At 59.8% G+C, this 56,143-nt stretch carries 53 protein-coding genes and 1 other RNA gene (2 of these 54 cut by a window edge); 26 read left to right on the plus strand and 28 right to left on the minus strand.

Annotation, left to right across the window (positions count from 1 at the left end; genetic code table 11):
* From ACZ5VE_RS04610 to fabG, 8 genes are all read left to right on the plus strand, one after another.
* Window positions 1-1,521, plus strand: partial view of an MMPL family transporter gene (locus ACZ5VE_RS04610; RefSeq protein WP_464456872.1) — the 3' portion only. It extends 807 nt beyond the left edge of the window; 1,521 of the gene's 2,328 nt are visible here — the last part of the coding sequence; the start codon falls outside the window, past its left edge; its stop codon occupies window positions 1,519-1,521.
* Window positions 1,518-2,159 (plus strand): alpha/beta hydrolase, encoded by a 642-nt coding sequence (locus tag ACZ5VE_RS04615; protein WP_464456873.1) that lies wholly within the window; start codon window positions 1,518-1,520, stop codon window positions 2,157-2,159. The genes ACZ5VE_RS04610 and ACZ5VE_RS04615 overlap by 4 nt, the downstream gene beginning before the upstream one ends.
* Before the next feature lie 219 nt (window positions 2,160-2,378).
* Window positions 2,379-3,002: a polysaccharide deacetylase family protein gene (locus ACZ5VE_RS04620; RefSeq protein ID WP_464457438.1), complete on the plus strand. Its 624-nt coding sequence runs from the start codon at window positions 2,379-2,381 to the stop codon at window positions 3,000-3,002.
* An 85-nt stretch (window positions 3,003-3,087) separates the two neighbouring features.
* The gene (locus ACZ5VE_RS04625) at window positions 3,088-3,690 is read left to right on the plus strand and encodes a class I SAM-dependent methyltransferase (RefSeq protein ID WP_464456874.1); all 603 of its coding nucleotides are present in this window, start codon (window positions 3,088-3,090) and stop codon (window positions 3,688-3,690) included.
* A 42-nt stretch (window positions 3,691-3,732) separates the two neighbouring features.
* Window positions 3,733-4,929 carry a beta-ketoacyl-[acyl-carrier-protein] synthase family protein gene (locus tag ACZ5VE_RS04630; protein ID WP_464456875.1) on the plus strand — a complete coding sequence of 399 codons (1,197 nt, stop codon included), beginning with the start codon at window positions 3,733-3,735 and terminating at the stop codon, window positions 4,927-4,929.
* A complete protein-coding gene (locus ACZ5VE_RS04635) occupies window positions 4,926-5,753 on the plus strand; it encodes a beta-ketoacyl synthase chain length factor (RefSeq protein WP_464456876.1) in 828 nt (275 codons plus the stop codon). Before ACZ5VE_RS04630 ends, ACZ5VE_RS04635 begins: the two co-directional genes overlap by 4 nt.
* Window positions 5,747-6,181, plus strand: a complete 435-nt coding sequence (locus ACZ5VE_RS04640) for a hotdog family protein (protein WP_464456877.1) — start codon at window positions 5,747-5,749, stop codon at window positions 6,179-6,181. Before ACZ5VE_RS04635 ends, ACZ5VE_RS04640 begins: the two co-directional genes overlap by 7 nt.
* Before the next feature lie 11 nt (window positions 6,182-6,192).
* Entirely contained in the window at window positions 6,193-6,912 is a 720-nt protein-coding gene (gene fabG, locus ACZ5VE_RS04645; protein ID WP_464457439.1) for a 3-oxoacyl-ACP reductase FabG, read from the plus strand.
* 51 nt (window positions 6,913-6,963) lie between these two features.
* Here fabG and ACZ5VE_RS04650 read toward each other — a convergent pair whose 3' ends face one another.
* From ACZ5VE_RS04650 to ACZ5VE_RS04660, 3 genes are read right to left on the minus strand one after another with little or no spacing between them, the layout of a single operon-like run.
* On the minus strand, window positions 6,964-8,166 hold the full coding sequence (locus ACZ5VE_RS04650; RefSeq protein WP_464456878.1) for a cation:proton antiporter: 1,203 nt from the start codon (window positions 8,164-8,166) through the stop codon (window positions 6,964-6,966).
* Window positions 8,167-8,169: 3 nt separating this feature from the next.
* Complete coding sequence (locus tag ACZ5VE_RS04655; RefSeq protein WP_464456879.1) at window positions 8,170-8,937, minus strand: glycosyltransferase family 2 protein; 768 nt, start codon at window positions 8,935-8,937, stop codon at window positions 8,170-8,172.
* A 4-nt stretch (window positions 8,938-8,941) separates the two neighbouring features.
* Window positions 8,942-9,721 carry a lysophospholipid acyltransferase family protein gene (locus ACZ5VE_RS04660; protein WP_464456880.1) on the minus strand — a complete coding sequence of 260 codons (780 nt, stop codon included), beginning with the start codon at window positions 9,719-9,721 and terminating at the stop codon, window positions 8,942-8,944.
* Between the two features lie 309 nt (window positions 9,722-10,030).
* Between ACZ5VE_RS04660 and ACZ5VE_RS04665 the strand changes: the two genes are divergently transcribed.
* Entirely contained in the window at window positions 10,031-10,855 is an 825-nt protein-coding gene (locus ACZ5VE_RS04665) for an undecaprenyl-diphosphate phosphatase (RefSeq protein ID WP_464456881.1), read from the plus strand.
* 313 nt (window positions 10,856-11,168) lie between these two features.
* On the opposite strand, the gene ACZ5VE_RS04670 is transcribed toward ACZ5VE_RS04665, so the two are convergent.
* Genes ACZ5VE_RS04670 through ACZ5VE_RS04690 form a run of 5 tightly spaced genes read right to left on the minus strand, consistent with a single transcriptional unit; the run spans window position 11,169 to window position 17,381 of the window.
* Window positions 11,169-11,978: an alpha/beta fold hydrolase gene (locus ACZ5VE_RS04670; RefSeq protein ID WP_464456882.1), complete on the minus strand. Its 810-nt coding sequence runs from the start codon at window positions 11,976-11,978 to the stop codon at window positions 11,169-11,171.
* Window positions 11,975-12,952: a hypothetical protein gene (locus ACZ5VE_RS04675; RefSeq protein WP_464456883.1), complete on the minus strand. Its 978-nt coding sequence runs from the start codon at window positions 12,950-12,952 to the stop codon at window positions 11,975-11,977. The genes ACZ5VE_RS04670 and ACZ5VE_RS04675 overlap by 4 nt, the downstream gene beginning before the upstream one ends.
* Before the next feature lie 6 nt (window positions 12,953-12,958).
* Window positions 12,959-13,786 carry a proteasome-type protease gene (locus ACZ5VE_RS04680; protein WP_464456884.1) on the minus strand — a complete coding sequence of 276 codons (828 nt, stop codon included), beginning with the start codon at window positions 13,784-13,786 and terminating at the stop codon, window positions 12,959-12,961.
* 10 nt (window positions 13,787-13,796) lie between these two features.
* Window positions 13,797-16,433, minus strand: coding sequence for a DNA mismatch repair protein MutS (mutS, locus tag ACZ5VE_RS04685; protein WP_464456885.1), 2,637 nt, complete (start codon window positions 16,431-16,433; stop codon window positions 13,797-13,799).
* Window positions 16,434-16,436: 3 nt separating this feature from the next.
* Window positions 16,437-17,381: an inositol monophosphatase family protein gene (locus tag ACZ5VE_RS04690; RefSeq protein WP_464456886.1), complete on the minus strand. Its 945-nt coding sequence runs from the start codon at window positions 17,379-17,381 to the stop codon at window positions 16,437-16,439.
* A gap of 149 nt (window positions 17,382-17,530) precedes the next feature.
* Between ACZ5VE_RS04690 and ACZ5VE_RS04695 the strand changes: the two genes are divergently transcribed.
* Together ACZ5VE_RS04695 and cysE are read left to right on the plus strand one after the other, a co-directional pair.
* Window positions 17,531-18,262: an RNA methyltransferase gene (locus ACZ5VE_RS04695; RefSeq protein ID WP_464456887.1), complete on the plus strand. Its 732-nt coding sequence runs from the start codon at window positions 17,531-17,533 to the stop codon at window positions 18,260-18,262.
* Between the two features lie 11 nt (window positions 18,263-18,273).
* Window positions 18,274-19,041 (plus strand): serine O-acetyltransferase, encoded by a 768-nt coding sequence (cysE, locus tag ACZ5VE_RS04700; protein ID WP_464456888.1) that lies wholly within the window; start codon window positions 18,274-18,276, stop codon window positions 19,039-19,041.
* A 144-nt stretch (window positions 19,042-19,185) separates the two neighbouring features.
* On the opposite strand, the gene dnaG is transcribed toward cysE, so the two are convergent.
* Window positions 19,186-21,252: a DNA primase gene (dnaG, locus tag ACZ5VE_RS04705; protein WP_464456889.1), complete on the minus strand. Its 2,067-nt coding sequence runs from the start codon at window positions 21,250-21,252 to the stop codon at window positions 19,186-19,188.
* Window positions 21,253-21,365: 113 nt separating this feature from the next.
* On the opposite strand from dnaG, the gene ACZ5VE_RS04710 reads away from it, so the two are divergent.
* Entirely contained in the window at window positions 21,366-23,012 is a 1,647-nt protein-coding gene (locus ACZ5VE_RS04710; protein WP_464456890.1) for an acyl-CoA synthetase, read from the plus strand.
* A 113-nt stretch (window positions 23,013-23,125) separates the two neighbouring features.
* On the opposite strand, the gene ACZ5VE_RS04715 is transcribed toward ACZ5VE_RS04710, so the two are convergent.
* From ACZ5VE_RS04715 to ACZ5VE_RS04740, 6 genes are all read right to left on the minus strand, one after another.
* Window positions 23,126-23,353, minus strand: coding sequence for a hypothetical protein (locus tag ACZ5VE_RS04715; RefSeq protein WP_464456891.1), 228 nt, complete (start codon window positions 23,351-23,353; stop codon window positions 23,126-23,128).
* 90 nt (window positions 23,354-23,443) lie between these two features.
* Window positions 23,444-23,992, minus strand: a complete 549-nt coding sequence (locus ACZ5VE_RS04720; protein ID WP_464456892.1) for an NUDIX hydrolase — start codon at window positions 23,990-23,992, stop codon at window positions 23,444-23,446.
* Window positions 23,993-24,124: 132 nt separating this feature from the next.
* Complete coding sequence (locus tag ACZ5VE_RS04725) at window positions 24,125-25,441, minus strand: TRAP transporter large permease (protein ID WP_464456893.1); 1,317 nt, start codon at window positions 25,439-25,441, stop codon at window positions 24,125-24,127.
* Complete coding sequence (locus ACZ5VE_RS04730; RefSeq protein WP_464456894.1) at window positions 25,438-25,929, minus strand: TRAP transporter small permease; 492 nt, start codon at window positions 25,927-25,929, stop codon at window positions 25,438-25,440. The genes ACZ5VE_RS04725 and ACZ5VE_RS04730 overlap by 4 nt, the downstream gene beginning before the upstream one ends.
* Window positions 25,930-26,060: 131 nt before the next feature.
* Window positions 26,061-27,092 carry a TRAP transporter substrate-binding protein gene (locus tag ACZ5VE_RS04735; protein ID WP_464456895.1) on the minus strand — a complete coding sequence of 344 codons (1,032 nt, stop codon included), beginning with the start codon at window positions 27,090-27,092 and terminating at the stop codon, window positions 26,061-26,063.
* A 145-nt stretch (window positions 27,093-27,237) separates the two neighbouring features.
* On the minus strand, window positions 27,238-27,933 hold the full coding sequence (locus tag ACZ5VE_RS04740) for a fumarylacetoacetate hydrolase family protein (protein ID WP_464456896.1): 696 nt from the start codon (window positions 27,931-27,933) through the stop codon (window positions 27,238-27,240).
* A gap of 197 nt (window positions 27,934-28,130) precedes the next feature.
* Here ACZ5VE_RS04740 and ACZ5VE_RS04745 point away from each other — a divergent pair, with 197 nt between their 5' ends.
* The gene (locus ACZ5VE_RS04745; protein WP_464456897.1) at window positions 28,131-28,496 is read left to right on the plus strand and encodes a MarR family winged helix-turn-helix transcriptional regulator; all 366 of its coding nucleotides are present in this window, start codon (window positions 28,131-28,133) and stop codon (window positions 28,494-28,496) included.
* 28 nt (window positions 28,497-28,524) lie between these two features.
* Here ACZ5VE_RS04745 and ACZ5VE_RS04750 read toward each other — a convergent pair whose 3' ends face one another.
* The 6 genes from ACZ5VE_RS04750 to trxA all read right to left on the minus strand — a co-directional run bounded on the left by ACZ5VE_RS04750 (window position 28,525) and on the right by trxA (window position 34,311).
* Window positions 28,525-28,827: an antibiotic biosynthesis monooxygenase family protein gene (locus ACZ5VE_RS04750; protein WP_464456898.1), complete on the minus strand. Its 303-nt coding sequence runs from the start codon at window positions 28,825-28,827 to the stop codon at window positions 28,525-28,527.
* A gap of 80 nt (window positions 28,828-28,907) precedes the next feature.
* Window positions 28,908-30,269, minus strand: a complete 1,362-nt coding sequence (locus tag ACZ5VE_RS04755) for an MATE family efflux transporter (RefSeq protein ID WP_464456899.1) — start codon at window positions 30,267-30,269, stop codon at window positions 28,908-28,910.
* 3 nt (window positions 30,270-30,272) lie between these two features.
* Window positions 30,273-32,006 (minus strand): hypothetical protein, encoded by a 1,734-nt coding sequence (locus tag ACZ5VE_RS04760; RefSeq protein ID WP_464456900.1) that lies wholly within the window; start codon window positions 32,004-32,006, stop codon window positions 30,273-30,275.
* Between the two features lie 117 nt (window positions 32,007-32,123).
* A complete protein-coding gene (locus tag ACZ5VE_RS04765; RefSeq protein ID WP_100117605.1) occupies window positions 32,124-32,387 on the minus strand; it encodes a type B 50S ribosomal protein L31 in 264 nt (87 codons plus the stop codon).
* Between the two features lie 85 nt (window positions 32,388-32,472).
* Window positions 32,473-33,735 carry a transcription termination factor Rho gene (gene rho, locus ACZ5VE_RS04770; protein ID WP_464456901.1) on the minus strand — a complete coding sequence of 421 codons (1,263 nt, stop codon included), beginning with the start codon at window positions 33,733-33,735 and terminating at the stop codon, window positions 32,473-32,475.
* A 243-nt stretch (window positions 33,736-33,978) separates the two neighbouring features.
* Window positions 33,979-34,311: a thioredoxin TrxA gene (gene trxA, locus ACZ5VE_RS04775; protein ID WP_464456902.1), complete on the minus strand. Its 333-nt coding sequence runs from the start codon at window positions 34,309-34,311 to the stop codon at window positions 33,979-33,981.
* Window positions 34,312-34,415: 104 nt separating this feature from the next.
* Between trxA and ACZ5VE_RS04780 the strand changes: the two genes are divergently transcribed.
* Together ACZ5VE_RS04780 and ACZ5VE_RS04785 are read left to right on the plus strand one after the other, a co-directional pair.
* A complete protein-coding gene (locus ACZ5VE_RS04780; RefSeq protein ID WP_464456903.1) occupies window positions 34,416-35,729 on the plus strand; it encodes a BaiN/RdsA family NAD(P)/FAD-dependent oxidoreductase in 1,314 nt (437 codons plus the stop codon).
* A gap of 84 nt (window positions 35,730-35,813) precedes the next feature.
* Window positions 35,814-36,107, plus strand: coding sequence for a hypothetical protein (locus ACZ5VE_RS04785; protein WP_464456904.1), 294 nt, complete (start codon window positions 35,814-35,816; stop codon window positions 36,105-36,107).
* Window positions 36,108-36,402: 295 nt separating this feature from the next.
* On the opposite strand, the gene ffs is transcribed toward ACZ5VE_RS04785, so the two are convergent.
* Window positions 36,403-36,499: signal recognition particle sRNA small type (ffs, locus tag ACZ5VE_RS04790), an RNA gene on the minus strand.
* Window positions 36,500-36,652: 153 nt separating this feature from the next.
* Between ffs and dnaX the strand changes: the two genes are divergently transcribed.
* The 4 genes from dnaX to ACZ5VE_RS04810 all read left to right on the plus strand — a co-directional run bounded on the left by dnaX (window position 36,653) and on the right by ACZ5VE_RS04810 (window position 40,814).
* A complete protein-coding gene (gene dnaX / locus ACZ5VE_RS04795) occupies window positions 36,653-38,635 on the plus strand; it encodes a DNA polymerase III subunit gamma/tau (protein ID WP_464456905.1) in 1,983 nt (660 codons plus the stop codon).
* 43 nt (window positions 38,636-38,678) lie between these two features.
* Window positions 38,679-39,002 (plus strand): YbaB/EbfC family nucleoid-associated protein, encoded by a 324-nt coding sequence (locus ACZ5VE_RS04800; RefSeq protein ID WP_464456906.1) that lies wholly within the window; start codon window positions 38,679-38,681, stop codon window positions 39,000-39,002.
* Window positions 39,003-39,019: 17 nt separating this feature from the next.
* Window positions 39,020-39,610, plus strand: a complete 591-nt coding sequence (gene recR / locus ACZ5VE_RS04805; protein ID WP_464456907.1) for a recombination mediator RecR — start codon at window positions 39,020-39,022, stop codon at window positions 39,608-39,610.
* Between the two features lie 163 nt (window positions 39,611-39,773).
* Window positions 39,774-40,814, plus strand: a complete 1,041-nt coding sequence (locus ACZ5VE_RS04810) for an ABC transporter substrate-binding protein (protein ID WP_464456908.1) — start codon at window positions 39,774-39,776, stop codon at window positions 40,812-40,814.
* Window positions 40,815-40,843: 29 nt separating this feature from the next.
* Here ACZ5VE_RS04810 and ACZ5VE_RS04815 read toward each other — a convergent pair whose 3' ends face one another.
* Together ACZ5VE_RS04815 and gloB are read right to left on the minus strand one after the other, a co-directional pair.
* Window positions 40,844-42,388: a transglycosylase SLT domain-containing protein gene (locus ACZ5VE_RS04815; RefSeq protein ID WP_464457440.1), complete on the minus strand. Its 1,545-nt coding sequence runs from the start codon at window positions 42,386-42,388 to the stop codon at window positions 40,844-40,846.
* A gap of 26 nt (window positions 42,389-42,414) precedes the next feature.
* Complete coding sequence (gene gloB, locus ACZ5VE_RS04820; RefSeq protein WP_464456909.1) at window positions 42,415-43,185, minus strand: hydroxyacylglutathione hydrolase; 771 nt, start codon at window positions 43,183-43,185, stop codon at window positions 42,415-42,417.
* 64 nt (window positions 43,186-43,249) lie between these two features.
* Between gloB and ACZ5VE_RS04825 the strand changes: the two genes are divergently transcribed.
* The 4 genes from ACZ5VE_RS04825 (at window position 43,250) to ACZ5VE_RS04840 (ending at window position 49,044) form a co-directional block, all read left to right on the plus strand.
* Window positions 43,250-44,008: a class I SAM-dependent methyltransferase gene (locus tag ACZ5VE_RS04825; RefSeq protein WP_464456910.1), complete on the plus strand. Its 759-nt coding sequence runs from the start codon at window positions 43,250-43,252 to the stop codon at window positions 44,006-44,008.
* Complete coding sequence (gene rnhA / locus ACZ5VE_RS04830) at window positions 43,995-44,444, plus strand: ribonuclease HI (RefSeq protein ID WP_464456911.1); 450 nt, start codon at window positions 43,995-43,997, stop codon at window positions 44,442-44,444. The genes ACZ5VE_RS04825 and rnhA overlap by 14 nt, the downstream gene beginning before the upstream one ends.
* Window positions 44,445-44,594: 150 nt before the next feature.
* Entirely contained in the window at window positions 44,595-45,965 is a 1,371-nt protein-coding gene (locus ACZ5VE_RS04835; protein ID WP_464456912.1) for an efflux RND transporter periplasmic adaptor subunit, read from the plus strand.
* Window positions 45,952-49,044: an efflux RND transporter permease subunit gene (locus tag ACZ5VE_RS04840; RefSeq protein ID WP_464456913.1), complete on the plus strand. Its 3,093-nt coding sequence runs from the start codon at window positions 45,952-45,954 to the stop codon at window positions 49,042-49,044. Before ACZ5VE_RS04835 ends, ACZ5VE_RS04840 begins: the two co-directional genes overlap by 14 nt.
* Before the next feature lie 105 nt (window positions 49,045-49,149).
* Here ACZ5VE_RS04840 and moeA read toward each other — a convergent pair whose 3' ends face one another.
* From moeA to moaA, 3 genes are read right to left on the minus strand one after another with little or no spacing between them, the layout of a single operon-like run.
* Window positions 49,150-50,442 (minus strand): molybdopterin molybdotransferase MoeA, encoded by a 1,293-nt coding sequence (gene moeA, locus ACZ5VE_RS04845; RefSeq protein ID WP_464456914.1) that lies wholly within the window; start codon window positions 50,440-50,442, stop codon window positions 49,150-49,152.
* Between the two features lie 32 nt (window positions 50,443-50,474).
* The gene (mobA, locus tag ACZ5VE_RS04850; RefSeq protein WP_464456915.1) at window positions 50,475-51,095 is read right to left on the minus strand and encodes a molybdenum cofactor guanylyltransferase MobA; all 621 of its coding nucleotides are present in this window, start codon (window positions 51,093-51,095) and stop codon (window positions 50,475-50,477) included.
* Between the two features lie 5 nt (window positions 51,096-51,100).
* Window positions 51,101-52,243, minus strand: a complete 1,143-nt coding sequence (gene moaA / locus ACZ5VE_RS04855) for a GTP 3',8-cyclase MoaA (protein ID WP_464456916.1) — start codon at window positions 52,241-52,243, stop codon at window positions 51,101-51,103.
* A gap of 157 nt (window positions 52,244-52,400) precedes the next feature.
* Between moaA and ppa the strand changes: the two genes are divergently transcribed.
* Window positions 52,401-52,931, plus strand: a complete 531-nt coding sequence (gene ppa / locus ACZ5VE_RS04860) for an inorganic diphosphatase (protein WP_464456917.1) — start codon at window positions 52,401-52,403, stop codon at window positions 52,929-52,931.
* A 108-nt stretch (window positions 52,932-53,039) separates the two neighbouring features.
* Here ppa and ACZ5VE_RS04865 read toward each other — a convergent pair whose 3' ends face one another.
* A complete protein-coding gene (locus ACZ5VE_RS04865; RefSeq protein WP_464456918.1) occupies window positions 53,040-54,245 on the minus strand; it encodes a GNAT family N-acetyltransferase in 1,206 nt (401 codons plus the stop codon).
* 4 nt (window positions 54,246-54,249) lie between these two features.
* Between ACZ5VE_RS04865 and ACZ5VE_RS04870 the strand changes: the two genes are divergently transcribed.
* Together ACZ5VE_RS04870 and ACZ5VE_RS04875 are read left to right on the plus strand one after the other, a co-directional pair.
* Complete coding sequence (locus ACZ5VE_RS04870) at window positions 54,250-55,923, plus strand: NAD+ synthase (protein WP_464456919.1); 1,674 nt, start codon at window positions 54,250-54,252, stop codon at window positions 55,921-55,923.
* 22 nt (window positions 55,924-55,945) lie between these two features.
* Window positions 55,946-56,143, plus strand: the 5' portion of a protein-coding gene (locus ACZ5VE_RS04875) for a P-II family nitrogen regulator (protein ID WP_108427832.1). Its footprint extends 141 nt past the window's final position; 198 of the gene's 339 nt are visible here — the first part of the coding sequence; it begins with the start codon at window positions 55,946-55,948; its stop codon lies beyond the right edge, outside the window.

Consider the following 56,143-nt stretch of genomic DNA (forward strand, 5'->3'; position numbering starts at 1 on the left):
CGTCTGATGTTGCTGGGGCTTATGCCTGTGGCGAGTGCGGTGGTGGCCGGTGTCGTTGCTGTGAGCCTGGCCCACGATACGGTGTTTGCGATCACGATCGGGTTTGGCACCTCCCTTGTTGGCGAAGCAGTTGACTATGCCATTTACTATTTTCTACAGTCTTCACGTGGCGGGCTGGACGAATGGCGAAAGCGTTTTTGGCCCACCGTCCGCTTGGGAGTCATGACGACCGTTTTTGGTTTTGGGGCCTTGCTCTTTTCTGGCTTTCCAGGCTTGGCGCAGCTCGGTTTGCATTCTTTGGCTGGGGTGGTTTGCGCTGCTCTGGTTACGCGCTTTGTGCTGCCGGCGGTGGCGGGCGATAAGGTTCGTGCACCAGAGCCAGGGCGCATTGGGGCATTCATGTCCGATGCTTTGCGCCATGTGCGTGTGCTGCGGTGGCCTCTGATGGCAATGACTTTGGCGTCTTCTGTTTATTTGCTGATCAACCGCCATGTGCTCTGGACGCCTGATCTTTCGGCGTTGTCATCGGTCACTGTGCAGGAAGCTTCGCGCGATGTTCGCTTGCGCAGTGATTTGGGTGCGCCCGATGCGCGCTACATGGTGGTGGTACAGGCTGCAGACCAAGAACAAGCCCTTCAAGGCGCAGAGCGTGCGGCGCGTCAGCTGGATGCGCTGGTCCGGCAAGGTCAGATTGGGGGCTATGACAACCCTGCACGCTTCCTGCCCAGTCAGGCGATGCAAAAGTCAAGACGCGACGCATTGCCCACATCAGATGTACTGAGCGAACGTCTGGCGCAGGCCTTGGTCGATTCGCCTTTGTCAGCCAGTCGTTTGGGTCCATTTGTGGAAGAGGTGTCTGCTGCGAGAGACAAACCATGGATGACCCGTGCGGACCTGGATGGGTCGGCCTTGTCATTGGCCGTGGATGCTTTGTTGACGCAAAGCAGCAGCGGATGGACGGTGTTGATGCCACTGCGGCCGGTTGAGGGCGTTGCGGCAGACATCCCCGCGTCCATCGTGCGTGATGCACTGACGGGGAGTGGAGCCGTCTTCATTGACATGAAAGACGAGTTCGAGTCGCTGTATGGGCAGTACATTGCAGAGGCTCAATGGTTGTCGCTGGCCGGCTTGGTGTGCATTCTGGTTTTATTGGCCTGGAGCCTGCGTTCTGCTGCTCAGGTTTTACAGGTCATGTTGCCGCTTTGCTCTGCCGTGATTTTGGTGGTGGCAGGTTTGCATGCAGCCGGTGAACGGCTGCACTTGCTGCACTTGATTGGTATTTTGCTGATCGTTGCAGTGGGGTCGAACTACGCATTGTTTTTTGTTCGCTCCAATGACGCATCAGAAATGGACGACTTGGCTGTGATGTCCTTGGTCACGGCGTGCATGACGGGGGCGATTGGTTTTGGTGTCCTGATTTTGTCTTCGGTGCCGGTCTTGCATGCCATTGGCATCACCGTTGGCCCAGGCGTCATTTTGGCATTGGTTCTGGCGGCAGCTTGGGCCCGAGTACAGAGATGACTGTGTTGACGTTGCATGAGCAAACGGGCCGTGGCCGCAGTGCACTTGTCATGTTGCCAGGTGCCTATATGCCTGCGCATGAGTTCGTGCAAGCGGGGTTCATGCAAAGTCTGGTTGATCAAGATTTGCCACTGGATCTGATGGTGGTTGACATTGATTTGGCCCAGACAGACCCTGAAGATGCACAAAACCGGGTTCGCGAACAAGTTCTCATGCCTGCACGTGCACGGTATGAGCGCTTGTTTGTCGGTGGCATTTCTCTGGGGGGGCAAGCCGCTTTGTTGCATGCAGCGCAAGGGGCCGTGTACATTGATGGTTTGTGTCTGTTGGCACCTTATCCCGGCAGCCGATTGGCGATGAATGCGATTGAGCGTGCTGGTGGACTGGATTCGTGGCAAGCCACGGCATTGGAATTGTCCGATCCCGATTATCAAATTTGGCAATGGCTGAAACAGCGTCCTCAAACAGCGTCATTTTTCATGGGGTATGGACGTGAAGATCGGTTTTTTGATGGCATGCAGCGACAGGCGGCGCAATGGCCATTGGCGTCAATCGATGTGATTCCCGGTGCACACGACTGGCCAACCTGGAAGACCTTGTGGGCCCTGTTTCTGAACCGTGGCGCGTTTGTGCGTTGAAGGAGGGGATGCATGTCTCGCGATTGGAAGCCTTCTGCCACTTTGCAAGCCAGTTTTGCTTTGCATGGCCTTGCTGCTTTGGGCGTCGTGGTCCAGCCTGGTTTGTGGCCGTTGAGCCTGGGGGGGGTGGCGGCGAACCATTTGGCACTGACGTTGGCTGGCTTGTTGCCCAGAACCCGCTTGCTGGGACCCAATCTGACACGTTTGTCGGAGGCTTGCATGGCACGCCGTGAGATTGCTTTGACCTTGGACGATGGACCCGATCCCGAAGTCACGCCTCTTGTGTTGGACATGCTGGATGCAGCTCATGTCAAAGCCACATTTTTCTGCATTGGATGGCGTGCCCGGCTTTATCCCGATATTTGTCGTGAGATCGTGGCGCGTGGGCACCGTATTGAAAACCACGGTGATGCACATTCCTGGGCATTTTCAACATGGGGCCCACGCCGCATCAAAGCCGATATTTCTGCAGCACAAGCCACGCTGACCGACATCACGGGACAGGCACCTCTATTTTTCAGACCGACGGCTGGTTTGCGCAATCCATTTTTGGAGCCGGTGCTGTGCGAATTGGGCTTGCATCTGGCCACCTGGACGCGCCGGGGTTTTGACACCCGGGAGGGGCGAGTCGATGTCATCTTGCAGCGTTTGAAAAAAACGCTGGCTGCTGGTGACATTTTGCTCATGCATGACGGCAACAGCGCGGTCACAGCAGGAGGCGATCCCGTGATCCTGTCTGCTTTACCCGCACTTCTTGAGACTTTTTCTTCTCTTCATCTGGTGCCAGTGACCCTGGCGCATGCCCTTCATGAAAAAACTATTGCTCCAGCTTCTTGTCGATGAGTCCAGTCGACTGTTCAAAAAAAGTGGTCCCTTTGCTTACCACTATGCACGGGGCAAGCTTTCATCGGATTGTTTTTTCCGAGAAATGCTCACGCGTGGTCTGCTGCCTGCGACCGGGCGTTATCTTGATTTGGGCTCCGGTCAGGGCAGTTTGTTTGCCTGGCTTTTGACGGCCCGCCAAGTCTATGAGCGCGGGCAGTGGCCATCCGATTTGCCAGTGCCCCCCAAGCCCGACAATATGCGTGGCGTGGAACTGATGCAAAACGACGTCGATCGCGCCGCCTTGGCATTTGACAAAGACCATCCTGTTGTTCGCATTGAGCAAGGTGACATGAATGAGGTGGATTTTGGCCGAGTGGACCTGGTCACTATCCTGGATGCGTTGCATTATTTTGACCATGCACACCAAAAGCAGGTGCTTCAACGCATACATGCGGCCTTGCTGCCGGGTGGTGTATTTTTGACCCGCATTGGAGATGCGAGCGCGGGCTTGCCTTTCCATTTTTCAAACTGGGTAGACCATGTGGTGACTTTTGCACGAGGTCACCGTTTGCCGCGTTTGTATTGCCGCAGCCTGGCTGACTGGACGCGTCTGTTGGAGGAGGTTGGTTTTTCAGTGGAAACCGACGCGATGAGCGAGGGCAAGCCTTTCGCCAACGTGATGCTGCTTTGCAGGGTTCGGGCTTGAATCCCAACTCCCATTTTTGATGAACTTATTTCAGGCGTTCAAGTGAAACCATTATTGTTGTCTGCTTACACCGCCACGACCTGTTTAGGACGGGGCTTGAAAGAAAATCGGAGTGCTTTGCGTGAAGGGCGAAGCGGTCTCAAACCCTGTGATTTTGAGTCCGTCCAATTGCAAACTTGGATCGGCGAAGTGTCCGGTGTGGATGATCAGGTTTTGCCTGTGCACTTGGCTCGGTTTGATTGTCGAAACAACCGGCTCACCCAAATGGGGCTGGAGACCGATGGTTTTGCCGATGCTGTCCGCGATGCGGCACTCAGGTATGGCGCGGACCGTGTGGGTGTTTTTTTGGGCACCAGCACTTCAGGAATTTTGCAAGCCGAGTTGGCCTACCGTCAACGTGCATCCGAGACAGGGGCTTTGCCTGATGCATTTGATTACCAATCCACACAGAACTCATTTTCCTTGGCTGAATTCACCAGGATCTATTTAGGCCTTGAGGGCATGGCCATGGCCGTGTCTACGGCTTGCTCTTCCAGTGCGAAGGTGTTTGCCGCTGCCGCTCGTCAGTTGGCGTTGGGAACGATCGATGCCGCCGTTGTCGGCGGTGTCGATACCTTGTGTTTGACCACGTTGCACGGTTTTGAATCGCTTCAATTGACATCGCCAAGTCCTTGCAAACCATACGATGCGATGCGAGATGGCATATCCATAGGCGAGGGCGCAGCCTTTGCTTTACTGGAACGTGTCACCTCTTCGGTTCTTGCCCCTGGTTCCGTGCTGCTGGTGGGCGTGGGTGAATCCAGTGACGCGCACCACATGTCTGCACCTCATCCCGAAGGCTTGGGTGCACGCCTGGCCATGCAAGCGGCCTTGAAGTCGGCGAATCTGTCTGTTGACGATGTGGGCTATATCAACTTGCACGGCACTTCCACCCCCGCCAATGATGCGGCCGAAGGGCAGGCCGTGATGGCCTTGTTTGGAGATCGTGTGCCTTGCAGTTCAACCAAAGGGGCCACGGGTCATACCTTGGGCGCGGCCGGTGCATTAGAGGCTGTGTTTTGTGCAATCGCCTTGACGGATGCGCACTTGCCTGGAAGCCCTGGCACTGAGCAGCTGGATCCCACAACGCCTTTGCAGTATCTGATGCAAAGCCGAGCTGAGGGCATTCGTTATGCCTTGAGCAATTCGTTTGGGTTTGGTGGGAGCAATTGCAGTCTTATTTTGGGAGCTTCAGCATGAGCGAGCACCACAGGGGGTCTTACGCAGCAGCGCCTTTGAAGGCCTGGATACAAGGCGTGGGCTTGATTGCGCCAGGGTTGCCTGATTGGCCGAGCGCCGTGGCTGTTTTGAACGGGTCTGCACCGTATTCTTGCGCCCCTTCCGTGTTGCCGGTGCCTGTCATCTTGCCACCTGCAGAGCGCAGACGAGCGAGCCGGGTGGTGAAGTTGGCGTTGGCATTGGGGCTGGAGGCGGCTCAGCATGGCCAGGCCGATGTATCGACCTTGGCCACGGTGTTCACGGCATCTGGTGCTGACGGGCACAACTGCGATGCCTTATGCGCGCAATTGGCGACAGAAGATCGCCAGATTTCGCCTACGCGATTTCACAACTCGGTACACAACGCTGCTGCCGGGTATTGGGGGATCGCCACACGGGCCATGGCCCCGTGTCAGGTGCTGTGCGCCTATGACGCCAGTTTTGCAGCGGGTCTGCTCGATGCCATGGCCCAGGTGGTACATGACCAGGTGCCGGTGCTGTTGATCGCGTATGACAGCGAATACCCGGAGCCGCTCTTCAGCAAGCGGCCTGTTCCCGACTGTGCCGGTGTTGCATTGCTGCTCTCCCCGGAACGCACAGCTCATTCCTTGGCGGGTTTACAGTTGCAGGCAACACGCCAATTGGCCGACACAATGAGCGATGTTGCCTTGGAGGGGCTGCGTACGCAGGTTCCTGCCATGCGTGCTTTACCTCTGCTGCAGTCATTGGCGTGCCGACAGACCGCCTCTGTTTGCCTTGATTACTTGGCACCCATGCAGCTGTTGCTGGAACTGAGCGCATGCTAGACCATGCATGGATCGCTGCCCACATTCCTCATCAAGGAAAAATGTGTTTGCTCTACGAGGTGGTGGACTGGTCAGCGCAAAGCATCGTGTGCCAAGCTATCAGCCACATAGCAGACGACAACCCTTTGCGTGCGCACGGGCGTTTAGGGGTGAGCGCAGGCATCGAATATGCAGCACAAGCCATGGCTGTTCATGGGGCACTGCTGGCCGATGCGCAGGCCGAGCCAAAGCAGGGTTATCTGACCAGTGTTCGTGGCGTTACTTGCCATGTGGATCGGCTGGATGATCTGCCGCAGGCGCTACAGATTCGTGCAGAGCGCTTGTCCGGAGACAGTCAACTCATTCTGTACCAATTCAGCGTGCGTCACGAAGAGAGGTGTCTGCTTGAAGGTCGAGCCACCGTGGTACTGGATGCGCAACAATTTTGAAAGAAAAAATCATGAAGTGTGCATTGATCACAGGGGGCAGTGGCGGCATCGGATCTGCTATTGCCCGGCGCTTAGCTCAAGATGGGTACCATGTGGTGGTTCACGCCAACCGTGGTCTTGACAAGGCCCAGCAAGTGGTATCAGATATTTTGGCGGCAGGCGGTAGTGCGGAGGCGGTGGCCTTTGATGTGACCGATCGCCACGCTTGTGCCGTAGCACTGCAAGCCTTGTCTGACCAGCGGCCCATTCAAATTTTGGTCAATAACGCAGGCATTCATGACGATGCGGTTTTTCCCGGAATGAGTGGTGATCAGTGGGATCGCGTCGTTGATGTTTCATTGAATGGATTTTTCAATGTGACTCAACCGCTGACCATGCCGATGGTCCGAAAGCGTTGGGGGCGCATTGTCAATATTTCCTCTGTGGCCGCGATTGCTGGCAACCGAGGGCAGGTCAATTACTCAGCTGCCAAAGGGGCTTTGCATGCGGCATCGAAGTCTTTGGCGCTTGAGTTGGCCAGTCGTGGCATTACCGTCAATGCGGTGGCACCGGGCATCATCGCCACCGACATGATTGATGGCAGCTTTGATGCCGACTTGATCAAAAAAATGGTGCCTATGCAGCGTGCAGGACGGGCCGATGAGGTGGCTGACTTGGTCGGTTTTTTGGTCTCCGATCAAGCGGCCTATATTTCAGGCCAGGTTATTTCCATCAACGGCGCCATGATTTGAGCCTTGCCATGTAAGCCTGAGATACCTGACCTCACACGGCTGCCAAAGGCCTCAAGCGCCTGTCGTTTGGCGCGTGAACCCCATTGCCCGCAGTTTGGGGGCCACAGCAGGCACAGTCAGCATGGTGCTGCCCACCGCCATGAGCAGCAGCGCGGTGAATGCGTCGTTTGTGATGATGTGCTTGTCGAGCAAAATGTTGGCAAAGATGATCATGATCAGTGCCTTGGTTTGAAGCAACCAGCCAATAACCGAGGCTTCCCCTTTTTGCCAGCCCAGTATGCGCCCTGCCAACCGTAGCCCCAACAGCTTGCCTGTGACGGATGCCAGGAGCAGCAAACCTGCCGCCAGAAAAACAGTTGCTCCGCCAACAGACCAAGCTGTTCGCAGTCCGGTTGACAAGAAGAAAACAGGCATCATCACGAGCAGCACATGGTGCCTGAGTTGGTCCATGTCGTTTTGGTTGAACCACTCGGCGTCCATGATGGCCCCGGCCAAAAATGCCCCCACCATGAAGTGCAGACCCGCCCAATCGGCCCCCAAGCTACAAATGGCGAGCCATATCAAAGCCACATACCACCGATCTCGTTCTTGCAGCCAACGCATGAGACGCCGGTAAAGTGCGCCTAGAACAATGAAAGCAAGCAGAAAGGCCACTTGCCTGCCAACGCGTTCCCAGTCCATCAAAATCAAGGCCAGAACGCCCCAGATGGCAATGTCATCCAAGCTGGCATAGCGCAACACGCGCTGTCCCAGTGGGTGTCTGAGCAATTGCAGCTTTTCCATCAGAAGGATCAATATGGGAAGTGCGGTCACCGCGCAGGCCATGCCTATGCCCAGCAGGAATTGCCAGTGCATAGCACTTGTGCCCATCCATCCATCGGTTTGCAGCATGATCGCTGCGGCGCCACAACCGAACAGCAAAGGTGCACCCATGGCCAGACCCGCCGTGATGCTGCTTTCGCGCCGGTGTTTCCACGCCTGACGAAGGTCCAGCTCAATGCCTGCAATCATGACGAAAAGCATGACCGCCCAGCGAGCAATGCCGTTGAGTGATTCCGTCACCGCTGAGGTGAAAACAAATTGATAGTAGTCAGGATAGAGCTTCCCGAGCATTCCCGGCCCCAGCAAGATGCCTGCGATGATTTGCACCACCACAAGGGGGGCGTAGTAATCGGTTTTGAATAGACGCCAGACCAGCCAAGGTACAGTAAAAATGACCGCCATGGCGATCAGGAACAATTCTGCTGTGGACATCAATCAAGCCTCGCGTGGTAACAATTTTCGCCATAACAATATGGGCAAACGTGCAACGAAACCCACAAACAGACGTGCATGCATCCAGGTCAGTAGCGTGTTGTCACGCAGGTATTTGAAGTGGGAAATGCCGCCTTCTTCGCTTGACAAATAACGCACCGGGGCATCCATGTTGACTGGGCGCACACCCGCCCAGCACAGGCGAACGACCGCCTCAGGATCAAAGTCAAAGCGGCGCATGAATGGGTTTTTTTGCATGATGCGAATCAGCGGCGCGATGGGGTAGACCCGAAAGCCGTAAAGTGAATCGCCAATACCCATCCACAGCGTTTCAAGATTGGCCCAGCCATTGGAGACCTTGCGGCCATTGACGCGCAAAGTAGGGGCTTCGGGGCCAAAGATCGGCTTGCCCAAGACCATGGTTTGAGGTCGGGTGATGGATGTCGCCATGAAGGCAGGAATGAGGTCTGCAGGGTGCTGGCCGTCAGAATCCATGGTCAGCACATGTGTGAATCCAGCTTGAGCAGCCAAGGTCATGCCGTGGAGAACTGCGGCACCTTTTCCTTGGTTTTTTGGCAAGACAATGATTTTTAACCCCTCGTCATTTTGGGCCATGGCTTGCAGCATGGGGGTGGTGCCGTCGGTGCTGCCATCAATGACCACCCACACCGGTGTCCATTGCGCGCGGGCGCTCTGCACGGTTTTCAGAACTTGGGGCCCTGGGTTGTAGCTTGGGATCAGGACAAGATGTGAATTGGACAGGTCGTTCATGGCATCAGGCTGCGGCATCACAGGTATGGTTTTGGCTGGGCAGCGTCTCGTGAAAGTGGGCTTGCAGTGATTGTGTGAACGCACCTGCGTCAGAGGGCGGGTCGAATCGACGACCCAGTCGGATACTGAAGCTCAGTGGCAAAGCTGGAGGACGCCACAGGGGCCAGTTTTTGCCAAGGTAGGCAGAAGAAAATTCGATCATCAGTGATTGAATGGGCACCCCGCAACGCTGTGCCATCAGGCCAACCACGGGCAGGCACGGCTCAATAGGGAAGTTACGGGTTCGTGTCCCTTCAGGAAATATCACCACTTGGCCTCCATGTGCTAGTACTTCGTTGCTTTGAAGAATCATGGTCAGGGGGACATCGTTGCGCACGTAACCCGCTAGTCTGGCTGCCGCACCAAACAAGAGGTTGTCCATCAGGCTTGATTTCATGACGCAGACAGCGTTGGGCAGACGCGATGTAATCAACACGGCATCGAGCAAAGACGGGTGGTTGGCCACAATGATCATGGGCCCTCGCTTGCTCAGAACATCAATGGCTGAAAGATCCAGACGACATGCACACAGGGTTTTCAGAATGCCCAAATAAGCCTGAAAACCCCATGTGATCACTCTGCGTCCTAACGCCTGCCCAATTCGGGCAGGTAAGACAGGATGCAGCACTGCTGCGAATGGCAGCCACGACAAACAAAGAACAACCAAGCTACCCAATCCGATGTGCATGGCAATAAATTCATACAGCGTCCACCCAAGGCTGTGAGGGGTATGGCGATCAGTCATTGAACGACACCAATTCCTGGGTGGGCATTGCGAGAATGGTGCAGAGAGTCCTTTTGACGTTGTTTCGGTGCTGTGTCATCAAGATACGGTTTTTTGTCAGAGTAATCGACACAGAATATTTCTGAGGAGTGCGGAACTGAATTACAAAATAATTTAATTATTTTAGTCGTGTATTGGACAGTTTTCCTTTTAAAGATCCCGTCACGGAAGCCTTTGAGGCTTGTGGCAAACCATTTGGTGGAGATCGATTTGGTCTGTGACATGTTGGCTGGACAGGGCGATAATCCGCATCAAATTTCAGGAGTGCCTGTGGATACCGTTTTGTTGCTCAAAGCCGCCGTGATGGGCTTGGTTGAAGGTTTGACCGAGTTTTTGCCGATTTCTTCAACGGGTCACTTGATCCTGGCCGGTTCCCTGCTCGGGCTCGATGGCGAAAAGGACAAGGTGTTTGACATCGCGATCCAGACTGGGGCGATCCTGGCGGTGATCATTGTTTACTGGCAAAAGATCAGCTCGACCATCAAAGCCTTGCCCCGCAGTGCCGATGCCCAGCGCTTCGCGTTCAATGTGTTCATCGGATTTGTGCCGGCCGTGATTTTGGGCTTGTTGTTTGGCAAGGCCATCAAGGCGAATTTGTTCACGCCGGAAGTGGTGGCCAGTACGTTCATCATCGGCGGCTTCATCATCTTGTGGGCAGAGCGCCGCCCGGCCAGCGCGGTGCGCATTCACGCCGTGGAAGACATGCGCGGGCGCGATGCACTCAAGGTGGGCCTGGTGCAGTGCCTGGCCATGATCCCCGGCACCAGCCGCAGCGGCGCGACCATCATTGGCGGCATGCTGCTCGGCTTGTCGCGCAAGGCGGCGACCGACTTTTCCTTCTATTTGGCCATTCCCACGCTCATCGGCGCGGGGGTTTACAGCCTCTACAAAGAGCGTGCTTTGCTCAGCATGGCCGATGCACCGATGTTTGGCGTGGGCCTGCTGGTGTCGTTTGTCAGCGCCTGGGTGTGCGTGCGCTGGTTGCTCAAGTTCATTGCAAGCAACAGCTTTGAGATGTTTGCCTGGTACCGGATCGTGTTCGGCCTGGTGGTGCTGGGCACCAGCTACAGCGGTCTGGTGACCTGGGCGGCTTGAGCTGCCTGGCTGTAGGCGCAAGCCTAAAAGACGGTTTCTGTCGTCGCCGAAAGAACAATCCGATCATGGGCTAGATGAGATAACTGTCATGGGCGAAAGCACAGTCCTGTCATGGATGAAAGCGCAGTTCTGTCATGCCCGACTTGATCGGGCATCCATGGTGATTAACGGATAGGGCTGAATTCGAACGCTGCTGGTGCACCCAGGTGGATACCCGGTCAAACCGGGTGTGACAGTTGTCACGCCGGGACGTGACAGTTGCCCTTCTGGGTTGTGACACGTCACCAGCCAGGGACGATTCGGCAAGAGGCGTTCAGGCCAATGCGCCTAGATTGCGCAAGCTGGCTTCAATCGCTGCTGCCGTCGCCAGAGGCTTTTCCATCGGAAAAAGGTGTGAGCCGTCGAGCATCATCACGCGGCCTTTGACCACCTGGTAGGTCAGTTCCTTGCCCGCTTGTTGCATTTCGGCCGAGTGCGTCCCGCCAATGAAGGCCACAGGGCATTTGAGCGGGTGACGTTTGAGCAGGCTGTCGAGTTTGTGCGGCAGGCTGTTGTAGATGGCAGTTTCCACCTCGCGATCAAAGCTGAGCACGCGCTGACCGTTGACGTCGTGTGTGCCGTGGTCAATGTAGTCGCGCAAAACCTGAGGGTCCCAGCAGGCAAAAGATTTTTTGTGCGCAAAGCTTTCCAGGGCTGCTTGCGCACTGGGCCAGTGGTTGCGACGCTTTTGGCTGATTCGCCCCGGCGACAGGGCCCCGATCAGTGGCGTGCGTTTGGCCAGCCCCACCGTGGTGGCGCGCCAGCCGCCCAGTACGGGCGAGTCGATCAGCAACACACCACGCGCCAGCTCTGGGTGACGGGCGGCGCACATCAAACTCAAAAGGCCGCCCAGTGAATGACCGACCAAAAAAGCGGGTTCTCTCGCACCTTGTTTGTCCCGCGCAAAGTCGGCCAGTTGCTGCACCAAATTTGGCCAGTTGTTGGTGACCGGGTACTTTGGATCGTGGCCATACATCTCCACCGCATCGACCTGAAAGCCGCGCTGGCGCAGGTTGTCGAGCATGACCCGGTAGGTGCTGGCCGGAAAACTGTTGCCGTGCGAGAAGACGATGCGATCGGTCATGGATTTTTACTGTTGGGCAGTGGCATGTTGTAAACCACCGTGTCATCTACAGCATAAAGCAGACATGTCTGCTTGGCTCTTTCTGCACAGCGTGAGAGAGCTGATTTCACGGCCTCATCGTTACCGGAGTTCCAAGCCCAAAACTGTCTATCAGGTGCGACCGCAAATGCTTTGGGTGCTGTTGCAATCAAGTATTTTTGATAGTTATCGATACCCGTCTTCGGGTCAAGCGGGACTTTGCCGATCTCGTCTACTTTTGCATACCCTGATGCGAGCGGTTCTGGAGGAAAGTTTTGACGCAACTGTACTTGATCAGGACTGGGTTTGAGCGATAAATCAGTGATGACACCCTTTGTGAATGCGTTCGTTTGAAGCGCTTCGCAACCTAAAGGGCGCTTACTTTCTGTGCCTTGGCAAAAATAGGTTGTGGGCAGTTCAGTTGCACGTTGTGGCATGAATGCAACCATGCCTTGGGCCAGTGGAATGTTGATCCATTGATTGACCAGGGCTTCGTCGGCTTTGCCATCTGAATGTTTGACAATCCACCGGAACAGCCCCTGATCTTGAACACTTCTTGAGTTCAGCTGCCCTTGGTTGTTGTAGTGGCCGTGAAATCCTACAAATGTTTTCTCGGGCGAATAGTCGTCTGAAAAGTAACGCTTGATCCCGCCGAGAAACATCCGAGAGCATGATGAGACGCAATAACCGGATACGCTGGTTTCGATGCGCTGCTCTCGAAAAATTTCACCAACGCGATACCCCGTCCAAGCATCGCCACCCCAGGAGTTTCTGAGAACGACGTGCTGAATTGTTGGCGTTTCTTGCAGAATATTCTTCAGTTTGACAAGGTCACCTGTGACCACTGCCCCGGACATGACCAATGTGTGCCCATGGCGTTGAAATTCCATACCCAAAGCATTTGAGAAATTGAAGCTACTCAGTGTCAATAACACCAACCAAAAGAAGCGGCTCATGGTTGCTCAGATCAACTTCTCTTCGGGCGTGGTGATCTTCTTGAGCAAGGCGTTGCGCACTGGCGGCACCATGAGCGGGATGTCGGTCGCGCCGCCGTTCCACATGGGGTCTTCGATGCTGTCGAACATCTGGCGCAGTTTGTCGCCCCAGCTTGAGCGCAGCATCTGGAAGTAAGGGTTGTGCTCGTCGATGCACATGATGCGCTCGGTTTGCAGACTGCCCGCTTTGTAGACCACCATGTCCAGCGGCAGGCCGACCGACAGGTTGGATTTGAGGGTCGAGTCCATCGACACCAGCGCACATTTGGCGGCTTCGTCCAGCGGGGTGTCGGGGGTGATGACACGGTCGAGCACGGGCTTGCCGTATTTGGATTCGCCGATCTGGAAGTAAGGCGTTTCGTCGGTGGCTTCGATGAAGTTGCCGGGCGAATAGACCTGGAACAGGCGCATGCCTTCGCTGCCAATTTGGCCGCCAAAAATCATGGACACGTTGAACTCCACACCCGAGGCGCGCAGGGCCGCAGCGTCGCGCTCGTACACACGGCGCACGGCCGCACCCAGCACGCGGGTGGCGTCGAACATGCTCTTGGCGTTCCAGATGGTCAGTGGCTCGTCCTGGCCGGGTTCGACCAGTTTTTCGATCTGCAGCACTTCGCGCACCGATTGCGAAATGCTCAGATTGCCCGCCGACAGCAGCGTCATGAAACGGTCGCCTGCTTTCTCATAGACGATCATTTTTCGGAAGGTACTGATTTGGTCGAGCCCCGCATTGGTGCGTGAATCGGACAGGAACACCAAACCGGCGCGGGTTTTGACGGCAACGCAATAAGTCATGAATCAAACTTCAATTTTTGGGCAGCAGGCGCTGCAAGGCATACAGGGCGTCGAGCGCTTCGCGGGGGCTGAGCGCATCGGGGTTGATCTGGGCCAGTGCCGCCTCCACAGGTGAGGGGCCTGCTGCTTCGGCCTCGGGCGGCGCGGCAAACAAGTCCACCTGTTGGCGGCTTTCAGCGGCACCGGCCTCCAATGCGCTCAGGGCATGGCGGGCGTGGCTCAGCACAGCCGCAGGCATGCCCGCCAGGCGCGCCACCTGCACGCCATAGCTTTTGCTGGCGGGGCCGGGTTGCAGCTCGTGCAAGAACACGATGGACGCGCCCGATTCGGCCGCGCTCACATGCATGTTCACGGCGGCGGTGTGCGTGGCCGGGAACTCGGTCAGCTCAAAGTAGTGCGTGGCAAACAGCGCAAAGGCCTGCGTCTTGTTGTGCAGGTGGGTGGCGATGCCGCTGGCGAGAGCCAGGCCGTCAAAAGTCGAGGTGCCGCGCCCGATCTCGTCCATCAGCACCAGGCTGTGGGGCGTGGCGCTGTGCAAAATTTGCGCGGCTTCGGTCATCTCCAGCATGAAGGTCGATTGGGCGTTGGCCAGGTCGTCGGCCGCGCCGATCCGGGTGTGGATGGCGTCAATCGGGCCGAGTCGGCAGCGGCTGGCGGGCACATGGCTGCCGATGCTGGCCAAAAGCACGATCAGTGCCACCTGGCGCATGTAGGTCGATTTACCGCCCATGTTGGGGCCGGTGATGATCTGCAAACGCTGGCGCGGGCCGAGCACCGTGTCGTTGGCGATGAAGCTGGCCCCCGACATTTCGGCCAGACGCGCCTCGACCACCGGGTGCCGACCCTGGCGGATGTCGATGCAAGGTTCTTTGGCAAATTCGGGCGCGCACCAGTTCAGGGTGAGCGAGCGCTCGGTCAGGGCGCACAGCACGTCGAGTGAGGCCATGGCTTGGGCCAAAGCGGTGAGCGCGGGCACATAGGGCTGCAGCTGGTCGAGCAGACCTTCGTAGAGCCACTTTTCGCGGGCCAGAGCCCGCTCTTGCGCCGACAAGGCCTTGTCTTCAAAGGTTTTCAGCTCGGGCGTGATGAAGCGTTCGGCGTTTTTCAGGGTCTGGCGGCGGCGGTAGTCGTCAGGCACCTTGTCGAGCTGGCCTTGCGTGACTTCGATGTAAAAGCCATGCACCTTGTTGAACTGCACGCGCAGGTTGGCGATGCCTGTGCGCTCTTTTTCGCGGGTTTCCAGGTCGAGCAAGAAGGCATCGCAGTTGGTCTGGATGTTGCGCAGCTCGTCCAGCTCGGCGTCCAGGCCGTCGGCGATCACGCCGCCGTCGCGCACCAGCGCGGCGGGCTCTTCGAGCAGAGCCATTTGCAGCAGCTCGGCACAATGCGTGGGCGGCGTGAGCCAGCGGGCCATGCCAGCCAGCAGGGTGCCTGACTCGGGGTTGAGGGCTTGCAATTGAGTTGACAGCGAAGCCGCACGCACCAGCGCATGCCGCAGGGCCACCAGCTCGCGCGGGCGCACCTGACGCAGCGCGGTGCGGGCGGTGATGCGCTCCACATCGCTTGCGCCTTTGAGTTGTTCGCGCAGGCTGCTCCAGGGGCCTGCGCCGCTCTCGCCGCGTAAAACGGCCTGGGCGTGCAAACGGTCAATGGCGGCTTGCCGGTCACGCGGCGGGCTGAGCAGCCAGTTGCGGAGCAAGCGGCTGCCCATGCCGGTCATGCAGGTGTCGAGCAGGGCAAACAGCGTGGGCGAGTTGGCTGCGCTTTCGCCGCGCAGGGTTTGCGTCAGCTCCAGGTTGCGGCGGGTGCTGGCGGGCAAGTCAATCAGTGCGTCCGAGTGCTGCACCTGCACCCGCTGCACGTGCGGCAGGCTGCGGCCTTGGGTGTGCTCGGCATAGGTCAGCAGGGCGGCAGCGGCGGCGTGGGCGTCGGCCAGGGCCTCGGCGCTCCAGGCGGCGAGGGATGCGGCTTGCAGTTGTTCGAGCAGCTTGCGTTGGCCCAAGCCCGCGTCAAATTGAAAATCAGGCCGCAGGGCCAGGGCCCAGCTGCCGCGCCCGCCGGTCTTGAGGGCGCGCAGCTTTTGCTCAAACGTGGCCGTCATGCCTGCGCTGGCCAGCAGTTCGCTGGGGCTGATGCGGTCCACCCAGTCGGCCAGCTCGTCTTGCGCGCATTCGGCCAGGTGCACCACACCTTGCGTGACGCTCAGCCAAGCCAGGCCGCAGCGGTTTTTGGCGGCTTGGTGCACGGCCAGCAAAATGGCTTCGCTTTTGTCGGGCAGCAGCTCGGTGTCCGTGAGGGTGCCGGGGGTGACCACGCGCACCACTTTGCGCTCGACCGGACCTTTGGCCGTGGCCACGTCGCCCACTTGCTCGCACAAGGCCACCGATTCGCCCAGCTTGATCAGCCGGGCCAAGTAGGTCTCCACCGAATGGAAAGGCACGCCCGCCATGACCACCGGCTGTCCGGCTGACTGGCCACGCCGCGTCAAGGTGATGTCGAGCAGGCCAGCGGCTTTTTCGGCGTCGGCAAAGAACAACTCGTAAAAGTCGCCCATGCGGTAGAACACCAGCGTGTCAGGGAACTCCGCCTTGATGGTCAGGTACTGGGCCATCATGGGGGTGTGGGCACTCAGGTCGAGCGCTGACATGGCTTAAAACGGGGCGTCTTTGGGTTCAGAGCCGTCGGCGGGGTCGGCTGCGACCTCGGCTTCAGGTTCATCGCTGTCCGAGGCGCGGTCGCGGCTCAGGGTTTCGATGGCGGTGCGCACAGCCGCTTTGTCGCCTGCGCTGGCGAATTTGCTGTACTTGCCCAAGATGGTGACCAACTGGCCATAGATGCGCGGCGCACCGGCCAGGCATTCTTTTTGTTCCAGGAAGTCCGACTCGCCGGTGAAGTTGCCAATCAGGCCACCGGCTTCGGTGACCAGCAGCGAGCCCGCAGCCACATCCCAAGGCGACAGACCGGTTTCAAAGAAACCGTCGGTGAAGCCTGCGGCCACATAGGCCAGGTCCAGTGCGGCAGAACCCGGGCGGCGCAGGCCTGCGGTGCGTTGCATCACGTCGCCCATCATGCGCAGGTACTGGTTGAAGTTGTCGCCCTTGCGGAAGGGGAAACCGGTGGAAATGATGCATTCCTGCAGGCGGATGCGCTTGCTCACGCGCAGGCGGCGGTCGTTCATGAACGCGCCACGGCCTTTGGTGGCGGTGAACAGGTCGTTGCGGGTGGGGTCGTAAATGACGGCTTGCTCGATCTTGCCGCGCACTTGCAGGGCAATGCTCACGCAGTAAACAGGAAAGCCGTGGATGAAGTTGGTCGTGCCGTCCAGGGGGTCGATGATCCAGATGTGGTCAGCGAGCGGGTTGCCGTGCTGGCTGCCCGATTCTTCGGCCAGGATGCCGTGGTCGGGGTAGGCGGTCAACAGGGTGTCGATGATGACTTTTTCACTCGCGTGGTCGATTTCGGTGACGAAATCGTTGACTTGTTTTTGCGAGATGCGAACCGCTTCAACGTCGAGCGCAGCACGGTTGATGATGGCGCCAGCGGCGCGCGCAGCCTTGATGGCCACGTTGAGCATGGGGTGGAGATTGGACGACATAAATTGTTTGAAGAACCTGGCTAGCCCACGCACGATCGCGATGGCGAAGCGGGCATTTTCTCATGAAAAACGGGTGTATTCGTCATTTTGGCGTCATGAAGCGCATGTCTCGCGCCGGTAGGGGGTGTCTCAGCATGGACAATCGGGGCATGAAAACCCGATTCATCCTGATAGAAACCAGCCACGCCGGCAACGTGGGCGCCGCCGCCCGGGCCCTGAAAGTCATGGGCTTTGACGAGCTGGTGCTGGTGGCCCCGCGCTGGCCCAATGTGCTGCGCAAAGAAGAAACCATCCAGCGGGCCAGCGGGGCCAACGACGTGCTGGCCAAGGCCCGCGTGGTTGACACCTTGGACGAAGCCCTGGATGGCGTGACCCACTTGTGCGCCACGGCCATGACACCGCGTGACTTTGGCCCGCCCACCCGCTCACCCCGAGAGCACTTCGCCGAGCTGACGAAACCGGGGGCAGCTGAGCAGTGCGTGGCTTTTTTGTTTGGCTCCGAGCGTTTCGGCATGAAAAACGAGGACGTTTACCGTTGCCATGTGGCGCTGTCGATTCCCACCAATCCGCAGTTTGGCTCGCTCAACCTGGGCTCGGCCATTCAGGTGATCGCCTACGACTGGCGTGTGGCGTTGGGTGGTTTCCCGGTGCAGGATGCCGTGCCGCCCGCCGACAAAGCCGACGCGCAGCAGGTGGCGGGCATGCTCGGCCATTGGGAGCAGGCTTTGACCGACATCGGTTTTCTGGACCCGGCCGCGCCCAAAAAGCTCATGCCGCGCCTGAACCAGTTGTTCAACCGGGCCGACTTGAGTCCGGAAGAAATCCACATCCTGCGCGGGGTGGCCAAGGCCATGATCCAAAACGCCAGCGGCAAGCGATAGACTCAAAGCCTATGTTTTCTCGCCTTCGCTCCGACATCCAATGCATCCTTGACCGGGACCCCGCTGCCCGTACCGCTTGGGAGGTGCTGACCTGCTACCCGGGCCTGCATGCTTTGGTGCTGCACCGCCGGGCGCACTGGTGCTGGAACCACGGCTTCAAGTGGCTGGGGCGCTTCATTTCGCATGTGTCGCGCGGCCTGACCGGCATCGAAATTCACCCCGGGGCCAAGATCGGTGAGCGGGTTTTCTTCGACCACGCCATGGGCGTGGTGGTGGGAGAGACGGCCGAGATTGGCGACGGCTGCACGATTTACCAGGGCGTCACGCTGGGCGGGACATCGCTCTACAAAGGCGCCAAACGTCACCCGACGCTGGGCCGCGATGTCGTGGTCAGTGCCGGGGCCAAAGTGCTGGGCGGCTTTGAGGTGGGTGATGGGGCCAAGATCGGCAGCAATGCGGTGGTCATCAAGCCGGTGCCTGCCGGGGCCACGGCCGTGGGCATTCCGGCGCGCATCATCCCGTCCAAAGCGGGTGAGAGCGCCGATGTGTCGGGCACTGAGCGCAAGTTCACGGCCTATGGCATCACGCAAGACGATGATCCGGTCAGTCAGGCGCTGCGTGGTTTGATCGACAACGCTGCCGGGCAGGAACACCAGATCGCCATGATCTGGAAGGCCCTGGAGCAGCTGTGTGCTCAGCAGCAGGTACAAATGCCGGGCGATGCGGCGACCAGCGAAACCTTTGAGGCCGACAAGCTCAACCAGCTGCTGGACAAGTGAGCGCTGCCTGACAGCGCTGTGTGGGAGGCTGCCACTGTGGCCGAAATCAGGCTGGGGCTGATCAGGCATTCGCGAGCAGGGGCTCGCTCCCACTTCAGAAGGGCTGCAGGTATTTTGTGGGAGGCCGCCCCTGCGGCCGAATCGTTATTGGGCAGCTTGCAAGGCTGCAGCTGCCGCCATCAGGGCTTTGCGGCGTTGGTGCAGGCTGCGCCAGCGTTGCTGGGCTTCGGGGTCTTGTCCTGTAGTGGCTTGTGCCAAGGCTTCGGTTTCGAGCTGTTTGAGGCGATCGATCATCAGCATGTTGAGCAGACGCCGCAGCTCTTGCCGTGCCTCTTGCGGGTCGGGCGGGGTGGTGTCTTCGCTGCCAGCCACCGCGTTCAGTTTGTCTTGCGCCATCCAGCGGCTGGCGTCTTCAACAAAGGGCTGGTCTTGCATGTGCGCCTGCAAAGTGGACCAACCCAACGCCCCTTGTTCATGAAACTGCGACTCGAGCCACGCAAACAATGGCCCGTGAGGTGCGGGCAAGGCACAAAGCATGGCGTGGTCTTCTCCGGCCAGCGTTTCCCACAGCGCCATGTTGCCCAGCAACAGCCGGGCAGCGTGGTCGGCTCGGCTGGCGGGCACGGTGCGGGGGCCCGTGAAGACAGGGGCCTGGTCGCGCTTGTAGCGGCTGTTGCCAAATTTGCTGTTGGGCGTCCAGTTGGGGTTTTTGCGTTGCCAGTTGTTGCCGCCTGCGCTGTTGTAAGCGCCGCCATAAGCGGGGGGCTCGCCATAGTGGGGCTCGAACGTGTGGTGTTCATCACCGCCTGCGCTGGTGGCTTGGCTGAAGGCCGCGTTGGCGGTTTGGCTTGACGAGGCAGCTGTGGCAGCACTGTAGCTGCGCGCACCGGGCGCAAAGCGCTGGTCGCTGGCCGCTTGTTGGCCCCACAGTTTTTCGAGTCCGGCGGTTTCCAGCTGGATCAATTGCGCCAGCTCCGACAGCAGTTGCTGTTTGAGCGCACCTTCGGGCAGCAATTGCCACAAGGGCCTGGCCTGACTGGACAAACGCGCCCGGCCTTCGGCGCTTTGCAGGTCGCAATCGGCGCTGGCCGCTTCGATCAAAAAGCGCGACAGCGGCATGGCCTGCTTGATCTGCTCGGCAAACGCCTCTTGACCAAACTCGCGCACATAGCTGTCCGGATCGTGCTCGGCGGGCAAAAACAAAAACTTGATGCTGCGCACATCGGTGGCGTAGGGCAGGGCGCCGTCGAGGGCCTTGCGGGCGGCCCGGCGGCCTGCGCCGTCGCCGTCAAAGCTGAAGACCACCGAGTCGGTGAAACGAAACAATTTTTGCACATGGTCGGGCGTGCAAGCCGTGCCCAGCGTGGCCACGGCGTTGGCAAAACCCAGCTGGGCCAGGGCCACCACGTCCATGTAGCCCTCGGTCACCAGCACATAGCCCGCGCTGTGCAGGGCTTCACGGGCTTCGTACAGACCGTACAGCTCGCGGCCTTTATGGAACACCGGGGTTTCGGGCGAGTTCAGGTATTTGGGTGTGCCGCTGCCAATCACCCGGCCGCCAAAGCCGATGCATTCGCCCTTGATGTTGCGGATCGGGAACATGATGCGGTCGCGAAAGCGGTCGTAGCGCTTGTCGTCTTCTTCGTTGACGATGACCAGGCCACTTTCCGCCAGCAGCGGGTCGTCGTATTTGGGGAAGATGCTGGCCAGCGAGCGCCAGCCTTCGGGCGCGTAGCCCAAGCCAAAGCGTTTGGCGATCTGGCCAGACAGGCCACGACCTTTCAGATACTCGACGGCGCGGGGGGTGATCTTGAGCTGTTCGCGGTAGGCGTCTCCGGCCTTTTCCAGCACATCGCTCAGGCTGTCTTGTTTGGCTTTTTGGGCGGCGGCTTTGGCACGGTCTTCGGGCAATTGTTGTTCTTCGGGCACCACCATGCCGGTTTGCTGGGCCAGGTCTTTCACGGCCTCAATGAAGGTCATGCCCGCATGCTCCATCAGGAAACCAATGGCGTTGCCGTTTTTGCCGCAGCCAAAGCAGTGGAAAAACTGTTTGGTGGGGCTGACGCTGAAGCTGGGGGACTTTTCGCCATGGAAAGGGCACAGGCCCATGAAGTTGGCGCCGCCTTTCTTGAGTTGCACGTATTTGCCCACGACCTCGACCACGTCGACGCGGGACAGCAACTCCTGGATGAAAGACTGGGGGATGGCCATCCGGCTATTTTCGCCGATAAGGTTTCGTATTCGGTCGGCTGTTGGAATTGGATTTCAGCCTGCGGTCAGGCAAATGGCATCCAATGAGACAACAACCCCCTTCAGGAGTTCTTATGGCTTCAATTTACGACCAGGATCTGCCCCAAACCCCCGCCAACCACGCGCCCATGTCGCCGCTGTCATTCATCGAGCGCACGGCCGAGGTGTATCCCCGGCGTCTGGCCATCGTGCATGGTGACTTGCGCCAGGACTGGGCCACCACCTATCGCCGCAGCCGCCAGCTGGCCAGTGCGCTGGCGCAGGCAGGCATTGGCAAGAACGACACGGTGGCCGTGATGCTGCCCAACACGCCCCCGATGGTGGAGGCGCACTTTGGCATCCCGATGGCCGGTGCGGTGCTCAATGCGCTCAACACCCGTCTGGACTCGGAAACCATCGCCTTCATGCTGGACCACGGCGAAGCCAAGGCGGTGATCGTGGACCCTGAGTTTTCGGGCACTCTGAAAAAAGCGCTGGCCCTGCGCCAAGCCAAAACCCCCTTGTTGGTGGTGGATGTGGAAGATGCGCTTTACACCGGCCCGGCTGAAAAGATCGGCGCCCTCACTTATGAGGCTTTTGTGGCCAGCGGCGATGCCGAATTTGCCTGGAGCCTGCCGGCCGATGAGTGGGATGCGATTGCGCTGAACTACACCAGCGGCACCACCGGCAACCCCAAGGGCGTGGTCTACCACCACCGGGGCGCGGCGACCAACGCGATCTCGAACATTCTGGAATGGGACATGCCCAAGCACGCGGCCTATTTGTGGACGCTGCCGATGTTCCACTGCAACGGCTGGTGCTTTCCCTGGACACTGGCGGCCCGTGCAGCGGTCAACGTGTGCCTGCGCCGGGTTGAGGCGCAGGCGATTTTTGACGCCATTCGCAACCACGGCGTGACGCATTACTGCGGGGCGCCCATCGTGCACGGCCTGCTGGTCAACGCACCGGCGGCCATGAAGGCGGGCGTGCCTGCGGGCGTCAAGGCCATGGTGGCGGGCGCGGCCCCTCCGGCTTCGATGATCGAGGGCATGGAAGAAATGGGCTTTGATTTGACCCATGTCTATGGCCTGACTGAGGTGTACGGCCCGGCCACGGTCTGTGCCAAACACGACGAATGGGATGCGCTGGACATTGGCGAGCGGGCCCGCCTCAACGCCCGCCAAGGCGTGCGTTACCACCTGGAGCGCGATGTGCGTGTGCTGAACCCTGAAACCATGCAGCCCGTGCCCCAGGACGGCGAGACCATGGGCGAGATCATGTTCAAGGGCAACATCGCCATGAAGGGTTATCTGAAAAACCCCAAGGCCACGCAAGAGGCTTTTGCCGGCGGCTGGTTCCACAGTGGTGACTTGGCCGTGCAATACCCCGACGGCTACATCAAGATCAAGGACCGCAGCAAGGACATCATCATCTCGGGCGGCGAAAACATCTCGTCCATCGAGGTGGAAGACGTGCTGTATCGCCACCCCGATGTGCTGGCCGCAGCCGTGGTGGCCAAGCCCGATGCGCGCTGGGGCGAGACGCCTTGCGCCTTTGTGGAGCTCAAAGCCGGGGCCCAGACCACGCCGGAGCAGATCGTGGCGCATTGCAAGCTGCACCTGGCGGGCTTCAAGGTGCCGCGGGCGGTGGTGTTTGGCGAGTTGCCCAAGACCAGCACCGGCAAGATTCAAAAGTTTGAATTGCGCAAATTGGCAGGCTCAGCCCAAGCCATTGATGTGTGATGCGTGATGACAGGCTGGGTCAGCCTGTCGCCCCAAAAACAAAGGCCACCCGAAGGTGGCCTTTGTTTTTCAAGTCTGAATTTGTCAGACGAGAAATGAAGAATCTGAGCCGATTACTTGGCTTTGCTCTTCTTGGATTTTTTGCTTTTCTTGGTGGCCTTGTGGGCCGCTTTTTTCTTGGGCTGAGCTTCGGCTTTAGGGGCTGCTGCTGGCGCAGGTGCAACGGCCGGGGCGGCGGTCACAGCGGGGGCCGCAGCTGGTGCGGGCGCTGGTGCAGCAGTTTGGGCCATGGCGGCGGCAGCCAGCAAGCTGCTCAGAACGGTTGTGATGGTCTTGATCATGCGAAGCCTTTGGAAATCCGGTGAAAGTAAAAAAATACAACCGCATTATGGGAGTTCGTCGGCGTGTTTTGGGTCAGGCCCATTGATTTTTTACGCGATGTCAAAGGCGTGGGTGCCAAAGTGTCCTGCGCGCCGATCCGCAAAGTAGTGTTCCAGCGTTTCCTTGACAGTTCTGAACGCCAATTCGTCCCAGGGAATCTCGTCCTCTCTGAACAGCCGCGCTTCCATGGTTTCATGGCCGGGGTCAAACACATCGCTGGTGAGGCGGGCACGGTAATACAAGTGCACCTGCCCCACGCGGGCCACGCTCATCACGGTGAACAGGTCTTCCATGATGAACTGCGCGCCAGCTTCCTCGGTGGTCTCTCGGGCAGCGCCTTCTGAGGTGGATTCGCCCAGTTCCATGAAGCCTGCGGGCAGGGTCCATTTGCCCTTGCGGGGTTCGATGTTGCGCTTGCACAGCAAGACCTGATCGCCCCATGCGGGCACGGTCCCCACCACGTTCAGGGGGTTTTCATAGTGCACGGTGTGGCAGGCTGTGCAGATGGCGCGCTCGCGGGTGTCGCCGTCGTCCGGCAAGCGGCGTGCCACCAGGGCACCGCATTGGCGGCAATGTCGAATGGTGCGGTCAAACATCATGGAGGAAGCTCAAGGTGTGTGGATGTATTGTGCGTTTGGCAAGGCCTGAGTCTAACCATTTCGCCATGAAAAAAGCCCCCGGGGTGAACCACGGAGGCTTTGCAGCACAGCGACCCGGATCAGGTCATCTGGTCAGGTCAGGTACTGAATCAGGAACAACGAGATGCCAGGGAAGAACAACAGCAGCAAGGTGCGGATGGTGTCGCTGATCAGGAAAGGCATGATGCCTTTGTAGCTTTCGCTCAGCGGCACATCCTTGGCCATGCCGTTGACCACATACACGTTCAGTCCCACCGGCGGTGCCAGCATGCCAAAGCCCACCGTCATCAGCACCATGATGCCGAACCAGATGGCGGTGTGTTCCGGAGTCATGCCGAAGTCGAGCTTCATGATGATCGGGAAGAAGATTGGGATGGTCAGCAGCAGCATGGACAGCTCGTCCATCACCGCACCCAGCACCACATACAGCAGCAAGATGCCACCCACGACCATCAACGGTGCCAGGTTCATCGCCACCACCATTTCAGCCAATTGGCCGGGCACCTGGGTGCGGGCCAAGGCCGCGTTCATCACGTCCGCACCCATGAAGATCATGAAAATCATGGCCGAGCTGATGGCCGTCGCATGGAAGCACTTGAGGAACTTGCCCCAGGTCAATTCGCGTTTGAGCAAAGCCGCCACAAAGGTGGATGCGGCACCGACGGCTGCGCCCTCAGTGGGGGTGAAAAAGCCCGCATAGATGCCACCGAACACGATGACGAAGATGGTGGCAATCGGCAGGATGCCCTTGAGCGATTCGAAAGTCAGTTTTTCACGGTCTTCCTGATCGGGCGCCTGGCCAGGCACCACGCGCACATAAATGGCAATCGCGATCATGTAGCCGACCATGGCGATGATGCCGGGCATCATGGCGGCCGCAAACAGCTTGGCGATGTTTTGTTCGGTCAGGATGGCGTAGATCACCAGCGGCACCGACGGGGGAATCAAGATGCCCAAGGTGCCGCCAGCGGCCAGCGTGCCGGTGGCCAGACGGCCCGAATAACCGTGGCGTTTCATTTCAGGCAAAGCCACACCGGTGATGGTGGCGGCCGTGGCTACAGAGGAACCGCAGATCGCACCAAACGCGCCGCAGGCGAGCACAGCACCCATGGCCAAACCGCCTTTGAAACGGCCCATGACCGCTGCGGCAAACTGGAACAAGGCCTTGCTGATGCCGCCCTGGGTGGCAAAGTGGCCCATCAGAATGAACAGGGGAATCACCGACAGGTCGTAGTTGGCCAGTCGGGCGAAGGCGAGGTTGTTCAGGAAATTCAAAAAGGGCTGCACGCCTGTCTGCAGGATGAAGCCAGCGGCACCCGCCAGGAACATGGCGCCCGCGATGGGCACGCGCACCACCATGAGCAGCAGCATGATGCCGAAAATCAGCAAAGCCAGGGTAATCGGGGTCATGACGTGGCCTTATCGTTATTTTCAAATTTGGAGAGCGCTTGCATGGCCGCAATGAAGGCGGTGATGCCGAACGGAATGCTCATGCTGGTGAAGACGATCCAGTCGGGAAAGCCCAGCAACATGGAGGCGCCCATGGTTTCCTTGGCATTGATGGCCGCAGCGCCGCAGCGCCATGACAGCAAAATGAAAATCACGGTCATGAACAGGTCGCCCAGTCGGTCGAGCCGGAAGTTGAAGGCTTCACTGCGGTTGGCCGTGAAGAAGTCCACGATGATGTTCTCTCGCTTGAATTGGCAAATGGGCATGAACAGCGCAATGGCCGCACCTGCGCCCACGCCGGTCAGCTCGAAGTCACCGATCAGTGCGGTATCAAAGACGTTGCGCCCGATCAGGCTGTAACAGGTCATCAGCATCAAGCCGGTCATGACCAGACCGCCCAATATGCTGCAGAGACGGGCCAGCCGCTCCAGTGAATTTGAAAACATCATGGTGTTTGCAGGGTGTAAATGAAAATGAAATCGAGGTGCATGTCGGCAAGTCACTCATGCGCTTGAGCGGTACCTATAAAAAAACCTGAGCAGACCGCACAGGGGCTGCTCAGGTTGTTTTTGTCGCGCGTTTACTTGGTGTATTGCTTGATCAGGTCGGTGGCTGTTTGCAGCATGCCTTTGCCGTCAAAACCTTTGCCGGTCATGTCGGCCACCCAGGCATCGTCCAGCGCGTCGGTGGCTTTTTTCCACTTTTCGAGTTCTGGCTTGGGGATGATGCTGATTTTCTGGTTGGCCGAGGCTTCAAACACCTTTTTGCCAGGAACGTCAGCACCGGCTTGGGTTTTGCCCAGGAAAGCCGACAGTTCGCGGCCCGAGTTCTTGTCGATGACCGCTTTCAGGTCGGCTGGCAGCGAGTCGTATTTGGCCTTGTTCATGGGCACCACGAACACGGTGGTGTACAGCGCGTTGTAGCTGCGGTCGGTCTCGGCCGTGAAGTTGGTCAATTCGTTGACCTTCAGGCCTGGCGCCACTTCGTAGGGGATCACAGCACCGTCGATCACGCCTTTGGACAGGGCTTCTGGCACCTGCGGCACGGGCATGGCCACAGGGGTGGCACCCATCATGGCGACCATTTTGTTGACCTGACGCGTCGGCGCGCGCACTTTCAGGCCCTTGAGGTCGGCCATGGTGTGAACCGCTTTGTTCTTGGTGTAGATGTTGCCTGGGCCGTGTACGTGAATGGCCAGCATCTTGACGTCCTTGAAGTCATCCTGTGCGTACTTCTGGCCAAAGTCCCAGGCTGCGCGGCTGGTGGCCTCGGCATTGGTCATCATGAAGGGCAGCTCGAACACTTCCAGCTTGGCCAGCTTGGGGGTGTAGGCCTGCAGAGTCCAGGCCACGTCGATCACGCCATCGCGTGCTTGTTCATACAGCTGCACAGGCGTGCCACCCAATTGCATGGCCGGGAAGATGTCGCACTTGAGTCGGTCTTTGGAGTCGCGTGCAATGTTTTTGCACCAGTCGCCCATCATGGTGGTGTGCTGGACGGATTGTGGGCCGAGGAAGTGGTGAACCTTGAGGGTCACGGTTTGGGCGTGGACGCCAAAACCCACGGCCAGCAATCCAGCGGCCAGAGCGGTTTGTTTCAAGAGGTTTTTCACAGGATCGTCTCCTTTGTGTTTGTAAAAGGGGGTATTAACCAACCGCCTGGTTGGTTAATTGCACAAAACATGAATTATGTTGCAAGATTTCCGGGATTAAATAAGGGTAAACGCGCGTTTTTAATCTTTGGTGCACTTTCGTTCATCATTTGACGGTGATTTGAAGGCTGCCCAAGCCTGCCACTTGGCCCACCAGGACGTCTCCTGCGACCACGGCTGCCACGCCTTCCGGTGTGCCTGTGTAAATCAGGTCGCCGGGTTGGAGTTCCCAAGCGGCAGACAGGTGTTCGATGGTTTCGGCCACATTCCAGATCAATTTCGCGACGTTGCTGCGCTGGCGATCCGCGCCGTTGACTTGCAGACTGATCTCGGCGTTGTTCATATCACCGGCTTGGGCAATGGGGGTGATGGGGCCAATCGGGGCTGAATGGTCAAAGGCTTTGCCAATGCACCAGGGACGACCTTGTTTTTTCATCTCGTTTTGCAAGTCACGGCGTGTCATGTCCAGACCCACGGCGTAACCATAGATGTGTTGGGCGGCATCGGCCGCCAAAATGTTGCGTCCGCCAGTGCCGATGGCCACGACCAACTCGATTTCGTGGTGCAGATTTTGCGTCAGGCTGGGGTAGGGCATTTGCCCGGTTTGGCCCGCTTCGACCACCACCAAGCTGTCGGTGGGTTTCAGAAAGAAGAAAGGAGGCTCACGACCGGTGAAGCCCATTTCTTTGGCGTGTTCTTCGTAATTGCGGCCCACACAATAAATGCGGTGCACCGGAAAGCGTTCGGGCTGGCCCAGGACCGGCACGGACACAGTGGGCGTTGGGGAAAAAACAAAACTCATGAAGCACTTTCGGAAGTGGAAGATGTGAGGGATAAGTTAAAAATTTTGCTAAGCGCGCTTACTATAGGAGCCTGCACCAGGACAGAGACTGGTGATAACCCTGTATTTGATGGAGAGCCCCTGAAATGACCCACAGCTTTGATTTGAATGCAGCGCCGGGGCATCTTATTAGGCGAGCACACCAAATCTCTGTGGCGATGTTCACTGCGCACTTGTCGGCAGCCGATGTCACGCCGGTGCAATTTGCCATTTTGAACGCGTTGCTGGACAGCCCCGGCATTGACCAGATCACGCTGGCCAAGCGGGTCGCTTTTGATCCGGCAACCTCGGGCTCGGTGATTGGGCGTTTGGAGAGCAAGGGCTGGGTCGCACGCCGTGCCGACGAGACGGATCGACGCCGCAAGTTGCTGGTGTTGACTCCTTCTGGTTTGGAGGCATTGGCGCGCATGCAGGCCGATGTGGCGCGGGTTCAGGCCGACATTTTGTCGCCGCTGGCCCCGCACGAGCAAGCGCAATTCATGCACTTGCTCACCCAGTTGGTGGCCGGTCACGAAACGCCTTGATTCCGATGGGATGCCTTGGCCTGTGCCTTCACACGGACTTGGATGCCAGCTCAAAGTGCTCCACGTGGGGTGGTGCCGCGAAAAACGGGCCCACGATGGCGCGCCATTCCGTGAAGAGGGCGGATTCCCGAAAACCCACGGTGTGGTCTTCCAGGGTGTCCCAGAAAATTTGCAGCACATAGCGTTCGGGGTTTTCAATGCCGCGGTTGACTTTGCTGCCCTGAAAACCCTTGGCTTTGCACGCCACGGTGTTCAAGCCGAGTTCAATGGCTTTTTCAAATGCAGCTTGCTGACCGGGGTGGATACGGATGTCGGCGAGTTCGAGGATCATGGTGGGATTCGGGTCCAAGTGAGTTGAGCCCTAACCTTAACGCATCCCGGTGTCTGAAAAATGGGTTCGGGGCCTATCGTTTACACCGTGGTGGTTGGGGTGTGCTGAGGCCGTGAGGCATGCCAGACCAAGGCGGCAAACAGCAAAGACACCAGCGCCAGTGCCGCTGTGCTGGTGATCCAGAATGTGTCCACGCTGGCACGCATGGGCCAGCCCGCCCAATTGATGCCTTGATAGGCCCAGCGGTATCCGCCATACAAGCCCACACCCCAGAGAAGCGCCGTATAAACCATCAGCGGCAGCACTGTGATGCGGTAACAACGCAAAAGACAGGCGCACACGGCTTGCACCGCATCGGCCAGGTGGTAAAGCGCCACCCAGCCTAGCCAGACGGTTGCCGCTTGCACCACACGCGGGTCATTGCTGAACGCATTGGCCAAGGTGTCGCGGCCGATGAACAAGAGCGCCGCCCCGAACCATGCCGCGCCAATGGCCAGACCGATCCCCATGCCGGCTGCGCGGCGCGCCTTGTGTGCTTGTCCCGCCCCAAGCCAATAGCCAGTGCGTGCGCTGCTGGCAATGCCCAAGGCCAGCGGCACCATGTACAAGACGGCGGCCAGACTGGCGGCAATTTGGTGGCTGGCCAAGGCCACAGCCCCCAGCCTTGCGATGAACAAGGCCATCAAGGTGAACGACGTCACCTCCACCATGATGGACAAACCGGCAGGCACGCCCAAGGCCAGGAAACGCCGAAGCACGGGCCAGTCGGGTTTTTCGGGGCGCTTCCACAAACGGTAGGGTTGGTAAATGTCTTGCGTGCGCAACAGCCACAGGCCCGACAGCAACATGCATGTGTTGACCATCAATGTGGCCCAGGCGCAGCCCACCACCCCCATCCCGGCCAAACCCGCGCCACCAAATGTCAATGCAAACGACAGCGGCACCTTGACCAGCAAGGCCCCCGCCTGCAACCAGGTCACCAAACGGGGATGCCCCAGGCTTTGGTTGAGCGTGCTGTACATGCGAAACAGCAGCGAGGGCACCAAGGCCAACGCCAGGATGCGCAAATAAGCCCGAACATCGGGCCAGAGTTCTTCGGGCACTTCGGTGGCCGACAGCCAAAGGTCTGGAAACCACAAGCCGCTGATGCCGATCACGGCGGCACCGGCAGCAATGTAGAGCGCCTGCCGCACCGAGCGCCCCACCTCCGCTTGGCGGCCCCCACCATGCAGTTCAGCCCAAACGGGCAGCAAAGCTTGCAGCAGGCCGTTCAAGGCCACATAAATGCTGATGTAAATGGACGAGGCCAAAGACAAAACCGCCAATGCCTGAGGGCTGTACCGGCCCGCGATCAAAGTGTCGGCGATGCCAAAGGACATCACGGCCAGCTGCCCTACCAACACGGTGCCGGCATGGCGGGCGATGGTGCGCAGCTCGGACATGGCTCAGTTCGAAGGCTTGTCGGAAGGCATTTTCAGGCCTGTCGCCGGACGGTAAACGAGCAGCGTTTCGTCTTTGTCGGTGGGCCGCTTGATGGCGGCCTCTTCAACCCAGCCGAGCGACTGGATCTTTGCCGACAACAAGGATCGGTTGACTTTGTCGACGATGAGCCATGGGCAGTCGGCTTGTGGTGCTTGCATGGGCATCAAGCGGGCATGGGCGTGGTACGTGAGCGCCGCTCCCTGGGCTTTGCTGATGCCAGCATATTGGAGGCAATTGGACGAGCCCGTGACCCGCGTGACTTTTTCGACCAAAGGCGCGTAGCTGCGGGCGTAGTTGAGCAGCGGCAGCCACAAGGTGGTCAACAGCAGCCAGCACAGAACGGCACCACCCGCAGGGAGCACCAGGCTTTTCCAGATGGCGGCGCGGTGGTAGCCCGTACGCCATTTGACCAATGCCCCCCAAGCGATGGTGGCGGCCAGTGCCAAGGCAAAGGCGCCGGTTGAAAATTCGGCGACAAACTCGGGGGCCAGACGGGCCACATTTCGGGCCGGTGTTGCAGGGGTGCCTGTTTGCATGGCCAACCAGACGACCCAAATGATGAGGGCGCAAAAGCTGAAAAACAGCAGCGTGAACCAGTCGATCAAGGCGCCTAGGCTGCGTTTGAGTGTGGGCAATGCCAAGGCGGCCAAAGTGGCAATGGCCGGCAATGATGTCAAAAGCGCACGGTCAGACAGGCCCGTGAACCAGGTGGCGCCGACGGTCACGGCTGCAAACCACAGCGGCAAACCCAAGTGGGGGTAACGCCAGCCGTGTGACAGTTGCCCACGCCAGCGCCACAGCGACCACAGTGCCAATGGCCAGGCGGGCCAAGTGAACCAGGCGATCAGTTTGGCCAGGACATGCAGGTCGACCATTCTGTGAGGCACCACGCGCCAGCGCCACAAATCCAGCGCGCCCGCCGTGGTGATGCACAGCAGGCAAACGAGCGCCAGCAGGCCCAAGTCGAGCATGCTCAAGCGGCGCTGCGCAGGGTCGGGCTGCGCTGTGGCGCAAATGACCGAGCCACCGATGCCCAGCCACAAAGCCAAAGTGGGGGCACCCGACAAGGTCAGGCCCAACATGCCCGCGGTGATGGCCACCGCACTTTGCAGGCGATGGCGTGTCAATGTCGCCAAGCCAAAAAACAACAAGGCCGCGAAGCACAATTGGCTGAGTGCGGGCGTGGTTTCGTGGGACAGCTGCGCCAAGCCCAGGCAGGCCAACAGCGCCAGCAAACCCCCATCGGCCATGGCGCGCGCGTAGTCGGCCGGTTTGGCCTCGCCCCCAAATGCAAACGCCACCGGCTGCGCGGCAGGGTGACGGGTCAGTGCATAGACCGCATACCAAGTGGCTGCCAGCGTGGTGATCAGCATGGCAATGAAAGGCAAGCGGGCAAAGCTGTCTTCAAACCCTGAGGGGGCCAGTCGGATAAAAGCGGCCCCCAGCCAATACGGCAGCAAGGCCAGGTTGCTGTCGGGGCTGCCCAGTAGCGTGGGCTTGAGCCAACTGACGACTTCACCCGCACCCGGTTTGGCCAGTTGCAGCATGTAGCCGAAGGCTTCAATGTCTTGCGCTTTCCAAAGGCTTCGCCCCCAGAAACCGGGTAACACATAGGCTGCGCACAACAAAAGCAAGGCCAGACGCGGCAGTCTGCGCACGGCACTTTGTGCAACGATGGCGGGAGTAGGGTGGTTCACAGGTTCAGAAGATATCAGTTCCGGAGCGTTGGGTGCAGGCGCTTGCCACAAGCTTGCGCCATGCAAAAAGGGCAGGCCGGTTGCCCGGGCTGCCCTTTTGGGGACACCAAGTGTGAATTACTTGGCGATGGTGGTCGTTTTGCCGAAACGGTTGCGGAATTTCTCCACACGGCCGCCCATGTTGTCGACCGACTTTTGTGTGCCGGTGTAGAAGGGGTGCGACTCGCTGGTCGTGTCCAGCTTGTACAGAGGCAACTCGCGACCGTCTTCCATGGTGATCATTTCTTTGGTGTTAGCGCATGAGCGGGTCACGAACTTGAAACCATTGGACATGTCCTGGAAGCAAATTTCACGGTAGTTGGGGTGAATGCCGTCTTTCATGGGAAAATCCTTTTATTTTCGCTACGGTAGCCACACTTCAGACCATCTGAGTGCACTTTCCGCAAAACCTGTCGATTATAGGGCATCAACCGCCGCGTCGCATCATGTCGAAGAATTCGGAGTTGTTCTTGGTCGCTTTCATGCTCTTCAAGACCATCTCCATCGCTTCGATTTCGTCCATGTTGTACATGAACTGACGCAAGATGCGTGTTTTTTGCAGCACTTCGGGCTGCAGCAGCAATTCTTCGCGGCGGGTACCGCTGCGGTTCAAATTGATGGCCGGGAACACGCGCTTTTCGTACAAGCGGCGCTCCAGGTGGATTTCGCAGTTGCCGGTGCCCTTGAATTCTTCAAAGATCACTTCGTCCATGCGGCTGCCGGTGTCCACCAGCGCGGTGGCGATGATGGTCAGGCTGCCGCCTTCTTCCACATTGCGGGCCGCGCCAAAGAAGCGCTTGGGGCGCTGCAGGGCGTTGGCGTCCACACCGCCGGACAGCACCTTGCCCGAGGAAGGCACCACGTTGTTGTAGGCGCGGGCCAGGCGGGTGATCGAGTCCAGCAAGATGACCACGTCTTTTTTCAGCTCGACCAGGCGCTTGGCGCGCTCGATCACCATTTCGGCCACGTGCACGTGGCGCGAAGCGGGTTCGTCAAAGGTGGACGAGATCACTTCGCCGCGCACGCTGCGCTGCATTTCGGTCACTTCTTCCGGGCGCTCATCGACCAGCAGCACCATCAGGTGCACATCAGGGTAGTTGGCGGTGATGGCGTGTGCGATCTGCTGCATCATCACCGTCTTGCCCGACTTGGGCTGCGCCACGATCAGGGCGCGCTGGCCACGGCCCAGAGGGGCAATGATGTCGATCACGCGGCTGGTGATGTTTTCTTCACCCTTGATGTCGCGCTCCAGACGCATCTGCTCTTTGGGGAACAGCGGCGTCAAGTTCTCGAACATCACCTTGTGTTTGTTGTTCTCGGGCAGGTCGTCGTTGACCTTGTCCAGCTTGGTCAGGGCAAAGTAGCGCTCGCCGTCTTTGGGGATGCGCACTTCACCTTCGATCATGTCGCCGGTGTGCAGATTGAAGCGGCGCACCTGGCTGGGGCTGATGTAGATGTCGTCGGTGCTGGCGGTGTAGCTCGAATCCGGGCTGCGCAAAAAGCCGAAACCGTCGGGCAGGATTTCCAGCACGCCGTCTGCAAAAACTTGTTCACCGGCTTTGGCGCGTTTTTTGATGATGGCAAACATCAGCTCCTGTTTGCGCATGCGGCCAGTGTTCTCGATTTCGAGCGCGTCGGCTTGCTTCAGGAGTTCGGACACATGGAGTGCCTTGAGTTCATTCAAATGCATGGATTTGGCCTGTGGCGAATCGGTCCGTCGGGGACCGTTTTCAGATAAGCGGGTGGAAATATTCAGAACCGGTTGCCGCCCGGGGTTGGGGGCTGGTGCTTCCGGCAATCAAGGCGTTGGTCCCTGTTCGGGTTGCCTTGCGGAAATTATGACAGGTTTTGAAGTGGGCCAGAAAACAAAAAACCGGGCCATGGATGCCCGGTTTTTGGGGAGTGACCTGAGCAGCTCAGGCCAAAGCCGACATCAAGCCAATTGCTGGTCGATGAAAGCGGTCAGCTGTGACTTGCTCATGGCGCCCACTTTGGTGGCCGCCAGTTGGCCGTCTTTGAAGATCATCAGCGTAGGGATGCCGCGGATACCGAACTTGGCCGGGATGTCGCGGTTGTCGTCCACGTTCATTTTGGTGATCTGGAGTTTGCCTTCGTAGGCGCCAGCCACTTCGTCGAGGATAGGGGCAATCATCTTGCAAGGGCCGCACCATTCGGCCCAGAAGTCGACCACCACCGGTTGGCTCGACTGGAGCACGTCGGCTTCGAAAGTGGCGTCGGTAATGTGTTTGATCAGATCGCTGGCCATGGCCTTTTCCTTGTGAACATTGAAGATGCGGCTAAAGTTGCAGCTATTTTGACAGAATCCCACAGCGCTCGCCTGTCGCGCAGGCGTTGCCAACACATCCATCCATGACTTTATCTTCGCCCACTTCAGTTCTTTCCGATTCTTCTGCGCTCGACATCGATGTGGCCATTGTGGGCGGAGGACCGGCCGGACTGATGGCTGCAGACGTGCTGTCGCAGGCAGGTGTCGCCGTTCACTTGTTTGATGCCATGCCCTCTGTGGGCCGTAAATTTTTGTTAGCGGGCAAAGGGGGCTTGAACCTCACCCATACCGAAGCGTCTGATGTGTTCCGTGCCCGCTATGGCGAACGGCAAACCCAGGTGGGGTCATGGCTTGACCAAATGGACGCACAAGCCGTTCGGGATTGGGCCAAGGGCCTTGGGGTGGACACGTTTGTGGGGACGTCTGGTCGGGTGTTTCCTCAAGAAATGAAGGCGGCACCTTTGCTCAGGGCCTGGCTGCAACGTTTGAGGCATCCGGTCTCAGGTGTGCCTGTGCAGTTTCACATGCGCCACCGCTGGCAAGGCTGGGCGGGTGACCATCTGGTTTTTCAGCCCACAGGCCATGTGGGTGTGACCCGGGTGCATGCCCGTGCCACCTTGTTGGCGTTGGGTGGGGCCAGTTGGCCCCGTTTGGGTTCTGATGGCGCGTGGGCACCCGTGCTGGCCGATCAGGGTGTGCGCATTGCGCCTCTTAAACCCGCCAATTGCGGATTCGATGTTCTCGGGCGAGAGGGGCAAGGTTGGACCGAGCACTTTCGCAGCCGGTATGCAGGGCATCCGCTCAAGTCGGTTGCGCTCAAGGTCGGCGCAGTTACGGGTGCCGGTGCCCAAGTTGGCGAGCCTCGGTTTGATCGCAAAGGTGAATTCGTCATCACCGATACGGGGGTGGAAGGCAGCCTGATTTATGCCGCTTCGGCTTGGTTGCGCGATGATTTGGCCCAAGGGGCGGCCAGCTTGACGCTGGATTTGCTGCCTGACAAATCACTGGAACAGGTGCGTTCTGAAGTGCGCTGGCCCCGGGGCAGCCGGAGTTTGTCCAGCCATCTGAAAAGCCGTTTGGGGGTAGATGGCGTGAAGATGGGGCTTTTGTATGAGCTTTGCTCGCCCGACACTTTGGCCAATCCGGATGCCTTGGCGGCCAGTTTGAAGCATTTGTCTGTGCCACTCAAAAGCCCCAGACCTGTGGACGAGGCGATCAGCACGGCTGGCGGCGTCGTTTTAGAGGACTTAAGTTCTGACTTGATGTTGTCCAAGCGCCCCGGGGTGTATTGCGCAGGTGAGATGTTGGATTGGGAAGCCCCAACAGGCGGGTACTTGTTGACCGCTTGTTTGGCCAGTGGTTGGCGTGCTGGCCAAGGTATTTTGGCAAATTTGTAACAATTTTTTTACAAATGGTGTATTCCTGCTGGGCATGTGCTGCGTTGTTGTCATGTGAATAACTTCATCCATAACGAGGTCGACATGACTCCAGAAGCTTCCCAGGAATACCAGCGCGCCGTTGAAGAGGCCGCCAACGCCTTCATGAAAGTGATGGCATTGCGTGGTTTCAACGTGCGTGACTACCCCCAGAATTTTGTGGCCCAAATGGCTGCCCAAACACGTCTGGCCTTTGAAACCAACCGAGCTGGGGCGCACAAAAACGCCGATGCGCTGGTTTCCGAATTGCTGCGCGCAGCGCCAACAGCGCCTCAGTTGGTCAGCTCCACCAAAGTCAAACCCTTGCCTTTTCCTTCGCTGCGCCGTCGCATGGCCTGATTGGCATGCCGAGGGCAAGCCAGCCCCTCGGTGGTCTGCGTGTCCGTCATCCAGACCAGATGCTTGCTATCAATTGACTGCGTCAACGGGCGGTGTCGTGTGTTGGAGGGATAAAGCACACGCACACTCCCGGGATTGGTGCCTTGATCCCGGGGCGGGCTTGCCCGGTGGGCGTGAATCGACGCAGATCCATTCCCCGACAATGATGCAATGTATTTGAGTTGCCCAAAACAGTGTTTGAGCTTGGGGCATTTCATGACCAACTGGGTTGTCGGTCATCGAAACATCGATGTAAGTTGACGAGCCTTGACCCCGGCACTGGCTCCACAGTTAGGGCTGCTTGGTTCCCCACCTGACCCGGTTGGCCGCTTCACCATGCGGGAAGGCCCGTCGGGATCGATTGTAGGCGAGCTTGGCGGTGCTTTTCAGCCCGTACCTGTTTTTTCCTGTTTGACAGAAGCTCAATCGGTCAGCTTGACCGATTGCATGCGACTTGCCAAAACAAGCCTCAAAGAGTGCCTCGCCAGCCCGATAGAATCAAGCCCATGTCTTACCTTGTCCTCGCGCGCAAATACCGCCCCCGCAATTTCACCGAAATGGTGGGGCAAGAGCATGTCGTGCAGGCTTTGACCAACGCCTTGGTGCAGCAGCGCTTGCACCATGCCTACCTGTTCACCGGCACCCGAGGGGTGGGCAAAACCACCGTTTCGCGCATTTTGGCCAAATCGCTCAACTGCCAAGGGGCGGACGGGCAGGGCGGCATCACCGCCGAGCCGTGTGGTGTTTGCCAAGCTTGCCGCGACATCGATGCGGGCCGTTTTGTGGATTACACCGAGTTGGATGCGGCCTCGAACCGGGGCGTGGACGAGGTGCAGAGCCTGCTGGAACAGGCGGTTTACAAACCGGTGCAAGGGCGTTTCAAGGTCTTCATGATCGACGAGGTGCACATGCTCACCAACACCGCGTTCAACGCGATGTTGAAGACGCTGGAAGAGCCCCCTGAATATTTGAAGTTCGTGCTGGCCACGACAGACCCGCAAAAAGTGCCGGTGACGGTGCTGTCGCGCTGTTTGCAATTCAATTTGCGGCCAATGGCCCCTGAGACGGTGTTTGAGCACCTGACCCAGGTGCTGGCCGCCGAGCAGTTGAGTGCCGAGCCTTTGGCCTTGCGCCTTCTGGCCCGTGCCGCCCGTGGCTCCATGCGCGACGCCTTGAGCCTGACCGATCAGGCCATTGCCTTTGGCAACGGGTTGGTGCAAGAAGCCGGTGTGCGCCAGATGCTGGGCAGTGTGGACCGCAGCCATGTGTTGCAAATGATCCGGGCGCTGACCGATGGCGATGGCGCTGCCGTGGTGGCCCAGGTCAATGCCTTGCGCTTGCAAGGCGTGTCGGCAGCCGCCACGCTGGAAGACATGGCCATGTTGCTGCAGCGCATGGCCGTGATGCAGATGGTGCCGAGCATGGCGCAAGACGGCGACGATCCCGACACCCAGGGCTTGGCCGATCTGGCCCAGGCCATGCCTGCGGAAGAAACCCAGTTGCTGTACAGCCTGTGTCTGCATGGGCGCACCGAGCTGGGTCTCGCGCCAGACGAATATGCAGCCCTGACCATGGTGCTGCTGCGCCTGCTGGCTTTCAAACCCCAAGCGGGATCGGCTGAAAAAAAAAGCCCGCGAATCAGCCCCCAACCAGTAGCTGAAACGTCTGCGCCAGCGCGAACCTCCGTCGCTGCACCTGCCCCCCCCCCTGTGACGGCGCCTGCCGCAGTTGGGGGATCGACCGATGCTTCGTCTCGGGTGGTCTCGTCCATGCCCACTGCAGCGGCCCCTGTGGTGTTGCCCGTGATGGCGGCAACACCGCCAGAGACGCTTGGCATACCTGCAGCACCGTCGCCAGACCGCACGGCCGAACCAACGGCGGCAACCGCCCGCATTCCTGACAACCATCCCGCGGCGGAGCCGCTCCCTTGGGAGGACTGGCCCGATACGACCGATCACGCCAATCCGGATTCACCGGTCACGGCTTCATGGCCAACAGAAGCCCCCGCGCCCGCGTTGCGTTCTTTGCCGGTGCGCGAGGCGTCCGAGCCTTCAGCACGGGTGGATGTGCCTCGGCAGAGTCCCCCGGCGGAGGTGCAAGCCACGCCCGAAGGCGATGTCTGGCTGGACGTGGTGCAAGGCCTGATGGCGCAAGAGGCCATCACCGCTTTGGTCCGTGAGTTGGCGTTGCAGTCGCAATTGCTGGCCCGTGACGCTGACCAATGGCAGTTGCGGGTAGAGCGCGAGACGCTGAACCATGCAGCAAGCCGTGAGCGTTTGCAAGCCGCGTTGATGGCCGCAGGCCATGGCGATGTCAAATTGCACATTGAAGTCGGTCCGGTCACCGACAGCCCGGCCAAGCGCTTGGCTGTACTGGCCGCCGCCAAAATGGTGGCGGCTCAAGAGTTGATTCAGAACGACCCGCTGGTGCAGGCCATGGTGCGTGATTTTGGTGCCCGAATCGTTCCCGGCAGCATCCAGCTGATTTGATGATCCCCCAATACCCTTCATATACCCTCTAAAGGAAACCCCCATGTTCAACAAAGGACAACTCGCTGGCTTGATGAAACAAGCCCAAGCCATGCAGGACAACCTCAAAAAAGCCCAGGACGAGCTGGCTTTTGTCGAGGTGGAAGGCCAATCCGGCTCCGGCATGGTCAAGGTCTTGATGACCTGCAAGCACAATGTGCGCCGCATCACCATCGACCCCAGCTTGCTGGCCGATGACAAAGACATGCTGGAAGACCTGGTGGCCGCCGCCTTCAATGACGCCGTGCGCATGGCCGAAGAAGTGTCTCAACAAAAAATGGGCAAGCTGACCGCCGGTTTGCCGCCTGGCATGAAGCTGCCTTTCTGATCGATTGATCCTCCAACATGGCCGACACACACGCACTTGCCACTTTGGTTCAGGCCCTCAAGGGCTTGCCGGGGGTGGGCATCAAGTCGGCCCAACGCATGGCGTTTCAGTTGCTGCAAAACGACCGTGCCACAGCGCGTCAGCTGGCAGCGGCTTTGCAAAATGCGGTGGAAAAAATTCAGCATTGCGAGTGCTGCCACACCTTCACCGAAGCCGAGTTGTGCGACACCTGTCTGGATTTGACGCGTGACCGCACCCTGCTGTGCGTGATCGAGACACCGGCCGACCAGTCGGCCATTGAGCGCACCGGCACTTACCGGGGCCTGTATTTCGTGCTGATGGGCAAGCTCAGCCCGCTCGACGGCATCGGCCCACACGACATTGGGCTGGCCAAGCTCAAGAAACGGGTGGGCGATGGCGTGTTGACCGAAGTGATTTTGGCAACCAACTTCACAGCCGAGGGTGAGGCGACGGCGCATGTGATTTCGGAAATGATCCGCCAGCAAGGCCTCAAGGTCACCCGTCTGGCGCGCGGCGTGCCTGCAGGCAGTGAGCTGGAATATGTGGACTTGGGCACCATTGCCCATGCCTTGGTCGACCGCCGCTGAAGCCACGCAGGCTTTGTCGACCCAGGCTTCAGCTTGGCCTTGTCCTGTCAACTACCTGCAATCCATTACGTGAAAACCCGCTCGGGATGATTCCCGATGCGCCAAGGCCTGCTTGTGCCTATGCTGAAGGCATCGAATTTCCGATGTGCACTGGAGCCAGCTTGTGTCCTACGTCATTTGGCGGCGACGTTCAGTTTTGCTGGCGGCCATGGCCGCTGTGGCCAAGCCGTCGCTGTCGTTGGCTGCAGTGGACCCTTTGCGCGGTGCTCCCCGTGTCACCATCGCTTTGGCGGCCAGGCAGAGCCTCTACCACTTGCCGTTGACTTTGGCCGAACACCTGGGGTATTTCAGGCAAGCGGGTATTGCTGTGGAGTGGTTGGCCCACGAGTCGGGGGCCAAGGCCTTGGGCAGTGCTTTGCAGGGGCAGGCCGATGTGGTTGCTGGCGCGTTTGAGCATTTGTTTGGCTTGCAACACAAAGGCTTGAATTACCAGGCGTTTGTTCAGATGGGGCGGACACCGCAGGTCAGTCTGGGTGTGGCATCGCGGCTTGATCTGCGTTCGGTGATGGGGCTCAAGGGTGCCCGGTTGGGCATCACTTCGCTGGATTCCAGCACCTATTGGATGGCCTGCCAATGGCTTTTACAAAATGGCCTGTTGCCCGAAGACGTGGTTTTTGTCGAGGTGGGCTCCTCTGCTGCGGTGGTGGATGCCTTGCGCAACGGCGCGATCGATGCCCTTTGCAATCCCGACCCCGTCATGCACTGGCTGGAACAAAAAAATGAAATCCGGGTGATGGGGGAGGCGCGCACGCTGATCTCCACCCGCAAGCTGATGGGCGGTCAGGTGCCGGGTGCTTGTTTGTTTGCGCGGGCTGATTTTTTGCAGCGGCAGTCTGATGTGGCGCAGGCTTTGACCGATGCCGTGGTGCATGCCCTCAAGTGGTTGCAAACGGCAGGTTTGACCGACATTTTGAAGACGGTCCCTGCCCAGCATTGGCTGGGCGACCGGGCCATTTACCTCGGGGCGTTTGAAAAATTGCGCGAATCGTACGCGCTGGATGGCCTGATCTCGGGCGATGCTGTGTTGAACGCCTTGCGGGCCCATGCCCGTTTGCCGGGCCCTTTGGGGGGGGCACGCTTGCCAGTGGCGCGAACCTACACGAACACGTTCGCAGCGAAATCCAAAAGCCGTTTTACCGCTTGAGTATGCCGATGGACTGGCCCAAACCGGGTTCAGCGTTTGGGCTTGGGCGCTTTTTTGCGAGTGGAGGATGCGGCTTTCGGGGCTGCTGAGTGGCTGGGCGGCGTGGACCGGGCGACCCGGCGCGAGCCTTGGGATGGCACCAAAATGGTCAAAGTCTGACCAGCCGTCAAGTGCGCGCCAGTTTTGAGCTTGTTCCAAGTGGCCATGTTGGCTTCAGACACGCCGTGCCTTGCGGCCAAACTGGCCAAAGAGTCGTTTTTACGAGCCTGGACCGAAATTCTTCTGAGGACCACTTCGGGCGCTAGCCCCAGTTGTCCGTTGTCGGCCAGATGTTCCGTGACGTCGTTGTCAAGGCGTCCTTTGCGGTGGACCAGCAAGGTGGAGCCTGCCGTGATCATCATTCGAAGCGGGATGTTGTTGACGGCGCGCAGTTGCTCAACAGGCATGTCCAGCTGCTGCGCCACCTCTTCGGGCTTCATGGTCCGGGGGGCCTGCCAGGCGGTCCATGTGGCCAAAGGCCGGTTGGCATGGGCTTGCAAGTTGCGCTCAAAAATCGTGGCGTTGTCCCAAGGCAGCAAAATTTGCGGCGTGCCTGCCGCCAGGATCACCGGACGGTTCATGGACGGGTTGAGTGCCTTGAAGTCCTCCAGGCTGACGGTCGCCAATTTGACGGCCACAGCCACGTCGATGTCCCTTTCAATCGGCACGCTTTTGAAATAGGGGTGGTTCTGGATCAGGGGCAGCTGGGTTCGGAACGCCTCGGGTTGGGCCACGATGTTTTTGACCGCTTGCAGCTTGGGCACGTAGTAGCGGGTTTCGTTGGGCATGTTCAAGTCGCTGTAGGTCAGCGGCTTGCCTTGGGCTTTGTTGCGGGCCAAAGCACGGCCCACGCTGCCTTCGCCCCAGTTGTAGGCGGCCAAGGCCAGGTGCCAGTCACCAAACATGCCATAGAGTTTTTGCAGGTAATCCAGCGCTGCGCGCGTGGATTCGAGCACATCCCGGCGGTCATCGCGAAACAGGTTTTGCTTCAGGTCGAAAAACTTGCCCGTGGCGGGCATGAATTGCCACATGCCTGCCGCTTTGGCACTGGACACCGCTTGGGGGTTGAAGGCCGATTCGATGAACGGCAACAAGGCCAACTCGGTTGGCATGTTGCGCCTCTCGAGCTCTTCCACCACATGGAAAAGGTAAGGCCGTGAGCGCTCGGTCATGCGCAGAATGTAGTCAGGGCGACTGGCATACCACTGTTCACGGTTGCGCACGAAGTCGTCGTCCAGGTCGGGCATGGCAAAGCCACGTCGAATCCGCTCCCACACATCGGTGGGTGGCGTGAGCCCCATGTTGCTGTGTGGCTTGAGTGAGACCGGCCGTTCCTCGGTGCTGGAGGCGGCGGGTTCGGCGGGGGGCGTTTTGGGGCCAGCGCTCACGGACGGCGGCACCGTTGCGTGCGGATTCGGGGGAGCGCTGGGTGTTGATGTCGGGCTGGTGGCACAGCCGCCCAACAGCAAGGCCATGCCGACACAGACCGCAGCTGTCCAGGTCCGCCCCGCGCTAAAAAGCGGGGCAGTGTTCATCGCGCAATGCTTGGCAAGTGTGTTCATCAAAATTCGTTTTTCCATGTGCGAAGAGCGGCAAAGGTCGTGACGTCGTCGAGGGCACGGGCATTGCGCTGCTTGACCGCGGCGGACACAGCTGTGCTGCGGCTGCGCAAAAAAGGGTTGATCGCCCGCTCGGTAGACAGCGCGACGGGCAAGGTGGGTTGCTTGTCTTGTCGCAAGGCCGTGCAGGCCTGCGCGTAGGTGTGCAATTCGCGGTTGTCGGGGTCGACCGCCAGGGCAAATTTCAGATTCGACAGGGTGTATTCGTGGGCGCAGCAGACACGGGTGTCATCGGGCAGGGCAGCCAAACGGTCCAGCGAATCGAGCATTTGGGCCGGGGTGCCCTCAAACAGGCGGCCGCAGCCACCTGAAAACAAGGTGTCACCACAAAAGAGAAGCGGGGCTTGTCCTGCGGGGTGTGCCCAAAAAGCAATGTGCCCCAGGGTGTGCCCGGGCACTTCGTGGACGTCAAAGCGCAGGCCATGCCAGTCCAGACGGTCCCCCTGTTGCAAGCCCTGCGACTTGACCGGCATTTTTTCCATGGCCGGGCCCACGACCCGCGCACCGGTGCTGGCGACCAACTCGGGCAGACCGCCGGTGTGGTCGGCATGGTGGTGCGTGACTAGAATCATGTCCAGCTGCAAGCCCGGGTGCTGCTGCAACCAGGCCAGCACAGGTGCACTGTCCCCGGGGTCTACCACCAGTGCGTGGTGGTCATCGTGCAACAACCAGATGTAGTTGTCGTTGAAGGCGGGCAGTGCAATGAGTTTCATGGAGAGTCAGATTATAGAAAGCAAGCATTCATGTGGGGCTTGGTTGACCGATTTGGGTCAGCCGGTGGCTTCACGTTTGTTGGCCTGGGAGCAGCAGCAGGCCGATGCGTTGCTGGCCGATGTGTTTGGTTACCACGCAGTGCAACTGGGCTGGCCCGATTTGCAGGCTTTGCGCAACAACCGAATGCCGCACCGCTGGATGGCCCAGGCCGAGTTTGAGTCTGAATTGCCGATGTCCGGGCAAGCCTGTTCGCCTGATGTGTGTCTCGACAGCCGTGCCTGGCCATGGCCCGCAGACAGTCTGGATCTGGTGGTTTTGCCCCATGCCTTGGAACGTTCTGCCGATCCGCACGCTTGTTTGCGTGAGGTCGAACGGGTGTTGATTCCGGAAGGTCAGGTCTTGATCACGGGGCTCAACCCCTGGAGTTGGTGGGGCGTGCAGCAATCGCGTGCACAGCGAAGGCACGGCCTGCATGACCAAGTGCACCCCTCCTTGATCGCTTATCGGCGTTTGCGTGACTGGCTGCGTTTGCTCGGTTTTGAGGTCCAGGTCAGCCGTTTTGGGGGCTGGACCCCCGCCTTGGGCAGTGAACGCTGGATGCAACGGCTGAGCTGGATGGATGTGGCCGGCGAGCGCTGGTGGCCCATTTTGGGCGGTGTTTACCTGTTGATGGCGACAAAAAGAGTGCCCGGTGGGCGCTTGATCAACGGTCGGCGCTGGCGCACGGTACGATCGCCCGCTGCAGCGACCGCGCCCATTGCCCGGTCAGACACCTTCACTGGCCGCAAGGCGGCATCGAAAGACATTGTTGAACCACGTTGAAATCCATACCGATGGCGCCTGCAAAGGCAATCCGGGGCCCGGCGGCTGGGGCGTTCGCCTGCAGTCGGGCCAGCATGTGCAAGAGCTGTTTGGTGGCGAGCTGAACACCACCAACAACCGGATGGAGATGACGGCGGTCCTTGAAGGCCTCATGGCCTTGAAGCGCCCTTGTCAGGTCACGCTGTACCTGGACAGCGAATATGTGCGCAAAGGCATCACCGAGTGGATTCATGGCTGGAAAGCCCGTGGTTGGCGCACGGCAGCCAAACAGCCCGTCAAAAATGCCGATCTGTGGCAAAAATTGGACACTGTTGTGTCTACTTCGGGACACCAAATTGACTGGCGCTGGGTCAAGGGCCACAACGGCGACCCGGGCAACGAAAGGGCCGATGCGCTGGCCAATCAAGGCGTGGACAAAGCCTTGGGTCGTGGATGACCGGGTGCCCGGCGAGCCTTGTCTTGCCGGTCTGCACGCGCAGTCTTTTTGAAATCCACAAATGCTTGCGGTTTGTCCCATTGGGCAAATCAGGTCGCGCTGTTACATTTTGGCAGTCTTGGTGAATTCAACCTAAAAAGAGATCTTTGAATGGCTTACAAGAAGAAATACGCCGTGATGGCGTTGGTGGGTGTTTGCGCTGCATCGGGCGTGGCGTGGTGGGCTCAAAACAGATCAGCGCCATCGGGCGATGCCGCCAAGCCCGCTGTTTCGGCAGCCCCCGGCGCAGGCGCTGCCGCAGGGCCTGCCAAAGCCCCCGCGGTGGAGGTGGCCAAGGTGGAAACCATGACCCTGGTCGATGAAACCCAGGCGGTGGGCAGCCTGCGTTCCCGTCAAGGTGTGATGTTGCGCCCGGAGGTGGGTGGGCGCGTCAAGCAAATTTTCTTTAACGATGGCCAGCGCGTGCGCAAAGGCCAGGTGATGGTCCAGTTTGAGGACCAGCTCCAGGTGGCCCAGTTGTCCCAGGCCAAGGCCGAGCTGTCGATCGCCGAGGCGAACCACAAGCGCAACCAGGAATTGGTGACGCAAAATTTCATCAGCAAGCGTTCGCTCGACGAAAGCGGTGCTGCACTCGAGGTCTCCCGCGCCAGATTGGCGCTGGCCGATGCCACTTTGCAGCGCCTGAAGGTGTTGGCTCCGTTTGATGGCATCACGGGCCTCAAGCAGATCAACGTGGGCGATTACCTGAAAGACGGCGCGGACATGGTCAACGTCGAAGACATCGATGCCGTGCTGCTCGACTTCCGTTTGCCTGAGCGTTTCCAGGCCAAGATCCGCGCTGGACAAAAAGCGCAGTTGACGGTTGATGCCTTGCCTGGCCGTCCGTTCAGCGCCGTCGTGCAGGCCGTGGACCCCTTGATTGAGGCCAATGGTCGATCGGTGGGCGTGCGCGGGTGTATTGACAACCGCCAGCAGCAACTGCGCCCGGGCATGTTTGCCCGTGTGAATGCGGTGTTTGGCGCCCGCGAAAACGCCATGGTGATTCCTGAAGAAGCCATCATCCCGCAGGGTGGGCGCACCTTTGTGGTCAAAGTGGTGGCGGGCGAGAAGCCTGACACCCTGGTTTCCGAGCGCGTGGCCGTCAAAGTTGGTTTGCGTCAACCGGGCAAGGTCGAGATCGTGGAAGGTCTGACCGCTGGAGACACGGTGGTCACTGCGGGTCACCAGCGCTTGCAAAAAGACGGCACCACGGTGCGTGTTGTGGACTTGTCTCAGCCGGCTGGCGGACGGCCTGCCGGAGGTCCTGGACAGGCGGGTGCGCCTGCCGGGGGCGCTTCTGCTGCCGCCGGATCGGCTGGTGCTGGTGCTGCACCGCAAGGCCCTAATCAAGGTGCAAATCAAGGCGCGAATCAAGGCACGAAGAGCCCCGCATCGGCCGCGACCAAGCCAGGAGCGCCAGCCAAAAACGTCGCTTTGACAGGCCCCAACCCTTGCCTGAGGGGTGCCGATGCAGCTCGCTGAAACTTCTGTCCGGCGGCCGGTTTTGGCCGTGGTGATGTCTTTGCTGATCTTGCTCATTGGCGCGGTCAGCTTCAAAAGTCTGTCGCTGCGCGAGTACCCCAAGATCGATGAACCCACGGTGACTGTGACCACCCGCTATGTGGGCGCCTCGGCCGAGGTGATCGAGTCGCAGGTGACCAAACCGCTGGAAGATTCGATTGCGGGCATTGACGCGGTGGATGTCATCACCTCCATCAGCCGTGCCGAGCAGTCGCAGATCACGGTGCGCTTTCGCCTTGAAAAAGACGCCGACACGGCGGCGGCCGAGGTGCGTGACCGCACTTCGCGGGTGCGCAACCGTTTGCCGCAAGCCATCGAAGAGCCGGTCATTGCCAAAGTCGAGGCCGATGCCTTTCCGGTGATCTGGCTGGCTTTTTCCAGCGACACGCTGAACCCATTGCAGATCAACGATCTGGTCAACCGCATCGTCAAACCCCGTTTGCAAACCGTGACGGGTGTGGCCGATGTGCGCATTTACGGTGAGCGCAAATACGCCATGCTGGTGTCGCTGGACCATGCGCGGCTGTCGTCTTTCAAGCTCACGCCGCAAGATGTGGAAGACGCCATCCGGCGCAGTAACCTGGAGTTGCCAGCGGGCCGGATCGAGTCGACCAACCGCGAGTTCAGTGTGTCTTCGCAGACCGATTTGACCCGTCCGGGCCAATTTGGCGACATTGTCATTCGCAACGTGAATGGCTTTTCGGTCAAGCTGCGCGATGTTGCGCAAATCAAGGAAGACGCCGCCAATGACCGCAGTTTGGTGCGCTTGAATGGGCAGTCCGCCATTTCGGCCGGTGTGATCCGCCAGGCCACGGCCAACCCGCTGGAGCTGTCACAGGGCGTTCGCGACATGATTCCGCGCCTGAAAGCCGACTTGCCCGGTGACATCTCCATTGATGTGGCCAACGACAACTCGGTGTTCATTGACCGCTCGGTCAAGAACGTGTTCCAGACCATTGTGGAAGCGGTGGTTTTGGTGGCGCTGGTGATTTTTGTTTTCCTGCGCACCATCCGTGCGTCGATCATCCCGATCATCACCATCCCGGTCAGCTTGATTGGCGCTTTTGCCATGATGGCTTTGGCCGGCTTCACCATCAACACCCTGACTTTGCTGGCGCTGGTCTTGGCCATTGGCTTGGTGGTGGACGATGCCATTGTGGTGCTGGAGAACATTTACCGGCACATTGAAGAAGGTCTGGACCCGTTTTCTGCCGCCATCAAAGGCGTGCGCGAAATCGGTTTCGCCGTGGTGGCCATGACCATGACCTTGGCCGCGGTGTTTGCGCCTTTGGCCTTCACGCCGGGCCGCACTGGCAAGCTGTTTGGCGAGTTTGCGCTGGCCTTGGCCGGTGCGGTGGTTGTCTCCGGGTTTGTTGCGCTGACGCTCTCGCCCATGCTCAGCTCTAAGCTGCTGCGCCACAACCCCAACCCCAGCTGGTTTGACCGCAACATGGAGCGTTGGCTGACCGCCTTGTCGAACGGCTATGAAAACCTGCTGCGCCTGATTTTGACGCGCGCTCGTTGGGCGGTGGTGTTGGTCATGGTCGGTTCGGGCGTCGGCATTGCGTTGATTTACCCGACCATGAAGCAAGAGTTGGCACCGCTGGAGGACCGTGGAACGATCCTGGCGACGATCAACGCGCCCGACGGCTCCACACTCGAGTACACCGACCGTTATGCCCGTTCGCTGGAAAAATTCGGCCAAGCCTACCCTGAGTTCGACCGCATTTTTGCCAACATGGGCAACCCCACGGTAGGCCAGGGTTCGGTGGTTTACCGAGCGGTGGACTGGGACGCACGCCAGCGCACCACGCTCGAAATCGCCCGTGAAATGGGTGCCAAGTTCAACAGCCTGCCGGGTATCAACGCGTTCCCGATCACGCCGCCCTCTTTGGGGCAGGGTTTCCGTGAGCGCCCGCTGAACTTCGTGATCCAGACCTCAGACAGTTACCAGAACCTGAACCTGCTGACCCGTCAGATGATGGATGAGATCGCCAAGAACCCGGGCATCTTGTCGCCCGATGTGGACTTGCGGCTGAACAAACCCGAGTTGCGGGTGGAGGTCGACCGCGTCAAAGCCGCCGAGCTGGGCGTCAGCATCGAAGTGGTGGCCCGGACCATCGAAACCATGCTGGGCGGCCGTGTGGTGACCCGTTACAAACGCGATGCCGAGCAATACGACGTGATTGTGCAAACCCTGGCCTCCAGCCGGAACACGCCGGACGACATCGACGTGATCCAGGTGCGTGGCCGCAATGACACCATGATCCCGCTGTCCAGCTTGGTGAAAGTGCGCGAAAGCGTGTCGCCGCGAGAGTTGAACCACTTTGGTCAGCGCCGCTCGGTGTCGATCACGGCCAACCTGGCCCCCGACTACTCGCTGGGCGAAGCCCTGAAGTTCATGGACGAGACGGCCGCCAAAGTGCTCAAGCCGGGTTACACCACTGAGCTGAATGGCACTTCGCGCGAATTCAAAAGCTCACAAGGGGCTTTGGTGATTGTGTTTGTGCTGGCGCTGTTCTTCATCTTCTTGGTGTTGGCGGCCCAGTTCGAGAGCTTCATCGACCCGTTTGTGATCATGCTGTCGGTGCCGCTGTCCATGATTGGTGCGCTCTTGGCGCTCAAGTTCACAGGCGGATCGCTCAACGTGTATTCGCAAATTGGCTTGATCACCTTGGTGGGCCTGATCACCAAGCACGGCATTTTGATCGTGGAGTTCACCAACCAGTTGCGCGAGCAAGGCCTGGCCATGCAAGAGGCGTTGATCAAGGCCTCGGGTCAGCGCTTGCGCCCGATTTTGATGACTACTGGCGCCATGGTGCTGGGCGCCGTGCCGCTGGCCTTGGCCAAAGGCGCTGGCGCTGAAAGCCGCACGCAAATCGGCTGGGTCATTGTGGGCGGCATGAGCCTTGGTACTTTGCTGGCCATCTTTGTGGTGCCCACCATGTACTCGTTGCTGGCGCGCAAGGCGGTGCCGGGGCCAAACAAGGCAGTGGCACACGACGAGCCTGTGGCTGAGGGCCATTCATCCGCGCATTGAGTCTTTGGGGGCGCTGATTCGCGAGCAGCGGCAGCCCCCCAAGTTGGGATGTCTTTGCCCTTGTGGGAGGCTGCCCCTGCGGCCGAATGTGGGTGTTGGCGTGCCTCAAAGATGCCCTTCAAACATCATCACATCCACCTCGTCGCCCACCGCCACGTTGCCTTGGCTGTGGCCCAGCACGATGAGGCCGTTGGCCTGCACCATCGAGCTCAGCACGCCCGAGCCCTGGTTGCCAGTGATGCGCACTTGCAATTCGCCCGCCGCGTTGGTGCTGACGATGCCGCGCTGGTATTCGGTGCGGCCGGGTTTTTTGCGCAGGGCTTCCAAGCTTTTGGCCTTGAGCAGGGGCAGTGGCGGCGCTTGCCAGCCCATCAGGCCTTGCAGCGCCGGCCGCACAAAGGCGGCAAAGGTGACCATGACGGCCACCGGGTTGCCGGGTAAACCAAACAAGACCGCAGAGCGCTCGCCCTGGTTGATGCGGCCCACGGCCATCGGCCTGCCGGGCCGCATGGCGATGCGCCAGAAGGCCACGTCACCGAGTTTTTTCATCATGGCTTTGGTGTAGTCGGCTTCGCCCACGCTCACTCCGCCGCTGGTGATGATGGCGTCGGCCTGGGCGGCCGCTGTGCGAAACGCGGCTTCCAGGGCGGCCGGGTCGTCGCGCACCACGCCCATGTCGATCAGCTCGCAGCCCAGTTGCTGCACCATGCCCGCCACGGTGTAGCGGTTGCTGTCGTAGACCGCGCCTTCGCGGGGCGTTTCACCCAGGCTCAGGATTTCGTCGCCGGTTGAAAAGTAGGCCACTTTGGGCCTGCGCCAGACTTGGGCGTTGGGCAAGCCCAGGCTGGCCAGCAGGCCGCAGGCGGCGGGGTTCAGGCGTGTGCCTGCGCGCAGGGCAGGCTGCCCCGCCATCAGGTCTTCGCCCAACAGACGGCGGTTGTCGCCCGCTTGCAGCAGGCCGGGCGCCATCTCAATCCTGTCGCCATCGACTTTCACCAGCTCTTGTGGGGCCACGGTGTCCAGGCCCGCAGGCATGATGGCCCCGGTCATGATGCGCACGCATTCGCCCGGGCCCACCGCGCCTTGCCAGGCCGCGCCCGCGAGGGCCGTGCCCACCACTTTGAACTGACCGGGCTGGTGGGCCGGCAAGTCGGCACCGCGCAGGGCATAGCCGTCCATGGCCGAGTTGTCGTGCGGTGGCACGCTGATGGGTGAGACCACGTCGTGCGCCAGGATGCGGCCGTGGGCTTGCATGAGGGCCACGGTTTCGGCCTCGCGCACCGGCTGCACCAGCTGGGCCAGAAAATCGTTCACATGGCGGGCTGACAGGGCCTGCGGGTCGTAGCCTTGCAGGCGCTCGGCGATGTCCTGGAGGGAAGAAGACGGGGGCGTGGTCATGGTGGGCACTGCCAGACAAGGGCAGGAAAAATTCAGAGGGCTTCGAGTTGCTGGAGTTCGGCCAGCGTGTTGGCGTTGGCGAATGCGTGGGTGCTGTCGCCGGGCAAGTCAAACGGGACGATGGCACAGCGGTGCTGGCCGGTCCAGGCGTCGATCTTGCGGCCGCCTTGGTGGGTGAATTGGACCAGGCTGTCCAGCAATTCGGTTTTGAGCAGGCAAAACACGGGCTGGGGCCGCACCGTGCCGTCGGCTTCGGGTGCGGCGGCCATGGCCAGGTCGGCGTTTTGGGCGATCAGGGCGGCGTGCAGGCGCTCGGCCAGATCGAGCGGGAACAGCGGCGTGTCGCAAGGCACGGTCAACAGCAACGGGGTTTCGCAGCGCTCCAGCCCGGTCAGGAACCCGGCCAGTGGCCCGGCAAAGCCGTCGATGCTGTCGGGCCAGACCGGCACGCCCAGCGATTCGTAGGCCGACAGGTTGCGGTTGGCGTTGATGAGCACCTCTTGCAGCGGCAGGCTTTGCAGCTGCAGGCGCATCAGGGTTTGCAGGGCCAGGGGCAGGCCGCGAAAGTTTTGCAGGCCCTTGTCGGTGCCGCCCATGCGCGAGCCGCGACCGCCCGAGAGGATCAGGCCGGTGATGCCGGGATTGTGGTTCATGGCCTTCAGCCTCCGATGTAGCTCATCTCGACCCGGCGGCCAGGGCCGCTGGCGGTGTCGGGGCCGCGCAGGCTGCGCAGGCGCGAATATTGGTCGGTGCGCCCGCGCCAGATGGCGTCCACGGTCTGGGCCAGGTCGGTGTCAGAGCGGGCCGGGTCGCGCAGGAGTTGGCGCAGGTCGTAGCCCTGGCTGGCAAACAGGCACAGGTACAGGCGGCCTTCGGTCGACAAGCGGGCGCGGTTGCAGTCGCCGCAAAACGCCTGGGTCACGCTGCTGATGACGCCGACTTCACCCAGTGCCAGGTCGTATTCACCTTGGGCGTTGGCGTAGCCCCAGCGTTCGGCGGTCTCGCCGGGGGCAGCGGGGTCGAGTTGCACCAGCGGCAGCTCGGTTTGCAGGCGGCGGATCACGTCGGCGCTGGGCAGCACTTCGTCCATGCACCAGCCATTGGTCGCGCCCACGTCCATGTACTCGATGAAGCGAAGTACGATGCCCGTGCCCCGGAAATGCCGGGCCATGGGCAGGATTTCGTGGTCGTTGGTGCCGCGCTTGACGACCATGTTGACCTTGATCGGCCCCAGGCCCGCCGCTTGGGCCGCTTCGATGCCAGCCAGCACATCGGCCACCGGAAAGTCCACGTCGTTCATGCGGCGGAAAACCGCGTCATCCAGCCCGTCCAGGCTCACCGTCACGCGTTGCAGTCCGGCGTCCTTGAGGCTTTGGGCCTTGCGCGCCAGCAGCGAGCCGTTGGTGGTCAGTGTCAGATCAAGCGGCTGGCCGTCGGGGGTGCGCAGCGCGGCAAGCTGCGCGATCAGGATTTCGATGTTCTTGCGCAGCAGGGGCTCACCGCCCGTCAGGCGGATTTTGCGCACGCCCCGGCCCACAAACACGGTGGCGATGCGGGTGATTTCCTCAAAGCTCAGCAGGTGGCTGTGGGGCAGGTAGGCGTAGTCTTTGTCAAAGACTTCCTTGGGCATGCAATAGCTGCACCTGAAGTTGCACCGGTCCGTCACGCTGATGCGCAAATCGGTCAGCGGCCGGCGCAGGCCGTCCAGGGGCAGGGCACTGAGGTCTTGCGCCCCGGACAGGGCAGGCAAAGGCAGGCTAGGGTGGCGCTGGTCAACCAGCTCAATGACGCGTTCAGACATGGGGAGCGATTGTGCCCGAGTGCTTGCGGGCGTGGGGCATTGGGGTCAAGCGGAGGGCGCATGAGTGACCCGTCAAGCTTTCGCAAGCCCTGTGAAAGTAAAATCGGGGTTAATCCCTAGCGATTGACATTTCTTTCAACTTTTCCAACGAGACACCATGTCCCTGAACAAAGTCACCCCTGGCAACAAAGTCCCCGATGCATTCAACGTGATCATCGAGATCCCGATGAACTCCGATCCCGTGAAGTACGAAGTCGACAAAGAGTCTGGCGCTTTGTTTGTGGACCGTTTCATGGGCACCGCCATGCACTACCCGACCAACTACGGTTATGTGCCCCAGACCATTGCCGGTGATGGCGACCCTGTGGACGTGCTGGTGATGACACCTTTCCCGCTGCCCCCAGGCGTGGTCGTGCCTTGCCGCGCCATTGGCATCTTGCTGATGGAAGACGAAGGCGGCATGGACGGCAAGGTGTTGGCTGTGCCGACCGAAAAGATTCTGGCCAGCTACGCCAAGATCAAGTCGCTGGACGACATCCATGAGCTGCAGCTCAAGCAGATTGCCCACTTTTTCGAGCACTACAAAGACCTTGAAAAAGGCAAGTGGGTCAAGGTCAAGGGCTGGGAAGGCGTCGAGTCGGCCGCCAAGGAAATCATGGACGGCATCGCCAACTACAACAAGGCCTGATCGCCTGTCTCAGAGGCTTGCTGGGCAAGCCACTGAAACCTCAAACGCCTGCCTGGTTTCCGCCACGCAGGCGTTTTTCATGGGGTTGATGAGGGTAGGTCGTGGGCTTCAGCCCCGACTTTCAGTGCCCGATTTGGCTTTCAGTGGCGAGTGTTGGTGCAGGGCGTCCATGTAATTGTCAATGCCTGCTTTTTCGCGCTCCAGATACCGTGCCACGGCCTCTGAAAACGCCGGGTGTGCCAGCCAGTGGGCGCTGTGTGTGGGGGTGGGCAGCAAGGCGCGGGCCATTTTGTGTTCGCCCTGGGCACCGCCTTCAAAGCGTTGCAGGCCATTGGCGATGCACCATGCGATCGGCTGGTAATAGCAGGCCTCAAAGTGCAGGCAGTCCACCCGCTCCAGCGCCCCCCAGTAGCGGCCATAGCCCACTTCGGCTTGGCCTTGGGCATCTAGGTGCAGCCCGATCAGGCTGATGCCGATGGCATGCCCCCCGCGCTCGGCCACAAACAACAGCCAGTTGGGGGCCATGTCGCGGCGCATGGCTTCGAAAAACGCAGGGGTCAGGTAAGGCGCGTTGCCGTGTTCCCAATAGGTTTGCTGGTAGCAGCGCAGCAGCAGGGCCCAGTCGGCGTCGTCCATGTCCGGGCCACGCACGGCGCGAAAGCTGACACCTGCCTCGTGCACCTTGCGGCGTTCCTGGCGGATCTTTTTACGTTTTTCCTGGGTCAAACTGCCCAAAAAATCATCAAAATCCCGCCAGCCCAGGTTTTGCCAGTGAAACTGAACCTGGCCGCGCTGCAGCAAACCGGCTTGTTCGCAGACCTGAAGGTCTTGCGGGCTGGCAAACAAGATGTGCAAGGACGGAATGTCGTTCGTTTGGCAAAGCTCGAGCAAACGGGCCAGCAGGGCATGGCGGGCGGCATCGGACTCGGCCAGCAGGCGGCTGCCGGGCACGGGGGTAAAAGGCGAGGCCACCAGCGCTTTGGGGTAATAGGCCAGGCCGTGGCGCTCGTAGGCATCGGCCCAGGCGTGGTCGAACACATACTCGCCGCGTGAATGGGTCTTGAGGTAGAGCGGACACGCTGCCGCCAAAGCCGGGCCATCGGGGGTGTCGCGCCAAAGGCTGACCACTTGCAGCGTCCAGCCGGTGTCGGGCGTGGCCGATTGGCTGGTCTGCATGGCCGACAAATAGGCATGCTGCATGAAGGGGCTTGGCGCGTCTTGCTTGGCGAGCAAGTCGTCCCAGGCCCGGGGCTCGATGCCGCCCAAGTCATCCTGCACCCGGGTGACATAATTCAAGCTCACATTTTCCAGCACCTGTATGACTCTCCAAATTTGTGTGGCCCAGCTCAACTTCGTCGTCGGTGACATGCCGGGCAATGCCCGCAAGATCATCGATGCCGCCACGTCGGCGTATGCCGGGGGCGCTCGCCTGGTGGTCACGCCCGAGTTGTCGATTTGCGGCTATGCCGCCGAAGATTTGCTGCTGCGCCCGGCCTTCATTGATGCCTGCGATGATGCCCTGAAAACGGTGGCCCGCGAGCTGGCCGGGTTAAAGGGCCTGCATGTGGTGGTGGGGCACCCCGAGGGCGGTGGCGTGCGCACCCGCAGCGTGGCCGTGACCCGACGTCACAACCGCGCCAGTGTGGTGTGCGAGGGCCAGGTGGTGGCCCACTATGACAAGCGCGAGCTGCCCAACTACCAGGTGTTTGACGAGCGCCGCTATTTCACACCGGGCAGCGGCGTGGGGGTGTTCGAGGTCGAAGGCGTCAAAGTGGGTTTGCTCATTTGCGAAGACGCCTGGTTTGACGAGCCCGCCCGGCTGGCACGCGATGCGGGCGCGCAGGTGCTGGCGGTGCTCAATGCCTCGCCGTTTCATGTGGGCAAAGGCCCGGAGCGCGAGCAGCGCATGCGCGAACGGGTGGCCGATTGCGGCTTGCCTTTGGTTTACGCCCATCTGGTGGGCGGCCAGGACGAGGTGATTTTTGAGGGCCGGTCTTTCGCCCTGAACGCCCAAGGGCAGGTGGTGGCCAGGGCCGAGGGTTTCCGTGAGGCGGCCATGACGGTGCAGGTTCGGCCTGCGGCAACGGGTGTGGACTTGAGCGCTGCGCCCGAGGCCTTGGTGCCCATGGCCCCTGCCGACGCCGAGTTGTGGGATGCGTTGGTGTTGGGCGTGCGCGACTATCTGGGCAAAAACGGTTTCAAGGGTGCGATTTTGGGCCTGTCGGGTGGCATCGATTCGGCGCTGGTGCTGGCGATTGCGGTGGATGCCATCGGGGCCGACAAGATCCATGCGGTGATGATGCCTTCGCCCTACACGGCCGACATCAGCTGGATCGACTCGCGCGACATGGTCAAACGGCTGGGGGTGCGCTACGACGAAATCTCGATCGCGCCGCTGTTTGACGGCTTCAAGCAGGCCTTGGCAGTCCAGTTCGGGGGCCTGAAAGAGGACACGACCGAAGAAAACATCCAGGCCCGCATCCGGGGCACTTTGCTGATGGCGCTGTCCAACAAGACCGGGGCCATTGTGTTGACCACCGGCAACAAGAGCGAGATGGCCACCGGCTACTGCACGCTGTATGGCGACATGGCGGGTGGTTTTGCCGTGATCAAGGACGTGGTCAAAACCCGGGTGTTTGACCTGGCCCGCTGGCGTAACCTGAACGACCCCTACGGGACCGGTAGCCAGCCGATCCCCGAGCGCATCATCACTCGGCCGCCGAGCGCGGAGCTGCGCCCGGACCAGAAAGACCAGGACAGCTTGCCTGCTTATGAGGTGCTGGACGCGATCATCCAGCGTTACATGGAAAACGACGAGGGTGTGGAGGCGCTGATGGCCGACGGCTTTGAGCGGGCCGATGTGGAGAAAGTCACGCGGCTCATCAAGCTCAACGAGTACAAGCGCCGCCAGTCGCCCGTGGGCATTCGCGTGACCCACCGCAGTTTTGGCAAGGATTGGCGTTATCCTATGACCAGCAAATTCCGCGCTTAATCATTCTTTTCAGGACATTTTCATGAAGCAGATCACCGCCGTCATCAAACCTTTCAAACTGGAAGAGGTCCGCGAAGGCCTGGCCGAATGCGGCGTGACCGGCCTGACGGTGACCGAGGTCAAGGGCTTTGGCCGCCAGAAGGGGCACACCGAGTTGTACCGTGGGGCCGAATACGTGGTCGATTTTTTGCCCAAGGTCAAAGTCGAGGTGGTGGTCAAG

The organism is Limnohabitans sp. INBF003 (genome assembly GCF_055396645.1).

Coding starts and splice junctions, on each gene's coding strand:
- ACZ5VE_RS04765 (WP_100117605.1), bottom strand. CDS start 32,387: ATGAAAGACGGCATTCACCCCAACTACCGTGAAATTTGCTTCCAGGAC.
- ACZ5VE_RS04730 (WP_464456894.1), bottom strand. CDS start 25,929: ATGATGTTTTCAAATTCACTGGAGCGGCTGGCCCGTCTCTGCAGCATA.
- ACZ5VE_RS04785 (WP_464456904.1), top strand. CDS start 35,814: ATGACTCCAGAAGCTTCCCAGGAATACCAGCGCGCCGTTGAAGAGGCC.
- ACZ5VE_RS04635 (WP_464456876.1), top strand. CDS start 4,926: ATGAGCGAGCACCACAGGGGGTCTTACGCAGCAGCGCCTTTGAAGGCC.
- ACZ5VE_RS04675 (WP_464456883.1), bottom strand. CDS start 12,952: ATGAGCCGCTTCTTTTGGTTGGTGTTATTGACACTGAGTAGCTTCAAT.
- ACZ5VE_RS04710 (WP_464456890.1), top strand. CDS start 21,366: ATGGCTTCAATTTACGACCAGGATCTGCCCCAAACCCCCGCCAACCAC.
- ACZ5VE_RS04780 (WP_464456903.1), top strand. CDS start 34,416: ATGACTTTATCTTCGCCCACTTCAGTTCTTTCCGATTCTTCTGCGCTC.
- ACZ5VE_RS04670 (WP_464456882.1), bottom strand. CDS start 11,978: ATGACCGATCGCATCGTCTTCTCGCACGGCAACAGTTTTCCGGCCAGC.
- ACZ5VE_RS04615 (WP_464456873.1), top strand. CDS start 1,518: ATGACTGTGTTGACGTTGCATGAGCAAACGGGCCGTGGCCGCAGTGCA.
- ACZ5VE_RS04715 (WP_464456891.1), bottom strand. CDS start 23,353: ATGATCAAGACCATCACAACCGTTCTGAGCAGCTTGCTGGCTGCCGCC.
- ACZ5VE_RS04660 (WP_464456880.1), bottom strand. CDS start 9,721: ATGACTGATCGCCATACCCCTCACAGCCTTGGGTGGACGCTGTATGAA.
- recR (WP_464456907.1), top strand. CDS start 39,020: ATGGCCGACACACACGCACTTGCCACTTTGGTTCAGGCCCTCAAGGGC.
- rho (WP_464456901.1), bottom strand. CDS start 33,735: ATGCATTTGAATGAACTCAAGGCACTCCATGTGTCCGAACTCCTGAAG.
- ACZ5VE_RS04720 (WP_464456892.1), bottom strand. CDS start 23,992: ATGATGTTTGACCGCACCATTCGACATTGCCGCCAATGCGGTGCCCTG.
- trxA (WP_464456902.1), bottom strand. CDS start 34,311: ATGGCCAGCGATCTGATCAAACACATTACCGACGCCACTTTCGAAGCC.
- ACZ5VE_RS04620 (WP_464457438.1), top strand. CDS start 2,379: ATGGCACGCCGTGAGATTGCTTTGACCTTGGACGATGGACCCGATCCC.
- ACZ5VE_RS04740 (WP_464456896.1), bottom strand. CDS start 27,933: ATGAGTTTTGTTTTTTCCCCAACGCCCACTGTGTCCGTGCCGGTCCTG.
- ACZ5VE_RS04650 (WP_464456878.1), bottom strand. CDS start 8,166: ATGTCCACAGCAGAATTGTTCCTGATCGCCATGGCGGTCATTTTTACT.
- ACZ5VE_RS04755 (WP_464456899.1), bottom strand. CDS start 30,269: ATGTCCGAGCTGCGCACCATCGCCCGCCATGCCGGCACCGTGTTGGTA.
- ACZ5VE_RS04840 (WP_464456913.1), top strand. CDS start 45,952: ATGCAGCTCGCTGAAACTTCTGTCCGGCGGCCGGTTTTGGCCGTGGTG.
- moeA (WP_464456914.1), bottom strand. CDS start 50,442: ATGACCACGCCCCCGTCTTCTTCCCTCCAGGACATCGCCGAGCGCCTG.
- fabG (WP_464457439.1), top strand. CDS start 6,193: ATGAAGTGTGCATTGATCACAGGGGGCAGTGGCGGCATCGGATCTGCT.
- gloB (WP_464456909.1), bottom strand. CDS start 43,185: ATGAAACTCATTGCACTGCCCGCCTTCAACGACAACTACATCTGGTTG.
- mobA (WP_464456915.1), bottom strand. CDS start 51,095: ATGAACCACAATCCCGGCATCACCGGCCTGATCCTCTCGGGCGGTCGC.
- mutS (WP_464456885.1), bottom strand. CDS start 16,433: ATGTCAGCGCTCGACCTGAGTGCCCACACCCCCATGATGGCCCAGTAC.
- cysE (WP_464456888.1), top strand. CDS start 18,274: ATGTTTTCTCGCCTTCGCTCCGACATCCAATGCATCCTTGACCGGGAC.
- ACZ5VE_RS04695 (WP_464456887.1), top strand. CDS start 17,531: ATGAAAACCCGATTCATCCTGATAGAAACCAGCCACGCCGGCAACGTG.
- ACZ5VE_RS04835 (WP_464456912.1), top strand. CDS start 44,595: ATGGCTTACAAGAAGAAATACGCCGTGATGGCGTTGGTGGGTGTTTGC.
- ACZ5VE_RS04800 (WP_464456906.1), top strand. CDS start 38,679: ATGTTCAACAAAGGACAACTCGCTGGCTTGATGAAACAAGCCCAAGCC.
- ACZ5VE_RS04815 (WP_464457440.1), bottom strand. CDS start 42,388: ATGAACACTGCCCCGCTTTTTAGCGCGGGGCGGACCTGGACAGCTGCG.
- moaA (WP_464456916.1), bottom strand. CDS start 52,243: ATGTCTGAACGCGTCATTGAGCTGGTTGACCAGCGCCACCCTAGCCTG.
- ACZ5VE_RS04690 (WP_464456886.1), bottom strand. CDS start 17,381: ATGTCGTCCAATCTCCACCCCATGCTCAACGTGGCCATCAAGGCTGCG.
- ACZ5VE_RS04870 (WP_464456919.1), top strand. CDS start 54,250: ATGACTCTCCAAATTTGTGTGGCCCAGCTCAACTTCGTCGTCGGTGAC.
- ACZ5VE_RS04725 (WP_464456893.1), bottom strand. CDS start 25,441: ATGACCCCGATTACCCTGGCTTTGCTGATTTTCGGCATCATGCTGCTG.
- dnaG (WP_464456889.1), bottom strand. CDS start 21,252: ATGGCCATCCCCCAGTCTTTCATCCAGGAGTTGCTGTCCCGCGTCGAC.
- dnaX (WP_464456905.1), top strand. CDS start 36,653: ATGTCTTACCTTGTCCTCGCGCGCAAATACCGCCCCCGCAATTTCACC.
- ACZ5VE_RS04745 (WP_464456897.1), top strand. CDS start 28,131: ATGTTCACTGCGCACTTGTCGGCAGCCGATGTCACGCCGGTGCAATTT.
- ACZ5VE_RS04655 (WP_464456879.1), bottom strand. CDS start 8,937: ATGAACGACCTGTCCAATTCACATCTTGTCCTGATCCCAAGCTACAAC.
- ppa (WP_464456917.1), top strand. CDS start 52,401: ATGTCCCTGAACAAAGTCACCCCTGGCAACAAAGTCCCCGATGCATTC.
- ACZ5VE_RS04625 (WP_464456874.1), top strand. CDS start 3,088: ATGCTCACGCGTGGTCTGCTGCCTGCGACCGGGCGTTATCTTGATTTG.
- ACZ5VE_RS04640 (WP_464456877.1), top strand. CDS start 5,747: ATGCTAGACCATGCATGGATCGCTGCCCACATTCCTCATCAAGGAAAA.
- ACZ5VE_RS04750 (WP_464456898.1), bottom strand. CDS start 28,827: ATGATCCTCGAACTCGCCGACATCCGTATCCACCCCGGTCAGCAAGCT.
- ACZ5VE_RS04680 (WP_464456884.1), bottom strand. CDS start 13,786: ATGACTTATTGCGTTGCCGTCAAAACCCGCGCCGGTTTGGTGTTCCTG.